General features: G+C 59.4%; 61 protein-coding genes, 1 tRNA gene and 1 other RNA gene (1 of these 63 only partly in view). 22 read left to right on the forward strand and 41 right to left on the reverse strand.

Annotation, left to right across the window (positions count from 1 at the left end):
- The 7 genes from ACTG4B_RS06945 to ruvC form a co-directional block, all read right to left on the reverse strand.
- The coding region (locus tag ACTG4B_RS06945; RefSeq protein ID WP_439155029.1) for a biopolymer transporter ExbD at window positions 1–178 on the reverse strand (178 nt) is incomplete at its 3' end.
- A 2-nt stretch (window positions 179–180) separates the two neighbouring features.
- Window positions 181–855: a protein TolQ gene (gene tolQ, locus ACTG4B_RS06950; RefSeq protein WP_439154967.1), complete on the reverse strand. Its 675-nt coding sequence runs from the start codon at window positions 853–855 to the stop codon at window positions 181–183.
- Window positions 856–970: 115 nt separating this feature from the next.
- Window positions 971–1357, reverse strand: a complete 387-nt coding sequence (gene ybgC, locus ACTG4B_RS06955) for a tol-pal system-associated acyl-CoA thioesterase (RefSeq protein WP_439154968.1) — start codon at window positions 1355–1357, stop codon at window positions 971–973.
- Window positions 1354–1974: a hypothetical protein gene (locus ACTG4B_RS06960; RefSeq protein ID WP_439154969.1), complete on the reverse strand. Its 621-nt coding sequence runs from the start codon at window positions 1972–1974 to the stop codon at window positions 1354–1356. The genes ybgC and ACTG4B_RS06960 overlap by 4 nt, the downstream gene beginning before the upstream one ends.
- Before the next feature lie 55 nt (window positions 1975–2029).
- Complete coding sequence (ruvB, locus tag ACTG4B_RS06965; protein WP_439154970.1) at window positions 2030–3049, reverse strand: Holliday junction branch migration DNA helicase RuvB; 1020 nt, start codon at window positions 3047–3049, stop codon at window positions 2030–2032.
- Between the two features lie 9 nt (window positions 3050–3058).
- Window positions 3059–3718 carry a Holliday junction branch migration protein RuvA gene (ruvA, locus tag ACTG4B_RS06970; protein ID WP_439154971.1) on the reverse strand — a complete coding sequence of 220 codons (660 nt, stop codon included), beginning with the start codon at window positions 3716–3718 and terminating at the stop codon, window positions 3059–3061.
- On the reverse strand, window positions 3715–4221 hold the full coding sequence (ruvC, locus tag ACTG4B_RS06975) for a crossover junction endodeoxyribonuclease RuvC (protein ID WP_439154972.1): 507 nt from the start codon (window positions 4219–4221) through the stop codon (window positions 3715–3717). The genes ruvA and ruvC overlap by 4 nt, the downstream gene beginning before the upstream one ends.
- 310 nt (window positions 4222–4531) lie before the next feature.
- Here ruvC and ACTG4B_RS06980 point away from each other — a divergent pair, with 310 nt between their 5' ends.
- Complete coding sequence (locus ACTG4B_RS06980; protein WP_439154973.1) at window positions 4532–4741, forward strand: DUF1127 domain-containing protein; 210 nt, start codon at window positions 4532–4534, stop codon at window positions 4739–4741.
- An 80-nt stretch (window positions 4742–4821) separates the two neighbouring features.
- On the opposite strand, the gene ACTG4B_RS06985 is transcribed toward ACTG4B_RS06980, so the two are convergent.
- From ACTG4B_RS06985 to hmgA, 7 genes are all read right to left on the reverse strand, one after another.
- Complete coding sequence (locus ACTG4B_RS06985) at window positions 4822–5166, reverse strand: hypothetical protein (protein ID WP_439154974.1); 345 nt, start codon at window positions 5164–5166, stop codon at window positions 4822–4824.
- An 89-nt stretch (window positions 5167–5255) separates the two neighbouring features.
- A complete protein-coding gene (locus tag ACTG4B_RS06990; protein WP_439154975.1) occupies window positions 5256–6134 on the reverse strand; it encodes a 50S ribosomal protein L11 methyltransferase in 879 nt (292 codons plus the stop codon).
- 31 nt (window positions 6135–6165) lie between these two features.
- Window positions 6166–6900 carry an SGNH/GDSL hydrolase family protein gene (locus tag ACTG4B_RS06995; RefSeq protein WP_439154976.1) on the reverse strand — a complete coding sequence of 245 codons (735 nt, stop codon included), beginning with the start codon at window positions 6898–6900 and terminating at the stop codon, window positions 6166–6168.
- Window positions 6901–6906: 6 nt separating this feature from the next.
- Entirely contained in the window at window positions 6907–7557 is a 651-nt protein-coding gene (gene msrA, locus ACTG4B_RS07000; RefSeq protein ID WP_439154977.1) for a peptide-methionine (S)-S-oxide reductase MsrA, read from the reverse strand.
- Between the two features lie 55 nt (window positions 7558–7612).
- Entirely contained in the window at window positions 7613–8842 is a 1230-nt protein-coding gene (locus ACTG4B_RS07005) for an MFS transporter (protein WP_439154978.1), read from the reverse strand.
- A 90-nt stretch (window positions 8843–8932) separates the two neighbouring features.
- Window positions 8933–9901 (reverse strand): fumarylacetoacetate hydrolase family protein, encoded by a 969-nt coding sequence (locus tag ACTG4B_RS07010; RefSeq protein ID WP_439154979.1) that lies wholly within the window; start codon window positions 9899–9901, stop codon window positions 8933–8935.
- 90 nt (window positions 9902–9991) lie between these two features.
- Window positions 9992–11347, reverse strand: a complete 1356-nt coding sequence (gene hmgA / locus ACTG4B_RS07015) for a homogentisate 1,2-dioxygenase (RefSeq protein WP_439154980.1) — start codon at window positions 11345–11347, stop codon at window positions 9992–9994.
- A gap of 68 nt (window positions 11348–11415) precedes the next feature.
- Between hmgA and ACTG4B_RS07020 the strand changes: the two genes are divergently transcribed.
- The 6 genes from ACTG4B_RS07020 (at window position 11416) to ACTG4B_RS07045 (ending at window position 16255) form a co-directional block, all read left to right on the forward strand.
- Window positions 11416–11850 carry a MarR family winged helix-turn-helix transcriptional regulator gene (locus ACTG4B_RS07020; RefSeq protein WP_439154981.1) on the forward strand — a complete coding sequence of 145 codons (435 nt, stop codon included), beginning with the start codon at window positions 11416–11418 and terminating at the stop codon, window positions 11848–11850.
- A gap of 150 nt (window positions 11851–12000) precedes the next feature.
- The gene (locus ACTG4B_RS07025) at window positions 12001–12285 is read left to right on the forward strand and encodes a co-chaperone GroES (protein WP_439154982.1); all 285 of its coding nucleotides are present in this window, start codon (window positions 12001–12003) and stop codon (window positions 12283–12285) included.
- Between the two features lie 55 nt (window positions 12286–12340).
- Window positions 12341–13984, forward strand: coding sequence for a chaperonin GroEL (gene groL, locus ACTG4B_RS07030; RefSeq protein WP_439154983.1), 1644 nt, complete (start codon window positions 12341–12343; stop codon window positions 13982–13984).
- A gap of 161 nt (window positions 13985–14145) precedes the next feature.
- On the forward strand, window positions 14146–14640 hold the full coding sequence (locus tag ACTG4B_RS07035) for a GNAT family N-acetyltransferase (protein ID WP_439154984.1): 495 nt from the start codon (window positions 14146–14148) through the stop codon (window positions 14638–14640).
- A gap of 3 nt (window positions 14641–14643) precedes the next feature.
- Window positions 14644–15480, forward strand: a complete 837-nt coding sequence (locus ACTG4B_RS07040; protein WP_439154985.1) for a DMT family transporter — start codon at window positions 14644–14646, stop codon at window positions 15478–15480.
- A gap of 52 nt (window positions 15481–15532) precedes the next feature.
- Complete coding sequence (locus tag ACTG4B_RS07045; protein ID WP_439154986.1) at window positions 15533–16255, forward strand: esterase/lipase family protein; 723 nt, start codon at window positions 15533–15535, stop codon at window positions 16253–16255.
- A 70-nt stretch (window positions 16256–16325) separates the two neighbouring features.
- Here ACTG4B_RS07045 and ACTG4B_RS07050 read toward each other — a convergent pair whose 3' ends face one another.
- The 3 genes from ACTG4B_RS07050 to ACTG4B_RS07060 form a co-directional block, all read right to left on the reverse strand.
- Window positions 16326–17399 (reverse strand): 5-(carboxyamino)imidazole ribonucleotide synthase, encoded by a 1074-nt coding sequence (locus ACTG4B_RS07050; protein WP_439154987.1) that lies wholly within the window; start codon window positions 17397–17399, stop codon window positions 16326–16328.
- Window positions 17392–17880: a 5-(carboxyamino)imidazole ribonucleotide mutase gene (gene purE, locus ACTG4B_RS07055; protein WP_439154988.1), complete on the reverse strand. Its 489-nt coding sequence runs from the start codon at window positions 17878–17880 to the stop codon at window positions 17392–17394. The genes ACTG4B_RS07050 and purE overlap by 8 nt, the downstream gene beginning before the upstream one ends.
- 66 nt (window positions 17881–17946) lie before the next feature.
- On the reverse strand, window positions 17947–18147 hold the full coding sequence (locus ACTG4B_RS07060; RefSeq protein ID WP_439154989.1) for a YdcH family protein: 201 nt from the start codon (window positions 18145–18147) through the stop codon (window positions 17947–17949).
- A 189-nt stretch (window positions 18148–18336) separates the two neighbouring features.
- Here ACTG4B_RS07060 and ACTG4B_RS07065 point away from each other — a divergent pair, with 189 nt between their 5' ends.
- Together ACTG4B_RS07065 and ACTG4B_RS07070 are read left to right on the forward strand one after the other, a co-directional pair.
- Window positions 18337–18750 carry an Hsp20 family protein gene (locus ACTG4B_RS07065; protein ID WP_439154990.1) on the forward strand — a complete coding sequence of 138 codons (414 nt, stop codon included), beginning with the start codon at window positions 18337–18339 and terminating at the stop codon, window positions 18748–18750.
- A 3-nt stretch (window positions 18751–18753) separates the two neighbouring features.
- Complete coding sequence (locus ACTG4B_RS07070) at window positions 18754–18978, forward strand: DUF1150 family protein (protein WP_439154991.1); 225 nt, start codon at window positions 18754–18756, stop codon at window positions 18976–18978.
- Between the two features lie 6 nt (window positions 18979–18984).
- Here the strand turns inward: ACTG4B_RS07070 and ACTG4B_RS07075 are convergent, their stop codons facing one another.
- From ACTG4B_RS07075 to trxB, 3 genes are all read right to left on the reverse strand, one after another.
- A complete protein-coding gene (locus tag ACTG4B_RS07075) occupies window positions 18985–19833 on the reverse strand; it encodes a glycosyltransferase family 2 protein (protein WP_439154992.1) in 849 nt (282 codons plus the stop codon).
- 71 nt (window positions 19834–19904) lie between these two features.
- Window positions 19905–21614 carry a bifunctional sulfate adenylyltransferase/adenylylsulfate kinase gene (locus ACTG4B_RS07080; protein WP_439154993.1) on the reverse strand — a complete coding sequence of 570 codons (1710 nt, stop codon included), beginning with the start codon at window positions 21612–21614 and terminating at the stop codon, window positions 19905–19907.
- Between the two features lie 190 nt (window positions 21615–21804).
- Window positions 21805–22749, reverse strand: coding sequence for a thioredoxin-disulfide reductase (gene trxB / locus ACTG4B_RS07085; RefSeq protein WP_439154994.1), 945 nt, complete (start codon window positions 22747–22749; stop codon window positions 21805–21807).
- Between the two features lie 165 nt (window positions 22750–22914).
- On the opposite strand from trxB, the gene ACTG4B_RS07090 reads away from it, so the two are divergent.
- From ACTG4B_RS07090 to ACTG4B_RS07100, 3 genes are all read left to right on the forward strand, one after another.
- A complete protein-coding gene (locus ACTG4B_RS07090; RefSeq protein WP_439154995.1) occupies window positions 22915–23415 on the forward strand; it encodes an Lrp/AsnC family transcriptional regulator in 501 nt (166 codons plus the stop codon).
- Window positions 23416–23508: 93 nt separating this feature from the next.
- Entirely contained in the window at window positions 23509–24342 is an 834-nt protein-coding gene (locus tag ACTG4B_RS07095; protein WP_439154996.1) for a universal stress protein, read from the forward strand.
- A gap of 91 nt (window positions 24343–24433) precedes the next feature.
- Window positions 24434–25060, forward strand: a complete 627-nt coding sequence (locus ACTG4B_RS07100) for an NYN domain-containing protein (protein WP_439154997.1) — start codon at window positions 24434–24436, stop codon at window positions 25058–25060.
- 32 nt (window positions 25061–25092) lie between these two features.
- Here the strand turns inward: ACTG4B_RS07100 and uvrB are convergent, their stop codons facing one another.
- The 3 genes from uvrB to ACTG4B_RS07115 all read right to left on the reverse strand — a co-directional run bounded on the left by uvrB (window position 25093) and on the right by ACTG4B_RS07115 (window position 29721).
- Window positions 25093–27303 (reverse strand): excinuclease ABC subunit UvrB, encoded by a 2211-nt coding sequence (uvrB, locus tag ACTG4B_RS07105; protein WP_439154998.1) that lies wholly within the window; start codon window positions 27301–27303, stop codon window positions 25093–25095.
- Window positions 27304–27393: 90 nt separating this feature from the next.
- On the reverse strand, window positions 27394–29124 hold the full coding sequence (locus ACTG4B_RS07110; protein WP_439154999.1) for a methyl-accepting chemotaxis protein: 1731 nt from the start codon (window positions 29122–29124) through the stop codon (window positions 27394–27396).
- A gap of 24 nt (window positions 29125–29148) precedes the next feature.
- Window positions 29149–29721 (reverse strand): hypothetical protein, encoded by a 573-nt coding sequence (locus ACTG4B_RS07115; RefSeq protein ID WP_439155000.1) that lies wholly within the window; start codon window positions 29719–29721, stop codon window positions 29149–29151.
- A 163-nt stretch (window positions 29722–29884) separates the two neighbouring features.
- On the opposite strand from ACTG4B_RS07115, the gene ACTG4B_RS07120 reads away from it, so the two are divergent.
- Window positions 29885–30196, forward strand: a complete 312-nt coding sequence (locus ACTG4B_RS07120) for an ETC complex I subunit (protein ID WP_439155001.1) — start codon at window positions 29885–29887, stop codon at window positions 30194–30196.
- Between the two features lie 39 nt (window positions 30197–30235).
- Here ACTG4B_RS07120 and ACTG4B_RS07125 read toward each other — a convergent pair whose 3' ends face one another.
- Together ACTG4B_RS07125 and rpsD are read right to left on the reverse strand one after the other, a co-directional pair.
- Window positions 30236–31654: a homospermidine synthase gene (locus tag ACTG4B_RS07125; RefSeq protein WP_439155002.1), complete on the reverse strand. Its 1419-nt coding sequence runs from the start codon at window positions 31652–31654 to the stop codon at window positions 30236–30238.
- Window positions 31655–31789: 135 nt separating this feature from the next.
- Entirely contained in the window at window positions 31790–32410 is a 621-nt protein-coding gene (gene rpsD / locus ACTG4B_RS07130) for a 30S ribosomal protein S4 (protein ID WP_439155003.1), read from the reverse strand.
- 448 nt (window positions 32411–32858) lie between these two features.
- Between rpsD and ACTG4B_RS07135 the strand changes: the two genes are divergently transcribed.
- Both ACTG4B_RS07135 and ACTG4B_RS07140 read left to right on the forward strand, forming a co-directional pair.
- Complete coding sequence (locus ACTG4B_RS07135; RefSeq protein ID WP_439155004.1) at window positions 32859–33326, forward strand: DMT family transporter; 468 nt, start codon at window positions 32859–32861, stop codon at window positions 33324–33326.
- A complete protein-coding gene (locus tag ACTG4B_RS07140; RefSeq protein ID WP_439155005.1) occupies window positions 33323–33748 on the forward strand; it encodes a DMT family transporter in 426 nt (141 codons plus the stop codon). Before ACTG4B_RS07135 ends, ACTG4B_RS07140 begins: the two co-directional genes overlap by 4 nt.
- Before the next feature lie 12 nt (window positions 33749–33760).
- Here the strand turns inward: ACTG4B_RS07140 and ACTG4B_RS07145 are convergent, their stop codons facing one another.
- From ACTG4B_RS07145 to ACTG4B_RS07170, 6 genes are all read right to left on the reverse strand, one after another.
- Window positions 33761–34597 carry an NAD-dependent epimerase/dehydratase family protein gene (locus tag ACTG4B_RS07145; protein WP_439155006.1) on the reverse strand — a complete coding sequence of 279 codons (837 nt, stop codon included), beginning with the start codon at window positions 34595–34597 and terminating at the stop codon, window positions 33761–33763.
- Window positions 34597–35376 (reverse strand): HpcH/HpaI aldolase family protein, encoded by a 780-nt coding sequence (locus ACTG4B_RS07150; protein ID WP_439155007.1) that lies wholly within the window; start codon window positions 35374–35376, stop codon window positions 34597–34599. The genes ACTG4B_RS07145 and ACTG4B_RS07150 overlap by 1 nt, the downstream gene beginning before the upstream one ends.
- Window positions 35373–36578, reverse strand: a complete 1206-nt coding sequence (locus ACTG4B_RS07155) for an NAD(P)/FAD-dependent oxidoreductase (protein ID WP_439155008.1) — start codon at window positions 36576–36578, stop codon at window positions 35373–35375. Before ACTG4B_RS07155 ends, ACTG4B_RS07150 begins: the two co-directional genes overlap by 4 nt.
- The gene (locus ACTG4B_RS07160; RefSeq protein WP_439155009.1) at window positions 36575–38257 is read right to left on the reverse strand and encodes a hydantoinase B/oxoprolinase family protein; all 1683 of its coding nucleotides are present in this window, start codon (window positions 38255–38257) and stop codon (window positions 36575–36577) included. Before ACTG4B_RS07160 ends, ACTG4B_RS07155 begins: the two co-directional genes overlap by 4 nt.
- Window positions 38254–40329 carry a hydantoinase/oxoprolinase family protein gene (locus tag ACTG4B_RS07165; RefSeq protein ID WP_439155010.1) on the reverse strand — a complete coding sequence of 692 codons (2076 nt, stop codon included), beginning with the start codon at window positions 40327–40329 and terminating at the stop codon, window positions 38254–38256. Before ACTG4B_RS07165 ends, ACTG4B_RS07160 begins: the two co-directional genes overlap by 4 nt.
- An 80-nt stretch (window positions 40330–40409) precedes the next feature.
- On the reverse strand, window positions 40410–41306 hold the full coding sequence (locus ACTG4B_RS07170; RefSeq protein WP_439155011.1) for a LysR family transcriptional regulator: 897 nt from the start codon (window positions 41304–41306) through the stop codon (window positions 40410–40412).
- A gap of 124 nt (window positions 41307–41430) precedes the next feature.
- Between ACTG4B_RS07170 and ACTG4B_RS07175 the strand changes: the two genes are divergently transcribed.
- Window positions 41431–41507, forward strand: a tRNA-Pro gene (locus tag ACTG4B_RS07175).
- Here ACTG4B_RS07175 and ACTG4B_RS07180 read toward each other — a convergent pair.
- From ACTG4B_RS07180 to ACTG4B_RS07195, 4 genes are all read right to left on the reverse strand, one after another.
- On the reverse strand, window positions 41495–42370 hold the full coding sequence (locus tag ACTG4B_RS07180) for a CPBP family intramembrane glutamic endopeptidase (RefSeq protein ID WP_439155012.1): 876 nt from the start codon (window positions 42368–42370) through the stop codon (window positions 41495–41497). The genes ACTG4B_RS07175 and ACTG4B_RS07180 overlap by 13 nt on opposite strands.
- A 251-nt stretch (window positions 42371–42621) precedes the next feature.
- Window positions 42622–43650: an ABC transporter substrate-binding protein gene (locus tag ACTG4B_RS07185; RefSeq protein WP_439155013.1), complete on the reverse strand. Its 1029-nt coding sequence runs from the start codon at window positions 43648–43650 to the stop codon at window positions 42622–42624.
- Window positions 43620–44990, reverse strand: coding sequence for a sensor histidine kinase N-terminal domain-containing protein (locus ACTG4B_RS07190; protein WP_439155014.1), 1371 nt, complete (start codon window positions 44988–44990; stop codon window positions 43620–43622). Before ACTG4B_RS07190 ends, ACTG4B_RS07185 begins: the two co-directional genes overlap by 31 nt.
- Window positions 44987–45655: a response regulator transcription factor gene (locus tag ACTG4B_RS07195; protein ID WP_439155015.1), complete on the reverse strand. Its 669-nt coding sequence runs from the start codon at window positions 45653–45655 to the stop codon at window positions 44987–44989. The genes ACTG4B_RS07190 and ACTG4B_RS07195 overlap by 4 nt, the downstream gene beginning before the upstream one ends.
- Before the next feature lie 125 nt (window positions 45656–45780).
- On the opposite strand from ACTG4B_RS07195, the gene ACTG4B_RS07200 reads away from it, so the two are divergent.
- From ACTG4B_RS07200 to ACTG4B_RS07220, 5 genes are all read left to right on the forward strand, one after another.
- Entirely contained in the window at window positions 45781–46767 is a 987-nt protein-coding gene (locus ACTG4B_RS07200; RefSeq protein ID WP_439155016.1) for a tripartite tricarboxylate transporter substrate binding protein, read from the forward strand.
- 106 nt (window positions 46768–46873) lie between these two features.
- Window positions 46874–47365 carry a tripartite tricarboxylate transporter TctB family protein gene (locus tag ACTG4B_RS07205; protein ID WP_439155017.1) on the forward strand — a complete coding sequence of 164 codons (492 nt, stop codon included), beginning with the start codon at window positions 46874–46876 and terminating at the stop codon, window positions 47363–47365.
- A gap of 11 nt (window positions 47366–47376) precedes the next feature.
- The gene (locus ACTG4B_RS07210; protein WP_439155018.1) at window positions 47377–48891 is read left to right on the forward strand and encodes a tripartite tricarboxylate transporter permease; all 1515 of its coding nucleotides are present in this window, start codon (window positions 47377–47379) and stop codon (window positions 48889–48891) included.
- Window positions 48881–50095 carry a CaiB/BaiF CoA transferase family protein gene (locus ACTG4B_RS07215; protein ID WP_439155019.1) on the forward strand — a complete coding sequence of 405 codons (1215 nt, stop codon included), beginning with the start codon at window positions 48881–48883 and terminating at the stop codon, window positions 50093–50095. Before ACTG4B_RS07210 ends, ACTG4B_RS07215 begins: the two co-directional genes overlap by 11 nt.
- Entirely contained in the window at window positions 50092–50871 is a 780-nt protein-coding gene (locus tag ACTG4B_RS07220; RefSeq protein ID WP_439155020.1) for a citryl-CoA lyase, read from the forward strand. The genes ACTG4B_RS07215 and ACTG4B_RS07220 overlap by 4 nt, the downstream gene beginning before the upstream one ends.
- Window positions 50872–50937: 66 nt before the next feature.
- Here ACTG4B_RS07220 and ACTG4B_RS07225 read toward each other — a convergent pair whose 3' ends face one another.
- Window positions 50938–51453, reverse strand: a complete 516-nt coding sequence (locus ACTG4B_RS07225) for a peptide-methionine (R)-S-oxide reductase (protein WP_439155021.1) — start codon at window positions 51451–51453, stop codon at window positions 50938–50940.
- A 308-nt stretch (window positions 51454–51761) separates the two neighbouring features.
- On the opposite strand from ACTG4B_RS07225, the gene ACTG4B_RS07230 reads away from it, so the two are divergent.
- On the forward strand, window positions 51762–52115 hold the full coding sequence (locus ACTG4B_RS07230) for a hypothetical protein (RefSeq protein WP_439155022.1): 354 nt from the start codon (window positions 51762–51764) through the stop codon (window positions 52113–52115).
- Between the two features lie 423 nt (window positions 52116–52538).
- Here ACTG4B_RS07230 and rpmG read toward each other — a convergent pair whose 3' ends face one another.
- The 5 genes from rpmG to gatA form a co-directional block, all read right to left on the reverse strand.
- On the reverse strand, window positions 52539–52706 hold the full coding sequence (rpmG, locus tag ACTG4B_RS07235) for a 50S ribosomal protein L33 (protein WP_089276079.1): 168 nt from the start codon (window positions 52704–52706) through the stop codon (window positions 52539–52541).
- Between the two features lie 117 nt (window positions 52707–52823).
- Window positions 52824–53192: RNase P RNA component class A (rnpB, locus tag ACTG4B_RS07240), an RNA gene on the reverse strand.
- A gap of 12 nt (window positions 53193–53204) precedes the next feature.
- On the reverse strand, window positions 53205–53825 hold the full coding sequence (locus tag ACTG4B_RS07245; protein ID WP_439155030.1) for an N-acetylmuramoyl-L-alanine amidase: 621 nt from the start codon (window positions 53823–53825) through the stop codon (window positions 53205–53207).
- Window positions 53826–53884: 59 nt separating this feature from the next.
- Window positions 53885–54658 (reverse strand): hypothetical protein, encoded by a 774-nt coding sequence (locus ACTG4B_RS07250; protein WP_439155023.1) that lies wholly within the window; start codon window positions 54656–54658, stop codon window positions 53885–53887.
- Between the two features lie 40 nt (window positions 54659–54698).
- Window positions 54699–55491, reverse strand: partial view of an Asp-tRNA(Asn)/Glu-tRNA(Gln) amidotransferase subunit GatA gene (gatA, locus tag ACTG4B_RS07255; RefSeq protein ID WP_439155024.1) — the 3' portion only. It continues 689 nt past the right edge of the window; the window shows 793 of its 1482 coding nt (coding positions 690–1482); the start codon falls outside the window, past its right edge; the stop codon is at window positions 54699–54701.

Here is a 55491-nt window from a genome sequence, read left to right on the forward strand (position 1 = left end):
CCACAGGCACGCCCACGGTCAGCAAGGGGGCGGCAACCATGAAGATGATCAGCAGCACCAGCATGACATCCACAAAGGGCGTGACATTGATTTCCGCCATCGGTTGGGTGCGCCCTGCGCGGCGGCGGCGGCGCCTGCCCCCGTCGCCCTCACCTGATTTCATGATACCGGCACCCATGATCAGCTATCCAGTTGGCGGCTGAGAATCGTCGCAAATTCGTCTGCAAACGCCTCGTAGCCCGCGATGATGCGATCACTGTCAGCAGACAGTTTGTTGTAGAAAACAACGGCCGGGATTGCAGCCAAAAGACCAAGACCCGTTGCCAGCAATGCCTCGGCGATGCCGGGGGCCACGACGGCAAGGTTGGTATTCTGCGCCTCGGCAATTTCGATAAAGGCGTTCATGATCCCCCAGACCGTGCCAAACAGGCCGACAAACGGTGCCGTCGATCCCACAGTGGCCAGAACTGGCAATCCTTTTTGCAGCTTTGCGGCCTCTTTGGCGATCGCCACATCCATCGACCGGTCGATCCGCGCCGTGGCCCCCGCGATCAGCGCCCCATCCTGCCTGTGGGACCGGCGCCACTCCAGCATGCCGGCTGCGAAAATCTTTTCGCTTGATCCGTCCGGGTCTGGTCCAATCTGGTCGAATAGTCCGTCCAGCGGTTCACCCGACCAGAACAACCGGTCGAACACATCCGCCTCTGCCCGTGCCTTGCGATACTGGATGATCTTGTCGATGATCACGGCCCAGCACCACACGGATGCAATGACCAGCATGATCATGACAAGTTTCACGATAATCGTTGCGCGCGCAAAAAGCGCCCACATGGTATAGTCGGATGCTGCTTCCATGGTGCCTGCTCTGCTTTGGGGCCCCGTTTTGGGCTCTCGTTGAAATCAGCAATACCGCAACTGTCCCGGGAAATCCAACCAATCCGGCATCACATCTGCGAAATGCCGCGTCACATCATGGTGCCGACCGGCGGATCACCGCCGGTAGCCGGACAGGCGCGCCAGCGGCATTCATGCAAATAATCGTGACCAAGGCCGAGAACAGGATCGTTTCGTCACGCTTGACCACCTGTCGCAGGACAAGGCGCGCGGCAGAGACCTGTTCAATCTCTGTCCCGACCACCAGCGCGTCGTCAAATTCCGCCGGTGCAAGGTAATCCGCCTCGACGCGGCGGACAGCAAAAACCAGTCCTTCGGCTCTCATCGCGCGCTGATCAATGCCCATGTCGCGCACCCAATCACTGCGGGCGCGCTCGATGAATTTCAGATAGTTTGCATAATAGACGATCCCGGCCAGATCGGTGTCTTCATAATAGACGCGCACGGCAAAATGATGGGTCATGACGGTGGCACCACCCGCGCCGCAAGACGCAGTGCATGGCTGGGATCATGCGCTGCGGCAGGCATGACAGGATCATAGGCGGCGCGGATCACATCGGCAATCTCGGGGCGCAACACCGCCTTGTCGTCAATCATCGCAAGCGGCGGCGCGTCATCGAACGCCCGATCCGACCAAAGCAGGATCGTCTGCACAGCCTGCGACAGGGCCAGCGTGTCGGATGCGACCTGGGCAAGATGGTCGTCCATCCGCAGAAAGACAAATGCAGCGCGAATGGCGCCTGCCGTGTCAAAACGGAAAATGCGATATTGATTGGCATCTGCCTGTTTCAGCCTGGCCACCAAGGGATGCAGATCGGGCACCAACTGATCCAGATGCGGCACATCCGTCAGCTCGTCCCAGTCACGGCAGAAAAACACCATGAGATTTGCGCCCAAATCGGCGTCCGTCTCGGCCATTTTGTGCCCGGCAAGGGCAACAACCGCCTCGATGGCGCCTTTGAAAACAGACAGGGACGCATCATCGACGCCAAAGATAACCGGCACGATCGGTCGCCCCCAGCGGGCAAAAACATAGGCCCCGTCCGCACGGGTGAACAACTGCGTGACATCCATGTTCATTCTGGCAAAAACTCCTGCGGGAGGCGCTCAAATATCGGGGAATTCAAGCCGCCCCTTATCCAAATAAGTCCGTCGGTGATTTCGGGGCCTGCAACCCCAGATGCGCCCAAACAGACTGCGTCAGCATCCGGCCGCGCGGCGTGCGCTGAATCAGGCCTTTTTGCAACAAGTAAGGCTCAATGACATCCTCCAGGCTGTCGCGGCTTTCAGACAAGGCCGCCGAAAGGGTCTCAACCCCAACCGGGCCGCCACCATAACTTTCGGCAATCAGGCGCAGATAGCGGCGGTCTGCGTTATCCAGACCCAAATGATCAACGCCCAATCGGGTCAAGGCCAGGTCTGCAATCGCTTGAGTCACCGTGCCATCGCCTTCGACGATGGCGAAATCCACGACGCGGCGCAACAGACGGCCCGCAATCCGGGGCGTGCCGCGCGCGCGGCGGGCGATTTCGCGCGCGCCCTCATCGGATGCCGGCGCACCCATCAACCGGGCGCCGCGTGTGACGATCTGGTGCAACTCGTCTTCTGTATAAAATTCCAGCCGGGTCGGAATGCCAAACCGGTCGCGCAATGGCGTCGTCAACAGCCCCATGCGCGTCGTTGCCCCTACCAGGGTGAAAGGCTGCAATTCGATGCGCACGGTGCGCGCCGCAGGCCCTTCGCCGATCACCAGATCCAGTTCGAAATCCTCGAGCGCCGGATACAGCACCTCTTCCACCGCTGGGTTCAACCGATGGATTTCATCAATGAACAACACATCGCGTGCTTCAAGGTTCGTCAGGATTGCGGCCAAATCACCTGCCTTGGCCAGCACCGGCCCGCTGGTCATGCGAAAATTGACGCCCAGTTCACGCGCCATGATCTGCGCCAGTGTGGTCTTGCCCAATCCGGGCGGGCCATGAAACAGCGCGTGATCCATGGCCTCGCCCCGCCGCCGCGCACTTTCGATGAATACCTTGAGGTTCGCGCGGGCATCGCGCTGGCCGATAAATTCGTCCAGTGTCTGCGGACGCAGGGCGCGATCGGAATCCTCTGGCCGGGGATCAGGGCGCAAGGTTGGGTCAGGTTGGGTCATGCACCTTCCCTATCCTTTCGGTGCCAACAGCTTCAAGGCCGCACGGATCAGCGCCGCGGTATCTGCATCGGGGTCATCTCCGACCGCCTCGATTACGGCGCTTGCGGCCTCGCCGGGGGCGTAGCCCAGATTGCCAAGCGCGGACAGCGCCTCTGCCTGCGCGGGGTTTGCGCGGTCGGAAACCGCTGGGCGGGCCGGAACGGGCGCAGTGACCTCGATCACCGCCTCGCCTTGTGCCTCGGCCATCGTGCCGCCCATGGCCATGACACCCGGCGCCTTGTCTTTCAGTTCGATCGTGACGCGCTGTGCGGTCTTTGGGCCGACCCCCCTGGCCTTGGCCAGCGCGTTCCAGTCACCCAAGGCAATCGCCCGGCTGACGCCATCCGCACCCAGCGTGCCCAAAATCGCCAGCGACGCCTTGGCGCCGATGCCTTGCACCGACATCAACAGGCGGTGCCATTCTTTTTCGATCAGCGTGGTGAAACCAAAAAGCTGCAAGTTATCTTCGCGCACCAGCAAATCAGTGAACAGCGCGACCTGCTCTCCGTTGCCGGGCAGGCCGGCCATCACACGATCCGACACATATACGATATACCCCACACCACGGACATCAATCAGCACATGGTCCGCCGCGCGATAGTCCAGCCGCCCCGCGATCTTGCCAATCATGCGCCCGCCCTCGCCAAGGCCGCAGCCAAGGTGCCCGCTGATTGCAGATGGTGCGCGTGACAAATCGCAATGGCCAGCGCGTCTGCTGCATCAGGGCCGGTCAGTTGCACGCCGGGCAGCTGCAATTTGACCATATGTGCGATCTGGTGTTTTTCAGCATGGCCCACGCCGACCACGGCCTTTTTGACGGCATTGGGGGCGTATTCGCCTACGGCAAGCCCCGCTTGCGCGGGCACCAGCATCGCGATCCCGCGCGCCTGGCCCAGTTTGAGCGTCCCCACCCCGTCCTTGTTCACAAAGGTCTGTTCGACCGCAGCAGCGCCCGGCTGATGCAGATGGATCACATCGGTCAACTGTTCATGCAGTGACAAAAGCCGGGCCGCCAGATTATCCCCAACCGAATGACAGATCCCGTTGGCCACATGCATCAGTCGTGATCCCGTCACCTCGATCACGCCCCACCCCATGTTGCGCAGGCCCGGGTCGATCCCCAATACACGCATCTGCCGCCCCGTTTTTATTGTTCTGGCCAACGCCTAGCACAAAACGCGAACAAAGACCAAGAGGCTTTGCAGTCACCTGCCCGGCAAGGCCAATACCGAAATGCCAGATTGCGTCATCGCGACGCTTGAAAGCGACACGAATAACGTATTGTTAAAACGCGGCTTATCGCGTCTACTGCTTAATTATAAGGCATTCTGAAAACGCATATGTCCCATGCAACATCGGCACTGGTAAGATGCAGAGTTCCCTCCTAGATGCGGCTCATCATCATTCACGCTGCATTGCAGCAACCGCAAGAGGACTTTGGCCATGGCCACTATTGATACAACCCGCCCCGCCGCTGGCTTTTCCACCAGCACGATCGTTTCCTTCATCGCGCGTGTATTTTCCACAATTGCCGCATGGAATGACGCACGGATCACACGCAAATCGCTGTCCAAGCTTTCGGATCGCGAACTGGATGACATCGGCCTTTCTGCCGCCGATATCGACATGATCGCAACGCGCAGCAGCCGTTAAGTCCAGTCGCCTGCGTAAAATAACAAACGGCCGCCCTGTCATCAGTGGCGGCCGTTTCGTTTTTTCAGTCTAGAATCTGATTACGGTGCCAGCAACGCAATCTGGCCAGCAATGAATGTCGTTGCCGGGTCGGGTTGCATGACCCATGCCCCTGCCTGTTCGATGACCGTGCCCTGCTGCAACACTGCCAGCCGCGCCGTGTAATCGTCGCTGCCGAGATAGAAAAACAGCAGCCCCTTGAAAAGAAATCCGGCCCCAACCAGCGCCAGAATACCCTTCAGCGGAAATCGCGGGTGGTAGATGCGCGGGCGCGCTACGATCAGGCCGTCAGGCCCAACAGTGCGCACGACGCCGTTGGCCATACGATCATGGCGGCGCACAATGCGCTTTAATCTTTTATCAAATGGAACATGTGCTTGGGGCATCGTCGCCTCCGCTAATATAAACTAGGTGTGAATGTCCCCAAAAAACGGTAACAAAACAAGAAAAAAGGCCCGTTCCTGTCCTTAAAGACCTATTCGTGTGATTTTTTGCACATTGTCAGGGTCGTCCAGTCAACAATCATATCTGATTTCACAAGATTGAACCCATTTTGGCGATAAATATCAGTCACCTCCTGCGCCTGCTCGTTCAGGATACCCGAGAGAATCACATGCCCTCCTCGCGCGACGGATCGCCCCATATCAGGGGCCAATCCAACCAAAGGGCCCTTTAAGATATTGGCAAAGATCAGATCGAATGGCGCCGCATCGGCCAGAACCGGGGTATCAAAACCTGCGGCCACGACACAATCGACGCGTCCCGTCAGCCCATTTGCTGCCACATTTGCCGCCGCAACCTCGACCGCGACAGGATCGATATCACTGGCCAGCACCATATCGGGCAAAACCTTGGCTGCGGCCATCGCCAGCACGGCAGTCCCACAGCCGATATCAGCCACTTTACCCCCTGCAAAACCCGCCTCTAACAACGCGTCAAAGGCACGCAGGCAGCCCAAAGTCGTGCCATGGTGACCCGTGCCAAACGCCATTGCCGCCTCAATCAACAAGGGGATGCGGTCGGCAGGAACCTTGTCTGCATCATGCCCGCCATAGACAAAAAACCGCCCGGCCTCGACCGGGGCCAGTTCCCGCTGAACCTTGGACACCCAATCCTGATCGGGGATTTCAGAGATCGTGAAAGGTTTGGCATGGTGCAGCGCCGACAGCACCGCCAGAGCCCCCGCATCGGGGTAATCCATGAAATAGCTGGCCACCTCCCACAGCCCCGATCCGTCCTCGATCTCGAACACGCCCACGCCGGTCGGCTCGGGTGTCAGTTCCTCAACGGCTTCGGCAAGACGGGTGGCGGGGTCTTCGCCCATGATTGTGGTCAGTGCGGAATAAGTGGTCATGCGCGCGGCCCTTTGCAGTGTCTGCTTTCCGTTAGGGCCTGGCACCGGCCGGGTCAAGCAAACCGGGATCGTCCAGTAGGCTGTCACCGATGGTCTTGGCCCATGCGGCATAGACAGCCGGGCCAGGATGAAAGCCATCCGCAGACATGTTGTCCGGCCCCAATGCCACATCCACGCGCACCGTGCGACATGTCGGACGGCTGGCGACCATATCGCGCAGATGCCGGTCAAATCGGTCCGCTTGACGCCCCAGCACCCAGCGCAACGGCTGTGGCAAAAGTGGAAACTGATCGACCGGAGGGAGACCGGATACGATCACGCGCCGCGCGCCGAATTCACCGGTGAAACGGTCGATCAACCGCGCCGTTTGTGCCAGCCAGCGCCGCAACGGCACGACTTTGGTCACGTCGTTCACACCCAAGGCCAGAATGACAATATCGTAGTTCCGCTCTGGCAGATCATCCAGCCATCCCATGACCTCGCCGGTTTTTGCACCGGTGCGGGCGACAAGCCGGTATTCCACACGTGCCACAGAGGCAAGCCGCCGACTGACCAATCCCAGCAGGGCCTGATCCTGTGTCGGCACCCCCACCCCGGCCGCCGAAGAATCGCCGATGATCAGCAAACGCAGCGGCGGACCCGACCCGATGAACCCATGGCGGTCCCCTGGAGGTTCCGGCAGTTTGAGCGCCCGCACCCTTACAAAGAGCGCCTGACCAAGCAGCACGGGAAGCAGCAGAATCCGCGCTGTAAAATCAAGAAGCACCGCAGGTCAGACGTTGACGCCGATGGGGCACGTCACACCCGTGCCGCCAATACCGCAATACCCCGCGGGGTTCTTGGACAGATATTGCTGGTGGTAGTCCTCTGCGAAGTAAAATGTCGGGGCGTCCACGATCTCGGTTGTGATGGCGCCATATCCGGCCTGCGCCAGACGCGGAGAAAAGGCATTTCGCGATCCTTGCGCGGTCGCTTGCTGCGCGTCCGTGTAGGTATAAATGCCCGACCGATACTGCGTGCCCCGGTCATTGCCCTGCCGCATGCCCTGGGTGGGGTCGTGCCCTTCCCAGAACACCTGCAACAGCTGGTCGTAGGATAGCCTTGCGGGGTCATAGATCACGCGCACCACTTCGTTGTGGCCAGTCTTGCCGGTGCACACCTCTTCGTAAGTGGGGTTAGGGGTATAGCCGCCCGCATAGCCGACCATCGTGGAATACACACCGTCCAGTTTCCAGAACATCCTTTCCACACCCCAGAAACAGCCCATGCCGAACATGGCTTGCTCCATGCCTTCGGGCACCTGTGCGCTCAGCGGGGTGCCAAGCACGTGATGGGTATCTGCGGTCGGAATTGCGGTTGCCCGGCCCGGCAGGGCGGCATCGGGGGTGATCATTTCGGGCTTTGTGCGGTTCATGAAAAACATCTGGTGGCCTTTCGTTTGGGTCAAGGGTGCAATATAGCCCGATCAAGTCGCTTTACTACTCTGCAGCGGCCAGCAGGCGGCCCTGAAACACGGTCTCGTGACCGGGTGCAGGGTGGCGCGGGATCAGCATGGACAAAAGTAGCGAAATGATCGCCATGATGGACGCCAGAACAAACACCATCCCCGGCGAGGTCAGCCAGACATACCCCAACAATGCGGGAAGAAAGACCGCAGCGATATGGTTGATGGTAAAGGCCACGGCGGCTGTGGGTGCGATGTCCTGCGGATCCGCGATCTTCTGGAAATAGGTCTTGATCGCCAATGCGAGGCTGAAAAAAAGGTGGTTCACCACATAAAGCATTGTCGCAAGCACCACGCCCCAGCCAAAATAATAGATGCCGCCATAGGCAAAGAAGACCAGACACAGCCCGGCATATTCAATGATCAGCGCACGCCTTTCGCCGAAAACGGCAACCAGCTTGCCCAGCAAGGGGGCGGCGATCATGTTGATCACAAGAGTGAACAGGAACAACTGTGTGATCTCATCCACTTTGTAGCCAAACCGTTCAACCATCATGAACCCGGCGAAGACCACGAAAATCTGCCGCCGTGCGCCCGACATGAATTGCAGCGCGTAATATAGCCAATACCGGCGGCGCAGCACGAATGTCTTCAGCTGCGGGTGCGGGGCCTCGAACTGTGGATAGGCCAAAAGGCAGACCAGGGCCACCACCGCCGTAAAACCGCCCGACAACCAATAAACGATCGAATAGGTCAGCCCCAGCGCCTCCCAGCTCAACACGATCAGCACGTAGACGACAATGGTCGCGCCCGATCCCGCCGATAGCAGCCAACCCAGCGTCTGCGGCGCGCGGGTCTTTTCGATCCATTGCAGTTGCAGGGACTGGTTGACCGTTTCGTAGTAATGGAACCCGATCGACGACAGCATGGTAATGGTCAGGATTCCGCCCATCGACGGGAACTGTGCGGTCAGCGCGGTGGCCACCCCCAGCATGATCAGCGCGACCAACCCCAAAACCTGTTCGCGGATGAACATGATAAGAGCAATCACGCCGATAGCGAAAAACCCCGGAATTTCGCGGACCGTATGCAGCCAACCGATATCGCCGCCATCGAAACCCGCCACCTCGATCACGAAATTGTTCAACAGCGCCGACCACGTGGCAAAGGCGACAGGCATCGCCATCGCCATCAGAAACAGCAGCGAAACGGGCCTGCGCCACAGCGGCAGGCTTTGAACATCATCGAGGCGCACAATTCTCATGGGTTTGCTTTACGCCGGTTTTTCCAACTTGGCGAGAGCCGGCAGTGATGCGCCGGCTCACCCCATCCAGCAGAGCATGCTTTGCCCAACTCAAATCAGCTGCACAAGTTGATCAATCGCCCCGAAAATGGACCGGCCCGTGTCATCCTCCATCCAGATCCTCACCCGGTCTCCAGCGTCCAGAAAGCGGGTTCTGGGGCTGCCATGTTCGATCGTTTCGATCATCCGCTGCTCGGCGATACAGGCATAACCGGCGCCGCCCTGCGCGACGGCCTTGCCCGGCCCACCGTCCAGCTTGTTGGACACCGTGCCCGACCCGATGATCGTGCCGGCACCAAGATTGCGCGTTTTCGCCGCATGGGCAATCAGTTGCCCGAAATCAAAAGTCATGTCGACGCCTGCGTCGACCCGCCCAAAGGGTTCCCCGTTCACGTCGATCTTCAACGTCCCGTGCAGCGTGCCATCGCGCCAGCCCGGCAGGTCATCAACGGTGACGGCAACCGGTGAAAACGCACAGGCCGGTTTCGACTGCACGAAGCCGAAACCCTTGGCCAGTTCGCCGGGGATCAGGTTGCGCAGCGATACATCGTTGCACAACATCACGAAACGGATCGCCGCCAGCGCCTGTTCCCGGCTGGCGCCCATCGGCACGTGGCCGGTGATCACAGCAATCTCGCCTTCGAAATCAATGCCCCAGTCAGGATTGCCGACAATCGGATCAGTAGGGGCAAGAAAACCGTCAGATCCGCCTTGATACATCAACGGATCATGCCAGAAACTGTCCGGCATCTGCGCCCCGCGCGCGCGGCGCACCAATGCGACGTGGTTGACGTATGCCGATCCATCCAGGAACTGATAGGCGCGAGGCAACGGGGAAAAACACCGCGCCGGATCAAAAGCGACCGGCGGCCCTGCAACCTGCCAATCCATTCCGTCCAGCACCGACTGCAACCCACAGTGCGGATGGCTGATCCGGCAGGCGGTCAGATCATCGTCTACCACGGCGAAAATGCCGTCGCGCTCTGCCGCGCCATTCGTCCGGATACTGGCAACCTTCATGCTACCCTCCCTATTATCGGCCTATAAATATCCTGGGGAGCGCGAGGGGTGAAACCCCTCGCCCACCGCGCCCTGCATCGCAGGGCGCAATCACTTCTTGCCAGGCGTGCCATCAAATTTCTTGTCCAGATCGGTCCAGCAGTCGATGTAATCGTCCTGCAAGGGGGCCTCCTTGGCCGCAAAGGCCGTCAGGTGCTGCGGAAAGCGGGTTTCGAACATGAATGACATGGTGTCCGACAGCTTCTCGGCCCTCAGCGCGGCATTCGAAGCCCCCTCAAAGGCATTCTTGTCCGGCCCATGTGGCAGCATCATGTTATGCAGCGACATACCGCCGGGGACGAACCCCCTGGGCTTGGCGTCATAGATGCCGTGGATGTTGCCCATCAGCTCAGACATGACGTTCTTATGATACCACGGCGGGCGGAACGTATCCTCGGCCACCATCCAGCGGTCCCGGAACAGGACAAAGTCGATATTGGCCGTGCCTTCGACGCCGCTGGGGGCCGTCAGCACGGTAAAGATCGATGGGTCGGGGTGGTCGAACAGCACAGAACCCACAGGGCAATAGGTGCGCAAGTCATACTTGCAGGGCGCATAATTGCCATGCCATGCCACCACATCCAGCGGGCTGTGGCCGATCTGCGTTTCGTAGAACCGGCCCGCCCACTTGATTGTGACGGTCGACGGCACGTCGCGGTCCTCGAACGCGGCAACCGGGGTCTTGAAATCGCGCCGGTTGGCCATGCAGTTGGCCCCGATCGGCCCGCGCCCCGGCAAGTCGAATTTCTGACCGTAGTTTTCGCAGATAAAACCGCGTGCGGGGCCGTCCAGCACCTCGACCCGGTAAACCAGACCGCGCGGCAGGATGGCAATTTCCTGTGGTTCCAGATCAATGATGCCCAGTTCGGTGCAGAACCGCAGGCGGCCTTCCTGCGGGACGACCAGCAGTTCGCTGTCGGCAGAATAGAAATAGCTGTCGACCATCGATTCCGTGACCAGATAGATATGCGCGGCCATGCCGACCTGCGTGTTCACATCCCCCGCCGTGGTCATCGTCCGCATCCCCGTCAGCCAGGTCAGCGGCTGGTCGGCATGCGGCACCGGATCCCAGCGATACTGGCCAAGGCTGATCACATCGGGGTCCACATGGGGGGCGGATTTCCAGTATGGCAGCTTGATCATGGCAAACCGATGCACATGCTTGACCGATGGCCGGATGCGATAGCACCACGTGCGTTCGTTTTGGTGGCTGGGCGCGGTGAACGCGGTGCCGGACAGCTGTTCCCCGTATAGGCCATAGTTGCATTTCTGCGGGCTGTTCATACCTTGGGGCAAGGCATCCGGCAGGGCCTCTGTTTCAAAATCATTGCCGAAACCGGGCATGTAACCGGGTGTCGTGCCCACAGGCGTTGGGGCTGTTTGCAACGTGCTTGTCGGCTTGTTCATGGCAGGATCCTCCATTACCTGCGGGGATATTGGTTGTTTTTGTAACTAACAAGGGAAAGTCTGGTGATATGAGCGACCACGACAGCTTTGATTTGCAGCGTTTCCTGCCCTATCTGCTGGCACAGGCAGCAGAAACCGCCGGCACGGGATTCCAGCGTCACTACAAGGGGCGTTACGGGATGCTGCGCACCGAATGGCGCGTGCTGTTCCATCTGGGACAATTCGGCCCAATGACCGCAAAGGAGATCGGCGATCGTGCGCGGGTCCACAAGACCAAGATCAGCCGGGCAGTCTCGGCCTTGACAGCGAAACGGTTTTTGACCCGTCATGTCGTTGCTGACGACCGACGCCAGGCCACGCTGGTTCTCACACGGCAGGGTCGCGCGGCCTTTGATGATCTGAACGCGGCAGCACAGGCTTTTGACGCACAATTGATGGCGCAATTCTCAGCGAAAGAAGGGGCCTTGTTGAAACGGTGCCTGGCCGCACTGGCCGCGACCTGAAGAGGGTCTGAAGGGGCACGCGTAAAATTTTTCAAATCGGGTTTTCCAGACCTGTTGACACAAGGTCGCAGCACGCCTACCTACGCATCGTTATCACTCGGCCATGCTGAGTGCTAACATGGGAGAAACACGAACTGGAGAAGTTCAGAAATGGCATTTAAACCACTTCACGACCGCGTATTGGTCCGGCGCATCGAAAGCGATGACACGACAAAGGGCGGTCTGATCATTCCTGACAGCGCCAAGGAAAAGCCCGCCGAAGGCGAAATCGTCAGCGTCGGCGAAGGTGCCCGCAAAGACAGCGGCGAACTGATCGAAATGGCCGTCAAGCCCGGCGACAAGGTGCTGTTTGGCAAATGGTCCGGCACAGAAGTCAAGATCGACGGTGAAGACCTGCTGATCATGAAAGAAAGCGATATCCTGGGGATCATGTAATCCCGGCGGACATTCGCGTCTTTCAATCAAATCATAATGCAAGGAGCACATGAAAATGGCTGCTAAAGAAGTCAAATTCGACACCGACGCACGCAATCGCATGCTCAAAGGTGTCAACACCCTCGCCAATGCGGTGAAGGTCACACTGGGCCCCAAAGGCCGTAACGTCGTGCTGGAAAAATCCTTTGGTGCACCCCGCATCACCAAGGACGGTGTTTCTGTCGCCAAAGAGATCGAGCTTGAAGACAAGTTCGAGAACATGGGCGCACAGATGGTCAAGGAAGTTGCCCAGCGCACCAATGACGAAGCAGGCGACGGCACCACGACCGCCACCGTTCTGGCCCAGGCCATCATCAAGGAAGGCATGAAATCTGTTGCCGCCGGGATGAACCCGATGGACCTCAAGCGCGGGATCGATCTTGCCACGACCAAAGTCGTCGCAGCGATCAAAGCCGCAGCACGCCCCGTGTCCGACAGCGACGAAGTCGCGCAGGTCGGCACCATTTCTGCCAACGGCGAATCCGAAATCGGCCGCCAGATCGCTGACGCGATGCAGAAAGTCGGCAACGAAGGCGTCATCACTGTTGAAGAAAACAAGGGTCTGGAAACAGAAACCGATGTCGTCGAAGGCATGCAGTTCGACCGCGGTTACCTGTCGCCCTACTTTGTGACCAACACAGAGAAAATGACCACAGAGCTGGAAGATGCCATCATCCTGCTGCACGAAAAGAAACTTTCGTCGCTGCAGCCAATGGTGCCCCTGCTGGAATCCGTGATCCAATCCGGCAAGCCCCTGCTGATCATCGCTGAAGACGTCGAAGGCGAAGCACTGGCAACCCTCGTGGTCAACAAACTGCGTGGCGGCCTGAAAATCGCTGCTGTCAAGGCACCTGGTTTCGGCGATCGTCGCAAGGCCATGCTGCAGGACATCGCCATTCTGACCGGCGGTCAGGTGATCTCCGAAGATCTGGGCATGAAGCTGGAAAACGTCACCATCGACATGCTGGGATCTGCCAAGCGCGTTTCGATCACCAAAGACGAAACAACCATCGTTGATGGTGCCGGCGACAAGGCCGAGATCGAAGCACGGGTCAACCAGATCCGCGGCCAGATCGAAGAAACGACTTCCGATTACGACCGTGAAAAACTGCAAGAGCGCGTGGCCAAACTGGCCGGTGGTGTTGCCGTGATCCGCGTTGGCGGCATGTCCGAAATCGAAGTGAAAGAGCGTAAAGACCGCGTTGATGACGCCCTGAACGCGACACGTGCCGCCGTTCAGGAAGGTATCGTTGTCGGTGGCGGTGTTGCACTGGTGCAAGCCGCGAAATCGCTTGACGGTGTGGAAGGTGCGAACAGCGACCAGAACGTCGGTATCGCCATCGTCCGCAAGGCACTGGAAGCACCACTGCGCCAGATCGCCGAAAACTCGGGCGTGGATGGTTCAGTCGTTGCCGGCAAGATCCGCGAATCCAATGACCTGAAGTTCGGCTTCAACGCGCAGACCGAAGAATATGGCGACATGTTCAAGTTCGGCGTCATTGACCCGGCCAAGGTTGTGCGCACAGCACTGCAAGACGCTGCATCGGTTGCCGGTCTGCTGATCACCACCGAAGCCATGGTAGCCGACAAGCCATCCAAGGACGGCGGCAACGGCGGCGGCGGCATGCCCGACATGGGCGGCATGGGCGGCATGATGTAAGATGCGGCTTGGGCCGCAGGCCCAAACGCGTCGACAGGTAGCAGGCGTTTGCTTGCAAATGCCGAGAACCTGAAAGGCATCACAAAAAGACCCAAGGGCGTCCCAAACGGGGCGCCCTTTTCCAATTGCGCTTGCCCTGTCGGCGGCCTAGCGTCGCAGCCATGACCTGGCTCCAGACACCGCAATTTTCCCGTGACATGCACAAAGGCGAAGAAGACGCCGTTGACGCCTTGCTGCGCGCGGCGTTTCCCGGCCCTGAAGAGGCTGCACTGGTGCGCAGACTGCGCAAATCGGGTGCCATCGCGGGCGAAACCGTCTTGCCTATGGATGACCGGATTGTCGGTTACTACGCCCTGTCCCGCATGGTTTCACCCAAGGGGTGGCTCTGTCTCGCACCGGTCGCGATGCACCCCGATGTGCAGGGGCGCCGTCTTGGCAAACGCATGATCGGCATGCTGACAGAATGGGCGCGACTGACCGGAACCCCCGTCGTGGTCGTGGGCGATCCGGGGTTTTATACCAAGGCCGGTTTTTCGGCCGCACAGGCAGCGGGCTTGCAGTCACCCTATCCGGCAGAGAACGTGACGATCGCCGGCGTGGGTGATACGGCCCCAACCGAACAACTGGTCTTTCCACCGGAATTTGGCGGGCTCTGATCGGTGAAACTGTTCCTGCTGACGGCATTGACCATGACAGCCTTTGCATCGAATTCACTGCTGAACCGGATCGGTGTCGCGGAATACGGCATGCACCCGCTGGATTTCGCCGTGATCCGGGTGGCGGCAGGTGCGCTGATGCTCTGGGCGCTGGTGCTGCCGCGCCGCGCGGCCTATCCGCCGATGCGGACCGGCAAGCGGCTTGCCGGGGCTGTGGCCCTGACAATGTATATGCTGGGGTTTTCATGGGCCTATATCAGCCTGGATGCCGGGCTTGGCGCACTGATCCTGTTTGGCGTGCTGCAAGTCGTGATCTTTGGCTGGGCCGTGATGGGCGGACAACGGGTGCCGGCGCTGCGCTGGTTGGGCGCGGCCATCGCGTTGGCGGGCCTTTGCGTGCTGCTATGGCCTTCGGGTGCGGCTGCTGTCCCATTGGGTGGGGCCATCGCGATGAGCATCGCCGCCGTCGGCTGGGCCGCCTATACCCTGCTGGGGCGAGGCGAGACCGATGCATTGGGCGTATCAGCCGGCAATTTCCTGTTGTGCCTGCCTTTTGTCCTGGCCGGGAGCATTTTATCAAACAGTCATGCGATGACGCCGCGAGGCGTGCTGGTCGCCGTTGTCGCGGGGGCTGTCACCTCTGGTCTGGGGTATGCCTTGTGGTATCGGGTGCTGCCCGGCCTGCCCAGCACATTGGCGGGGATTGCACAGCTAAGCGTACCGGTCATCGCCGTGGCCGCAGGTGTGCTGTTGCTGAACGAACCCTTGACGCTACGTCTGATCATCGCCAGTGCGCTGGTTCTTAGCGGGATTGGCGTATCGCTCCTGGCGCGACGCTAGGTTTTCCACAACCGGGGGTTTCGTTGTGCAGATGCGCTGCTATCTATGTCGCATGAAACTGATTTTCGCCGCCTTGATCACACTTTGGGGAACCGCCGCCATGTCACAAGACTGCGTGGTGCTTCTGCACGGGCTTGCGCGCACCGAAACCTCTTTCGCGCCGATGCAGATCGCACTGGAAAACGAAGGCTACAAGGTCATCAACCGGGGCTATCCGTCAACCGAGGCAACGATCCAGACGCTTGTCGATGAATATCTGGCCGAAGACGTGGCCGCCTGTGGCGATGCACGGGTGCATTTCGTCACCCATTCGATGGGCGGTATCCTTGCGCGGTTGTGGCTGACCAACAGCCGCCCTGTGAACATGGGGCGCGTGGTGATGTTGGGGCCACCTAACGGCGGGTCGGAACTGGTGGATATCTTTGGTGACTTTGAACCGTTTCAATGGGTCAACGGCCCTGCCGGTCTGCAACTTGGCACCGAGGCGAACAGCGTGCCCAATTCACTGGGCCTGCCGGAATACGAGGTGGGGGTCATCGCGGGCACACGATCGTTGAACCCGGTCTATTCCGCCCTGATCGACGGACCCGATGATGGCAAGGTATCGGTCGCCTCGACCCGGATGGAAGGCATGAAAGACCATATCATGCTGCCGGTGACCCATACCTTCATGATGAACAACCCGCTTGTCATGGCCGAAGTCATCGCCTTTCTGCGCGATGGTCATTTCGACCCCGACCTCAGCCTGACGGGTGTGATTTTCGGCACTGAGTGACACGGGCCATGATCAAATTTTGCTAAATTTGATCGCCTCCGGCGGGGATATTTTTACGACAAAGAAGCAGTTATGGCTTTGCCGTCATGATCCGGTTGACATGCCCCATCTTGCGGCCCGGTTTCACCTCGGCCTTGCCATAAAGATGGATTGCCGCATCGGTGCGGGCCAGTGCTGGCACTTTTTTCATATCATCGCCAATCAGGTTTTCCATGACCACATCCGCATGGCGCGAGCCGTCGCCCAAAGGCCAGCCTGCGACGGCACGGATGTGCTGTTCAAACTGGCAGATCGTGCAGCCGTTCTGTGTCCAATGGCCTGAATTATGCACGCGCGGCGCGATTTCGTTCACGATCAGGCCTTGGGCCGTCACGAATAGTTCGACCCCCATGACACCGACATAATCCAGCGCGTTCAAGATCCGCGCAGCGATCAGCACCGCATCGGTTCGTTGCGCCGCTGTTAGCCGCGCGGGAACGGTCGTGGTGCGCAGAATACCTGTTTCATGCACGTTTTCACCCGGATCATAGCAGGCGACCGATCCGTCCGGCGCGCGTGCGCCGATCACCGATACCTCGTGCGTGAAATCGATGAATCCTTCCAGTATCGCCGGCGCACCCGCCATATCGGCCAGTGCCGCTGCTGCATCATCTGGCGTCATGATCCGCGCCTGCCCTTTGCCGTCATACCCCATACGTCGGGTTTTCAGGATGGCGGGCGTGCCAATGTCGGCCACTGCCGCAGTCAGGTCGGCCATATCGGACACATCCGCAAAGGGCGCTGTTTGCAGCCCAAGCGATTGCAGAAATGTCTTTTCCGTCAGCCGGTCCTGGCTGGTTGCCAGCGCCTGCCGGCCGGGGTGGACCGGTGCCAATGATTCAAGCAGATCCAGCGCGCTTGTGGGAATGTTTTCAAATTCATAGGTGATCACATCCACCGACTGGCCAAAGGCGGTCAGCGCGGCAGCGTCACCATAGCCGGCCGTCGTCACCCTTTGGGCGACGTCACCTGCGGGCGGGTGCGCGCCCGGTTCAAAGATATGGGTTTTCAGCCCCAGCCGTGATGCCGCGACGGACAACATGCGGCCCAACTGACCACCGCCAAGAATACCAATGGTGGCCCCCACGGGCAGGGGTTCAGTCATTGCATGGCTCATCAGGGATGGAAGTGGACAGGTCGCTGCGCCAGGCATCCAGCCGCGCGGCCAGTTCTGCATCCTGCAACGCAAGGATACCCGCCGCCATCAGCCCGGCATTGGCGGCACCGGCTGCACCTATTGCCATTGTCGCCACCGGAAATCCACGCGGCATCTGGACGATTGAATAAAGACTGTCCACGCCAGACAGCGCCTTGGTCTGCACCGGCACGCCCACGACAGGCACGCGCGTCTTCGATGCCATCATGCCGGGCAGATGGGCAGCACCGCCAGCACCGGCGATGATCACCTGCAAGCCCCGGTCCACCGCCTGTTTGCCATAGTCCCACAGCCGGTCGGGCGTGCGATGCGCCGAGACGATTTTCGCCTCGTATGCAATGCCAAGCTGATCAAGGATATCAGCCGCTTCGCGCATGGTGGGCCAGTCCGATTGACTGCCCATGATAATGCCGACCAAAGGTTGGGTCATATGTCTGCGTCCCCTAGCAAAACGAAGCGGAACTATAGCCATGCAGCGCGCGGCTGCAACGGCAGATCACGCGATAATATCGGGGAAAATGCGATCTTCCAGTGCGGCGATCCGATCCTTCAGGGCCAGCTTTTGCTTTTTCAACCGCTTGATGGTCAACATATCGGCGGATCCCCGCACCTGAAGCGCGTCAATCGCTTCGTCCAGGTCGCGGTGTTCGCGCTTGAGAACCTCCAGCTTGATGCGCAGAACGTCAAGCTGTTCCATTTTTGCCGATGTGTTCACAGGGTTTCGACCTAAATTGCAGACAGTCACATATCGGACGATAACGGTTTATCCGGCAACATCCTAATACTTCCTCTTGATCCGCCACCGCGTCCACCCCATATTTTTGGTCAAGGGGCCGCCGAAATCGGGGCCACGCCGACAGTCGCTTAACGAAAAAGGGCATGTCTGATGACAAAACTGGCTTTGGGAACGCACCCGTTCCTGTTGGGGTTCGAACAGTTGGAACGACTGGTCGAACGCACCGCAAAAACCGGGAATGACGGCTATCCGCCGTATAACATTGAACAGACATCCGAACATTCCTATCGGATCACGCTGGCCGTGGCCGGATTTTCGCAAGGCGATCTTGCGATTACGGTAGAAGATAACGCGCTTGTTATCCGCGGCCGTCAGACCGACGACAGCGAAGGCAGGATCTTTCTGCACCGTGGGATAGCAGCACGGCAATTCCAGCGGTCATTTGTTTTGGCCGATGGTGTCGATGTCGGCGAGGCTGTGATGGAAAATGGCCTGCTGCATGTGGATCTGACACGCGCCGTGCCAGACAGGATCGTGCAGACAATCAACATTCGCAAAGGATAAACCATGAATACGAAATATGATCTGGAGCAGTTGGGGCAGGACATCGTCTATGTCAAACCGGTGTCTGTCGCGGAACTTCCGGACGACATGAAAGAACAGGTCGGCGATCTGAAAACGCTGTTTGCAGTCCACAACGCCGAGGGCGAACAACTCGCGCTGGTTGCCAACCGGAAACTGGCCTTTCATCTGGCACGTGAAAACCACATGCAGCCTGTGACAGTGCACTAAACCGGATCAGTGGCCCGCACCGTCGGGCCATTGCCATATTCCATATCTGTCTTGCATGTATTTGACACAGGCATCGTTGGCCGTTCGACGGTCTGCGCCGTCAAGGGTCGCAAGGTAAAGCGCGGAAACATCTCTGCTTTCGGTCGGAACCGGCCTTGGTAAATATGCGCACCCCCAGATAGGCACGCCCTTGCGTGCGAAGTGGCCGGATATCCAGTAATCATCCACGGCCCAAAGCACCGGCGGAATGTCGTAGAAATGCGCGTCAAAAAACGCCGGCCGGACCAGAACACCGCCATACCCCTGCGCGATATTCACATAGCCGGCCTCGGTCAAGGCAGGGCGATATGGCTTTTGTTCTTTCACCCCTGTGCGCCATTGCCGCCAGAATTGCCCCGCTCTTTGCAGCCGATAGGTGATATCCTTGGGTTTTGAAAACCCGACAGGGGCGCGTGACGGCTGCATGATCTTGCCGTTCCGAAAGATGAAACCTGCCTCGGCGGTCACGCAATGATCCAGCCGGTCACCACGCGCGGCCAGCAGGCGGGCAAACTGGTCAGGTTCGAACAGCATGTCATCGTCGCAATAGATGATGTCGCAGTCCTCGCGGCGCAGGTCATCGGCTGCAAACAAAACCTTGCTTGCCGGACCAAGATCGTCGTCTGGCTGGATGATCCGCACACCCGGGGGAACGTCAGGCAGGCTACCGTCATAATCGGGGAACCGCCGGAAACGCCGCGGGATGTAAAGGCGCAGTTCGTCGATGGGGGCGGTCTGCGACAATATGTTTTCAAGCACCCTGTGAATACTGGCAAAGCGCGTTGGAATCGTCGCAATCGATACAACAGTCGTCATCTTAGCAGTCTTTCCACCGTCAGGATGTGCAGGGTCCGCACCAGTTTGGCCAGCGCACCCTGCTACGCCCTTTACGCCCGGATCAAACCCATGCTTTCAAGTTTCAAAATCACCTGATGGGCACAAGTATCAACCGCGACATTTTCGGTATCCAGCCGCAATTCAGGGCTGTTCGGCACATCATAAGGGTCTGAAATGCCCGTGAATTCCTTGATCTTGCCTTCACGGGCCAGTTTATACAGCCCCTTGCGGTCACGCCGTTCGCATTCTTCGATGGATGTGGCGACATGGACCTCTAGGAAGGCACCGAACTGTTCGATATCTTCGCGGACCGCGCGCCGGGTCGTGGCATAGGGGGCAATGGGCGCGCAGATCGCGATACCGCCGTTCTTGGTAATTTCCGACGCGACATAGCCGATGCGGCGGATGTTCAGGTCGCGGTGTTCCTTGCTGAAGCCCAGTTCGGACGACAGGTTCTTGCGCACGATATCGCCGTCCAGCAAGGTGACGGGCCGCCCGCCCATTTCCATCAGCTTGACCATCAGCGCATTGGCGATGGTCGATTTCCCAGACCCGGAAAAACCGGTGAAAAACACGGTGAACCCTTGTTCGGCCCGCGGCGGGCGGGTCTTGCGCAGTTCAGACACAACGGCGGGGAAACTGAACCATTCGGGAATTTCCAGACCTTCCGACAGGCGGCGGCGCAGTTCTGTTCCCGAGATATTGAGGATCGTCACATCGTCCTTGTCGAGGATTTCATCGGCAGGTTCATATTGCGCGCGGTCCTGCACATAAACCATGTGTTTGAAGTCCACCATTTCGATGCCCATTTCATCCTGATGCGCGCGGAACAGATCCTGCGCGTCATAGGGGCCGTAGAAATCGACACCCGCCGAATTCTTGCCCGGACCCGCATGGTCGCGGCCTACGATGAAATGGGTGCAGCCATGGTTCTTGCGGATCAGGCCGTGCCACACCGCCTCGCGGGGGCCGGCCATGCGCATGGCAAGGTTCAAAAGGCTCATGGTGGTCGTGGATGACGGGTATTGATCCAGCACGGCCTCATAACAGCGCACGCGGGTGAAATGGTCGATATCACCGGGTTTTGTCATGCCTACCACGGGATGGATCAGCAGGTTTGCCTGCGCCTCGCGGGCGGCGCGGAATGTCAGTTCCTGATGCGCGCGGTGCAGCGGATTGCGGGTTTGAAAGGCGACAACCTTGCGCCAGCCCAGTTTGCGAAAAAGGCTGCGCAATTCGTTGGGCGTATCGCGGCGGGCACGGAAATCATAATGCACCGGCTGCTGGATGCCTGTCACCGGACCACCCAGATAGACCTTGCCAGCCGTGTTGTGCAGATAATTTACTGCCGGATGGGCGCTATCGTCGGCACCGAACACCTTTTCGGCCTCGCGCACCTTGTCGGGCACCCATTTATCAGTGACCGTCATCGTCCCAAGGATCACGCCTTCTTGGTCGCGCAGGGCGATATCCTGCCCCGGCTGCACCTTTTCGGCAAACGCTTCGGATACATCCAGCGTGACCGGCATAGGCCACAGCGTGCCATCGGCAAGACGCATGTTTTCGACGACGCCATCATAATCGGCTTCGCTCAGGAAACCCTTGAGCGGATTGAACCCGCCATTCATCAACAGTTCCAGATCACAGATCTGGCGCGGGGTCAGGTCATGGCTAAGCAGATCGCCGGCAGATACCTTCAGTTTCTGCGCACTGTCGTAAGACACGTAAAGTTCGGGGATCGGGGCAAGGTCTTGGGGCATATGGAATCTCTTGTAAAACTGGTCACATTCCAGACGAGGCATAGACCCCGCCTTTGATACATGTCCAGCGCAGTCAGGCCATTAAAGACGGAAATTCGCACCCTGTTGCCAACAACGGAACCAAGACCGGTCAGCCCGTCATTCCTGCAAACTATCTTCACCGCAAGGGTGACGATCTAGTCAGACGGGGTCACTCGCCCTGTGCGGCCAGAAACTTTTCCGCGTCCAGCGCCGCCATGCACCCCATGCCCGCCGATGTCACCGCTTGGCGGTAGATATGATCGGTCAGGTCGCCAGCGGCGAACACGCCGGGAATGGCCGTGCGCGTCGTCCCCGGGGTGACCTTGACGTAACCGCCATTGTGCAGCTCCAGCTGGTCCTTGACCAGTTCGGACGCGGGCGCATGGCCAATGGCGATGAACACGCCTTTGGCGGGAATATCGGTGACTTCGCCGGTTTTCGTGTGCTTGACGCGAATACCTTCGACACCCAGCGGGCTGTCGGCGCCGTAAATCTCGTCCACTTCATGAAACCACAGCGTTTCGATCTTGGGGTTCTTTTCCAACCGGTTCTGCAAGATCTTTTCGGCGCGCAGTTCATCGCGCCGGTGGATCAGTGTCACCTTGCTGGCAAAATTCGTCAGAAACAGCGCCTCTTCTACCGCAGTGTTCCCACCGCCGACAACGACGATTTCCTGACCCCGATAAAAGAACCCGTCACAGGTCGCACAGGCGCTGACGCCAAAACCCTTGAACTTGTCTTCTGTCGGCAGACCCAGCCATTTGGCGCGCGCGCCCGTGGCCAGAATGACTGCATCGGCGGTATACACCGTCCCGCTGTCTGATTTTGCGGTAAAGGGGCGGTTTTGCAGATCAAGTTCGGTGATGATATCGCTGACAATATCGCAACCCATCGCGCGGGCGTGCGCCTCCATCCTGACCATCAGGTCCGGGCCTTGCACCTCGGTGTCGCCAGGCCAGTTTTCAACCTCGGTCGTGGTGGTCAATTGGCCGCCCGGCTCAATCCCTTGCACCAGCACGGGGTTCAGCATCGCACGTGCGGCGTAAATCCCGGCGGTATAACCGGCCGGGCCAGAGCCAACGATCAAAACGGGGGAATGGCGGGTTTCGGACATGGGCGGCCTCTTGTCTTTGTTCCCCGCCCATATACCCCCCCGACGGTCCGGTTGAAAGACCGCGCAAAGCCAGTATGCAAAGTTATTATATTGCGCAATCATGAAATAATATTGCGCATTTCGCATCTGTTGCATAGTATTTGCAAAACTGAGTTGGAGTTTCCCATGACCGGATCGAAACTGGACGAAATTGACCGCATGATTCTGGCCGAACTGCAGGCCGATGGCCGAATGACCAATGTGGAACTGGCCAAACGTGTCGGTATTTCTGCCCCGCCGTGCCTGCGCCGCGTGCGCACATTGGAAGAGCAGGGATACATCCTGGGCTATCATGCCGATGTGAACGCCCGCGAACTGGGGTTTGAAGTGCAGGTTTTCGCGATGGTCGGTCTGGTCAGCCAGGCCGAGGTCGACCTGAGCGCATTCGAGAAACGCTGCCAGGACTGGCCCTTGGTCCGCGAATGTCACATGCTGAACGGCGAGGTGGATTTCATACTCAAGTGCGTGGCGCCCGATCTGCGCAGCTTTCAGCGATTCCTGACCGAGGACCTGACCAGCGCGCCCAATGTCGCATCGGTCAAGACATCACTGGTGATCCGCGGAGCCAAAGATGACCCCGGCGTGCCGTTTGACGTGCTTGAGGCACGCCTGGCGCAACGGGCCTGACCCCCGACAAAGCCCATATTGATTTGCATCAACGTCAACCGTACGCCTATCGTAACAGTCTGAGAACAGGGAAACGGATAAGGGGACGACGCGATGGATTACAAGATCATTGCGACTATTCTGACCAACACAAATAACGCAAGAGACGCGCTGGATGCCGCCATCGCACTGGCGACACGCATGGATGCGCATCTGGATATCCATATCGTCTCCATCAACCAGAACAGCATGGCCTATGACCTCAGCGGCATGGCCACTCCTGTCGTCGCCACCCAGACAAAGGACGCTATCGCAGAGCGGGACAAGCTGGAAAGCTGGCTGCAAGACCGAATGCAACCCGAGGTGGTCCGCTGGTCGGTGCAGGCTGCGATGGTGCAGTCGCTGGTGCTGGGAAACTATCTGGCCGAAAAGCTGCGGTTTTGCGATCTGGTCGTGCTGGGCCGCCCCTATCAGGACGATCCCGAAATGGCCGGACTAGTCGAAAACTGCATGTTTATCGCGGGCCGTCCGGTGCTGATGATCCCCAAGGGCGGCAGCGCGCCAGAGCCGCGCGCGCGCGTGGTTCTGGGCTGGAACGACGGGACCGAGGCGCTGTCGGCAACCCGTGCCGCCCTGCCCTTTCTGCGCACGGCGTCAGAGACCGAAATTTGCATCATCGACCCGCCCCGCCATGGCCCGGACCAGGCCGACCCGGGCGGTGGGTTGGCACAGTTCCTGACCCGCCACGGCGCGCGGCCGGTCGTCAATGTCAGCCCTGAAACGAAAGGCAGCGTCGCAGAAATGCTGCTGCAATGCGCACAAGACCACGACGCCGGGCTGATTGTTTCGGGGGCCTACGGCCATTCGCGCCTGCGCGAAGCGGTATTTGGCGGCACCACCCGTAGCCTGCTTGAAAATGCCGATATCCCGATCCTGATGGATAGGTGACAGGTCGCACCGGTTGGGCGTATCTTGCGCGCAGCCAACGCTTGTGCCGACATGGGCAATAACACGCTGACTGCGCCGATGACCTGCGAAAATGAATTTTCTATCTTCGCTTTTGTACGGGCTCTTGATTGCTTTCGTGCCACTTGCCGTGCTGTTGGCCGACAATGCCAACCGCAATAAAATATTGTTTGTTTTCGGCGCGGTCATCTTTGCTGTGTTCGGTTTGGCTGTGGGTGTGCGCATCTTTCGCGCAAGCCTTGCGGTCCTGCACGAGCGGAAACAACAGCAACCAACAATCCATCCGATCCTCGTCGATGGCTCGAATGTGATGCATGGGGGCGGCACGCCGTCAATCGTGGTGCTCTACGGCGTGCTGATCGATTTGACACAACGCGGGTATACTTCGCTGGTCTGTTTTGACGCCAATGTCGCTTACAAACTTTTTGATCACTATGCCAACGACACATATATGGCGGGGCATCTTGGGCTTCGGCGCGAACAAGTCGAAGTAGTCCCCAAGGGCGTGATCGCTGATGAAATGCTGCTGGAAGTGGCGACCAAACACAACCTGCTGATCGTCACGAATGACCGGTTTTTTGACTGGCAATCGCAGTTTCCGCGCGTTGCGGACCACGGATTTCTGATCAAGGGGCGTTGGACGGATGGCGATGTGATCTGGCGATTCCCCCAGGATCTGCTTCTTTCGTTGGCCGCCTGAACGCGGGTGGGAAAGCTTCGTTTCCTTTCAATCTACGACCGCTTGCCGCCATATCTGCTCTTGCCGCCACGCATGCCCCCCCGGCCGCCCGTGCTGCGCCCTGATGCCTTGGCCGCGTCATCGACCGCCCGGTCCACGGCCTGCTGCCGCGCAAGCGGGTCGTCCGATATGGTCAACTCGACAGTCTCCAGCCGCTTGACTTCGTCGCGCAGCCGCGCCGCCTCTTCGAACTCAAGGTTCTCGGCGGCCTTGCGCATATCGGTGCGCAGCCCGTCCAGCACAGCCGCAAGGTTTGCACCAGCCATCGGTTTATCGACCTTGGCAGTGACGCGGTTCATGTCCACATCGCCCTTGTAAAGTCCGGCCAGAATATCCTCGACATTCTTCTTGACGGTCTGGGGCGTGATCCCGTGTTCGACATTATAGGCCAATTGCTTGACCCGTCGCCGCTCGGTTTCCTTCATCGCACGGTCCATGCTGCCGGTGATCCGGTCTGCATACATGATGACGCGACCTTCGGCATTGCGCGCGGCACGTCCAATCGTCTGCACCAAACTGGTTTCGGATCGCAGAAACCCTTCCTTGTCGGCATCCAGAATTGCCACCAGCCCGCATTCAGGAATATCCAAGCCCTCGCGCAGCAGGTTGATCCCGATCAGCACGTCAAAGGCACCCAGCCGCAGGTCGCGCAAAATCTCGATCCGTTCGATGGTATCGATATCGGAATGCATATAACGGACGCGAATGCCCTGTTCATGCATGTATTCGGTCAGATCTTCGGACATGCGTTTGGTCAGCGTGGTCACCAACGTGCGATAGCCGTTTGCAGCCACCTTGCGCACCTCGTCCAGCAGATCATCGACCTGCATATCCACGGGGCGTATCTCGATTTCAGGGTCGATCAAGCCTGTGGGGCGAATGATCTGTTCGGTAAATACCCCTCCGGCCTGCTCCAGCTCCCAAGCGGCCGGTGTCGCCGATACGAACACGGATTGTGGGCGCATGGCGTCCCATTCTTCGAATTTGAGGGGGCGGTTGTCCATGCACGACGGCAGGCGGAACCCGTGTTCAGCCAGTGTGAATTTGCGCCTGTAGTCGCCCTTGTACATTCCGCCAATCTGCGGAACTGAAACATGGCTTTCATCCGCAAAAACAATCGCATTGTCTGGAATGAATTCGAACAGCGTCGGGGGCGGTTCACCCGGGGCACGGCCAGTCAGATAACGCGAATAATTTTCGATCCCGTTGCAGACGCCCGTCGCCTCCAGCATTTCGAGATCGAAATTTGTCCGTTGCTCCAAACGCTGTGCCTCAAGCAGCTTGCCATCGGCAACCAGTTGGTCCAGCCGCTGTCGCAACTCTTTCTTGATGCCTTGCACAGCCTGCTGCATTGTTGGCTTGGGCGTCACGTAGTGGGAATTTGCATAGACGCGAATCTTTTCGAAGTTGTCCGTCTTGGTCCCCGTCAGCGGGTCGAACTCGGTGATCGCTTCGAGTTCTTCACCAAAGAACGACAGCTTCCATGCGCGATCGTCAAGGTGGGCAGGCCAGATTTCAAGGCTATCCCCGCGCACCCGAAATGTGCCCCGCTGAAATGCCTGATCATTGCGCCGGTATTGCTGTGCGATCAAATCAGCAATGATTTGCCGTTGGTCATAGGCGCGACCGACGTGGATATCCTGGGTCATTGCCCCGTAGGTTTCGACCGACCCGATCCCGTAAATGCAACTGACCGAGGCGACGATGATCACATCGTCCCTTTCCAAAAGTGCTCTGGTCGCAGAATGGCGCATGCGGTCGATCTGTTCGTTGATCTGCGATTCCTTTTCGATGTATGTATCCGACCGGGCGACATAGGCCTCGGGCTGATAATAATCGTAGTAACTCACGAAATACTCGACTGCATTATCCGGAAAGAACCCCTTGAATTCACCATAAAGTTGCGCAGCAAGTGTCTTGTTCGGCGCCAGAATGATCGCGGGCCGCTGGGTTTCTTCGATCATTTTCGCCATGGTAAAGGTTTTGCCCGTACCGGTTGCACCCAGCAGGACCTGATCACGCTCACCGTTCATGATCCCCGCGCTCAGTTCCTTGATTGCTGTGGGTTGATCGCCAGCCGGGGAAAATTCGGTTTTCAGGACGAATTTCTTGCCACCCTCCAGCTTTTCGCGGGTTTTGACATCAGGAGACGGGTTGGCAAGATAAACGGGCGCATCCTGCTGGGCGGTTATTGCGTCGGACACGTTGGCGAGACTCCATACAGTGATGCCCTAGACTTGTTCCTTTCGCCGGAATTTTCAACCCGCCCATTCGCGATGTTTCTGTTTTGTCCATCAGGCGGCCACCGGTGTATTCCTGCTTGGCCTACTTGCGTTGGTCGTAAAACGTTCCACGGTTTCACCCAATGCCGCCGCCTGCATGCGCAGCGACTGGCTGGCCGCATCAGCGCTTTCCACCATGCCGGCATTCTGTTGGGTCACCTTGTCCAGTTGGCTCACACCGATATTGATCTCGGCCAGACTGCGCGATTGTTCAGTCGCAGCATCGGCCATGCCAGATGTCAGACTGGCAATTTCCGTGACGCGCCCTGTGATTGATGTCAGCACATCGCCGGCTTGGCCAACCAGCTTCACACCGCGTGCGACATGCTGCGAACTGCTGCCGATCAATGCCTTGATCTCTTGTGCGGCTTCCGACGACCGTTGGGCCAGTGCGCGAACCTCGGATGCGACGACGGCAAACCCGCGGCCGGCCTCGCCCGCACGGGCAGCTTCAACACCTGCATTCAGCGCCAAGAGATTGGTCTGGAAAGCAATGTCGTCAATAACGGATATAATCGTTGAAATCTGTGTTGAAGACCCTTCAATCTCGGACATGGCCGCAACAGTCTGCGCGACGATCGCTGCGCTTTCATTCGCCTCTGTTTGTGCTTCATGCACAATCCCTTCCACCTCTCTGGCACTATCAGCAGCAGCCTTCACACCGCCGGTCAGTTGATCCAGCGCCGCAGCCGTTTCTTCCAGTGTTGCGGCCTGATTTTCCGTTCGTCGGGAGAGGTCACTGGAATGGCCACCTATTTCGTCCGACTCCTTGCGGATCATTTCCGCATTCTGCACGACAGTCAGCACAGCATCATGCAAGGTGCGCGCGGTATTGTTAAAGTCCATGCTAAGCTGTTGGTAGCGCGTCGTGAAATCCTGCGATATCTGCGCCGTAAGGTCGCCAGCAGCGAGGCATTGCAGCCCATTTGTCAGCGCCGCAATGACGTTTTCTTGTTCCACCTGATCGGCCGCGGCCCGGTCCGAAACCAACTTGGCCTCGGCCAGCCCCATGCGCATCTGGTCCAGATTGCGCGCAAGCCGCCCAATTTCATCTGCCCGGTCAGTTCCGGCGATCGATACCTCATAGTCGCCATTGGCGACGGATTGAACGGCAACCTCGAGGCGGTGCAGCGGATTACCCAGTATGCGTCGCAGCAGGAAAATTGAAAACCCCAGCATGGCACAAAGCGCCACTGCGGATATGATCAATGTGCGCAGTTTTTCATTGGCCAACCGCGCCAGAACCGGTGCGGCAGTCCAGCCGACCGCGAGCACACCGACGGTTTCACCGCTGTTGCCAAAACGCACGGGGACCGCAATTTGCAATCCATTGGCGCCGGTTCGCGCCATGTTATCCACCAGTGCAGTTCGGGCAACCTGCGCCAGCGGTGCAACATCGCCGCCCGGACGCACCAGTTCCGACAGAACCTCCCCCTGCAGGGACAGGACTGTTGCGGCACGGGCCCGCCCATCTGAACCGTCTAGTAATTGCGCTAACAATTTGTCTATTTCATCCTTCTTCTGAAACCGGATGGCCCCGCCAATCCCCTTGGCGGCATTGGCAGTGTTGGTGGCGCCAAGATCGACAATGCTTTCTCGTGCTATTCTTTCACTCACATTGAAATTTTGCACACTGACCAGCGTGGCGACCACGATCGTCGTAATCGCGGTAATCCAAAGACATTTCGCATAAACCGATTGACCGAACATGCGACGTATCGCACCAGAGCTTGAGACAGACATGGGCACACCCGTTGTGTTATGTGATTAAAACAATGCCTCGGCGTTCAGCCCGATCGTCATCGCGCCGAGAAGGTCACCGGTCTTGGGATCGCTGATGCTGATGGACACCTGCCCAAGGTAGGTTTGCGTCGATTCGTCAAATTCGACCTCTGCGATATGTGTGGCGCCGGCACCGACCTGGTAGGTCTGGATGAACTTTTCCTCGTCGCCCTGCCACATGTCAGAGGTCACGGAGGATGCGGCGGCGTTCAACCCGACCTGATCCATGATAAAAATTTCAGCGATGACACCGTCCGATGCAGCGACCCTGTCACGCAGGAAATCCGCCGCATTATTTGTCAGAACAGGCGTGATTACAGGAGTTTCGGGCATCCCGACTTCTGCCCGCCAGGTCATGTCCAGCGCGTTGATTCTGGCAAGGTCATATCCAGCGGTTTCCGCATTGGCTGTGCGCAACACATCAAGGATGACCGGATCGGTCGCCCACTGACTGATGTTGGTGTTCAGGTAATCCCGTAGCGCAGGGGTAAATTCATCTGCCAGTGCAGCCTGGCAGGCAACCAACATGGCGAGGGTCGTAACACTTTGCTTGATCATGGTCTTTGTTCCCAACTGATAATCAATTGCCAAAATGAGGCTTGTGACAAGCACCCTAGACCCGCTAACTTGACGTTTGATTAATCCGGACTCTTTTTTCGAAGTGCCCCACCTTGCCAAGCAACCCCGAATTCGAAATAAGTCACAAGCAAGGAGAACCCGCATGCGCGCACGTATCTACAGACCAGCCCGAACCGCGATGTCGTCAGGCACGGCGAAAACGCATCATTGGGTTCTGGAACATGTAGCCGAAACCGCCCGCGAGGTAGATCCTCTGATGGGGTGGACGTCGTCTTCGGATACGCAGGCACAGGTGCGACTGACGTTCGACACCAAGCAGGCAGCATTGGATTATGCGCGTGAGCACGGCATAGACGCCATTGTGCAGGACCCCCACAGACGCAAACCGAACATCCGCCGCGGCGGATACGGCGAAAATTTCGCGACAAACCGGCGTGGCGCCTGGACGCATTAGAGCGCCTTATCTGTTCCTTCAGATGCCGGAACCTGCACCCTAGGTGGCCAGGACATTGCGGAACTGCCATGGGTCGGTTTCGTCAATATCTTCGGAGAAATGCTCCCACCGGTCCTGTAGGGGTGTCCAATCGGTATAATGCGCCTCGACCGGGCCCAGATAGGGGCGCTGCACCTCAAGGCAGCGGGCGTGATCCATCTCGTCGGTCTCGACGATCCCCGCATCGGGGTTTTCCAGCGCCCAGACCATCCCCGCCAGCACAGCCGATGTCACCTGCAACCCGGTCGCATTCTGATAGGGGGCCAGCGATTTGGTTTCTTCGTTCGACAGGCGCGAGCCGAACCAGAGCGCATTCTTTTCGTGGCCATAGAGAAGCACACCCAATTCGTCGATACCGGTCACGATTTCGTCCACATCAAGGATTTCATGAACTGTCTGCTGGCGACCCGCGCCGAACATCTCATGCAAGCTGAGGACCGCATCGTCGGAAGGGTGATAGGCGTAGTGACAGGTCGGGCGGAAATCGGGGGCGGATTTGTCGCCCACGGTATAGTAATCCGAAATGCTGATCGCCTCGTTATGGGTCACCAGAAAACCGAACTGCGGGCCGGGTGTGGGGCACCACGTGTGGACACGGGTAATCGCGCCGGGCCGTTCAAACCAGATGCCAGCCTGACAGCCTGTTTCATAGGTGTGCGCGGTTTCCGGCATCCATTTTTCGTGGGTTCCCCAGCCCAGTTCGGCGGGCTGAAAACCTTCGGCGATAAACCCTTCGACCGACCAAGTGTTCACGAACACATCACGCGGGCGCGGTTTGTCGCGGGCCTGCGTGTCGCGTTCCGCGATGTGCACACCCTTGACGCCCAAAGACTGCATCAACGTCCCCCATCCTGCGCGGTCCGCAGGCGCAGCATCGTCGCGCCCTAGATCGCGGGCGAGGGTCATCAGCCCTTCCTTGACGAACCAGCTGACCATGCCGGGATTTGCGCCACAACAACTGACCGCAGTCGCGCCACCGGGGTTTGCCGCCTTTTCGTCGCGCACCTTCTGGCGCAGGGCGTAATTTGTGCGTTCGGCATTTTCCGTCGTGTCGAAATAGAACCCGGCCCAGGGTTCGACCACCGTATCAATATACAGCACACCGATCTCGCGGCAGAATTTCATCAGATCCAGCGATGATGTATCGACCGACAGGTTGACGCAGAACCCCTTGCCATCAGGAAACAACTCCCCCAGCACCTCGCGGTAGTTTTCGGGGGTCAACGCCACCTGATGATGGGTGATGCCCTGTTCGCCCAGGAACGCCGCACTTGCCGGGTTGGGGTCAATCACGCTGAACCGCGCCGGATCATAGTCGAAATGGCGCTGGATCAGTGGCAGCGTGCCTTTTCCGATCGACCCGAAACCGATCATTACGATATCGCCGTCAATGCGGCCATAATTTGGGTGAGTTGTCATACGTGGCCCCTTTCCCTTGTTCAAACTTGCGCACCTCATAAGCCATGCGCGGCAGGATTGAAACAAACCCCCCGCATCAACGAAAAAAGGCCACCCTGACAGGTGGCCTCTTTCGATTTCTTCTTGGCCGGGACTTTAGTTCTTGGCGTAGAATTCGACAACCAGATTTGGTTCCATGTTCACCGGGTAAGGCACATCGCCAAGTGCGGGTGTGCGTGTAAAGGTGGCGACCATCTTGGAATGATCGACATCCATGTAGTCGGGCACGTCACGTTCGGGCAGTTGCGCCGCCACAAGGACCATTTCCATTTGCTTGGATTTCTGGCGCACTTCGATGACGTCGCCTTCCTTCACGCGGTAAGACGGGATGTTCACCCGCTTGCCATTCACGGTCACGTGGCCATGGTTCACGAACTGGCGTGCAGCAAAGACGGTTGGCACGAACTTGGCACGGTAAACGACCGCATCCAGACGCCGTTCCAGCAGGCCGATCAGGTTTTCACCGGTGTCGCCTTTGACACGTTCAGCTTCTGCATAGATGCGGCGGAACTGCTTTTCGGTCAGATCGCCGTAATACCCCTTCAGCTTTTGCTTGGCGCGCAGCTGAATCCCGAAATCGGACAGTTTGCCCTTGCGGCGCTGGCCGTGCTGGCCGGGGCCATATTCACGACGGTTGACGGGGGATTTGGGACGGCCCCAGATGTTCTCGCCCATCCGGCGGTCAATTTTATACTTGGCAGCGGTACGTTTAGTCATACGCTGATCTCCTTCTTTGCATTGCGAAGGGCGTTGTCCTTTCCCCGAATTTTGACGGGACGACAGGGTTCTGCTTGCGCGGTCCACCAACACCAATGAAGCGCGGCTTATACGTTGCAAAAGCGGCGTGTCAATACTTAAGGCAACACTGTTCACCTCCTGTCATGTAAGTGACCCGAGAAAGCGCAGTTTATGTCTAATTGTCACCACACCCCACGCCTAGATGTAGCGAAGGGCATATTGATCTGGCCCAGATATGTCTTGGTTTACGAGTGTCTTGTTAACTAGTCAGGCAGCGGTGGGCTCTAGGGTGGCGGATGGTGCTATTTGCACAGTTTTACGCCCACAATAACCGCTGCCTGCCTCCTTGCCGCGTGCCTTGCGCCATTGCACCTCTGAACCCCTAAAATTGATTGCTTTCGCAAGACGAAAGCGTGATGACCCTCGCATGACCGGCAAGACCACACACGACCGCCTGATCCCCGCCATCCTCGCCTTTGGTGCAGGCGGGCTTTTGACGCTGATGGTGTTGTTCAATGGGACATTGGCAGCGTATGGATCGCTGCTTTTTGCATCATGGGTGCCGCACCTGATGGGCACAGTGGCAGCCTTGTTGTTGCTGGCAGTTCTGCGCCCCCGCCGGGCGACCGCCACCCGCCCCCCGATCTGGACCTATCTGGGAGGTGTTTCCGGCGGCGTGACGGTGATGTTGACGTCATTCGCGGTCAATACGCCGCTGGCCTTGTCGGGAACCATCGCGCTGGGGCTGGCCGGGCAGATGATGTTCAGCCTGCTGGCCGATATACGCGGCCTTTTCGGCCTGCCGAAACGGATGCCGGGGCGGCGTGATCTGGTGGCACTGGCACTGATCGTCGGCGGCAGCCTGATCCTGATCTTTTTCGGGCGCGGGCCATGATGCTGTTTGCCGCCCTTGCAGTGCTGGCCGGTGTGCTGGTGTCGCTGTCGCGCCAGATCAACGGGCGGCTGGCGCTGTCCACATCGGCGCTGGAATCATCGTTCTGGAACCATATCGTCGGTTTTGTCTTTATCACCCTTGTGGCGCTGGCGATCGGTGGACTGTTTGCAGGTGAACCGCAGGCGGCGCCGTGGTTCGCCTGGCTGGGCGGGCCGATTGGCGTGGTGTTCATCGCGGCGGGCAGTTGGCTGATCCCGCGGATCGGGGCGGCGCAGACCGCGATGCTGATCATCGCCGGGCAAATGATTTCGGGCGTGGTGCTGGATGTGGCGATGGGCGCGCCGGGCAGCCCGCTGGCGCGGATAATCGGCGTTGCGCTGATCCTGGCTGGCATGTGGATCGCGCGGTCACGCAAGGCCTGACCGCGCGGCAGGTCAGCTTTTCTTGCGATCGTCGATGATATTCAACGCAGCCACGCCGGAATTGCCCAACTCGACCGTCGCAAAGGGGCCGCCGATGCACAGGTTCGCCAGATCCTTGTTATCCAGCGGCGGCGTATCGGCAAAGACCTGAGCCGCAAAGTGTTCGGCGTTGTCCTTGGGGCGGTAGCCCAGATGCCCCGCCTTTGTATTGTCCACCACGGCGCGGTCATTGTTCGAAATGCCGTAGACCACTGTGAACCCGACAACGGGGCTGTCGATGGACCGCTGCACCAGATGGATCAGATCGTCATAGGACAGCCATGTGCCAATGCTGCGCGCGTTATTGGCAGGCGCGCAGGAAAAGATGCGAAGACAAACCGCTTCAATCCCGCGCTTGTCCCAGTAAAGGCTGGCGAGGTCTTCGCAGAAACATTTGGCCAGCCCGTAATAGGTGTCGGGCTTGTGTGGCGCATCAAGGCCGATCGTGTCGGTTTTCTTGTGCATCCCGACCGCATGCACCGAACTGGCATAGACCACCCGTTTCACGCCATGCCGATAGGCGGCCTCCCACACGTTATAGGCCCCGATGATGTTGGATTGCAGGATGTCATCCCATGGCGCCTCGTCCGCGATCGCGCCGAAATGCACGACCATATCGGCGCCCGCGATCACCTCTTCCATCGCGGCAAGGTCGGACAGGTCCGCCTGCACATAGGTTTCACCCGGATAGGTCGTGCCAATTTCGGGCGCGATATCCGTAGAGACCAGCGTGTCACACATCTTGCTTAGCGGTTCGCGCAGGTAGGATCCAAGGCGGCCGGCGGCCCCTGTCAGTACAAGTTTTTTCATCATCTTTCCTTTGTCGTTTTGCGCATCTGCGCCAGCAAGTTATCAGCCCCCTTGGCCAGCAACCCGGTATCGGTGCCGCAGGCCACGAATGTAAAGCCGTCGTTCAGCAGGTCCGCCGCAAAGGCGGGATCGGTGACAAGCGTGCCGACGGGCATGCCTGCATCCATCAGCGCCCGCGCTGCGGGTATGATCCGCGCCCAGACATCCGCATGCATCGGCTGCCCGATCAGCCCCATATCGGCGGCAATATCGGCAGGGCCGAAAAAGATGCCATCAACGCCTTTGACGGATGCAATCGCCGCCGCACGGTCAATCGCCACTTGTGTTTCAAGCTGGATCAGCACGCAGGTTTCATCGCCCACCCTGGCATAATAATCCGTGATCCGGCCAAAGCGGTTGGCGCGGATCGACCCGGCCACACCCCGGATACCGTCGGGGGGATAGCGGGTGGCAGCAACAGCGGCGCGCGCCTCGTCCACCGTCTGGACCATGGGAAACAACAGCCCCGGCGCGCCGATATCCAGCAGGCGCTTGACCATCACGGCGTCATTCCAGGGCGTGCGCACGATGGCAGTAGATGCATAGGGCGCAATCGCCTGCAACTGACCCAGCGTGGTCATGACATCGCCGGGCGAATGTTCCATATCCACCAGCAGCCAGTCATAGCCCGCACCTGCCACCACCTCAGCCGCGTAATTGCTGGCAAGGCTGGCCCACAGCCCGATTTGCGGCTGGCCCACACGGATCGCGGCCAGAAAGGGGTTTGCGGGCAGGTTCATATCACGGCCCTTTCCATGAATGCCGCACCCTGCGTGATCCGGTCATAGTGGAATGGCGTCAGATCAAGCGTCTGATATGCGCCATGTGTGATCCATTCCGCCATCCCACGCCCCACAGCGGGCGATTGCTGGAACCCGTGGCCTGAAAACCCGTTCACGAAAATGAAATTGCCGACCTCTGGGTGCGGACCCAAAACGGCGTTCTGGTCCAGCGTGTTATAGGCGTAATGACCGACCCATGAATTGCGCAACTTGATCGCCTCGAACTGGGGGATGCGGTGGGCAATGACGGGCCAGACGTGGTTTTCCCAGATGTCATGGTCGGGCGTGAAATCGTTATAATCCACAGCGTGGTCATCCTCTGGCGGGCAACCTGCCATATAGAATGTGCCATCGGTGCGGACATGCACGCCGGACGGGTCGATCGTCAGCGGCAGGTCACGGTCCAGCGGTTTGGCTGCCGCAAAGATAAAGGTGTACCGCTTGCGCGGTTCCACCGGCAGGTCAATCCCCGCCATGCGCGATGTCAGCACCGCACGGGGGCCGGATGCATTCACGACCGTGCCGCAGGCGATCACCTCGCCCGATTGCAGGATCACGCTTTCTACCTGCGTTCCGGCAGCGTTTCGGTTCATCGCGATGACTTCGTTCGTGACATATTCCACGCCACGTTCCCGCGCCGACCGGCGCCACCAGTCAAACAATGTGTTGCCGTCGAAATAGCCTTCGTCGATCAGGTTATGATTGCCCGCGATGATGTCGTCCAGATTGTAGAACGGATAGGCGGCGGCAATTTCATCGGGCATCATATGCCGCGTGCCTGCACCGCAGGCCGCCTGCACCTGCTGGCTGTCGCGCAGCGCTGCGGCGAATTGTTCGTTATCCGCCAGATACATATAGCCGAAACTGTGTAGACGCGGGTGCGGCACCCGTTCGTCACCACCCATATAGGCGCGGAAATTCTTTACGAAATCCGCGCCGAACTGGGAAATTTTCACGTTGATCGGTGCGCTGAACTGCTGGCGGATGCAGGAATTGGTGTGCGACGTCGAACACCATTCATAAGTCGGGTCGCGTTCGACCACCAGAATGCTGCCATCGAAACCAGGATTATCCGTCAGGAACCACGCCACCGACGACCCCAGCATCGCACCGCCCACGATCACCACGTCATAGCTGGATTGCAGCGGTGCCTGCGTCATGTGGTTTCCCCCTTCGCAACGGCGGCCAGAACAGCCGTAACATCGGCCTCGGACATGCCATAGTCCTGCACCGCAGCTTTGGCGGAAATATAGCCACGCGCAAGGTCGCGTTTCACCAGCGCGGGGTCACGGCTGACCGCAGGGCCATAGCCCGCCCCGCCGGGAAACCCCAGTATGACGCGCCGCCCGGCGGGCACGAATTGCTTGCCCTTGCCGCGCATGGCCGTGCCATCATCCTGTGCAATCGTGGTGGGCGCGCCATCCGCACCGCCCTGCCGTCCACGTGCGGGGTGATCCACGCGGTCGAACATGGCGGAAAAATCGCATTCGTGGCCTGCGGCGGCGCCCACCTCCATATACTGGCCCAAGCCGCCGCGATATTGGCCCGCACCGCCGCTGTCGGGGCGCAGTTCCTTGCGCCAGATGATGACGGGGCCGGTGTGTTCCGTCGCCTCGACCGGCATGGTCATCACACCGGACGGAAAGGCGGTGGCGTTCAGCCCGTCCACGCCCGGCCGCGCCCCTGCCCCGCCAGAGTTGAAGGTCAGCACCTCGGCCCGCCGCCCGTTTGCGCCAGTGGGGCGCAGGCTGACCTGAAAGTTGCACAGACAGCCCGCACCCTCGGCGGGGACCGTCGCGGGCAGGATTTTATCCAGCGCATCAAAGACGGTATCGGGGATCATATGCCCGATGATATGGCGCAGCGCGACGGGCGCGGGATGCACCGCGTTCACGATGCTATCCACCGGCGCTGTCACCTGAAACGGGGCCAAAGACGCGGCATTATTGGGGATTTCGGGCGCAATCGCGCATTTCAGCGCATAGCAGGCATAGGCCTTGGTATAGACCAGCGGGACGTTGATGCCCTTCTTGTCCAACCCTGATGTGCCCGCGAAATCGCACAGGATATGATCGGCGGCGATGGTCAGTTTGACACGCAGATCAATGGGTGTGTCAAAACCGTCAATCGTCATGCCGCCCGATGCGGTTTCACGTGGCAGGGCGGCGATGCGTTCCAGCGTGGCGCGGCGCGAATTTTCAAGGATAAAGTCGCCGATGCCCGCCAGATCGGTCAGCGCAAATTCATCCATCATTTCCGCCAGACGCCGCTGGCCGATTTCATTGCATGTCGCCAGCGCGTAGATATCGCCGATCAACTGGTCCGGTTCGCGCACATTGCCGCGCAATATCCGCACCAGCGTGTCGTCAACGCGGCCGCGGTCGGCGAATTTCATGATCGGGATATAGATCCCTTCCTCGTAAACGCTGGCGGCATCCGCGCCGAAACCGCGCCCACCGATATCGACGACATGCGCCGTGCAGGCAAAGAACCCCACATGATTACCCTTGTGAAAGGACGGGGTGACGACGGTGATGTCGTGCAGATGGCCTGTGCCTTCCCACGGGTCATTGGTGATATAGACGTCACCTTGGGTGATATTGTCCGGCCCGATCCGCCGGATGAAATGCGCGACCGCATCGGCCATGGCGTTCACGTGGCCCGGCGTGCCGGTCACCGCCTGCGCCAGCATCAACCCATCCGCATTATAGACCCCGGCGGACAGATCTCCTGCCTCGCGCACAGAGGTTGAAAAAGCGGTGCGCACCAGCGCCTGCGCCTGTTCCTCGACCACGGAAATCAGGCGGTTCCACATGACCTGATAGGCAACGCTGCTCATGGTTTCACCTCTGTGATGTCGATGGTGCCGTCGGGGCGCGCGATGGCGGTGCGGCTGGCAGGGATGACGATGGTCGTTTCATCCTCGGTGATCAAAGCGGGGCCGGTGATCGTCTGGCCCGCTGTCAGGCTGGCGCGGGCAACAACGGCGGCTTGCGTCATCGTGCCAAGGGCGGGGTCGAACAGATCACGCCGGGCTGCCACGGTGGCGTCGCTGGCATCAGGCGTGTCGGCCAGGGCGGCAGGTTTTGCCGCCTCGGTCGTGGCGTTGACGGCCCAGACGGTGATTTCAATATCCATGCCCGCCACTGTGCGACCAAAGAGAGTTGTATAATCCGCCTCGAACAGCGCCTGAAAACGCGCCGCATCAGGGTCGCGCGCGTCATCGGCGCTCAGGCTGATGGGGATTTCCCAGCCCTGCCCTGTGTAGCGCATATAGACCTTGTATTCGGCCTGAATGGCGGCTGTCGCATCGCATGTGCGTACGAAACCTGTCGCCTCGGCCGCCAGATCGGCCAGCAGTGTTTTCACCACATCGGGCGCGAAATCCGACAGTTTCATATAGACGCTGCGCGTCGCCTCGAAACTGAAGGGCGCGCGCAGGAACCCAATGGCGGAACCGACACCGGCCCCCGTGGGCACCAGCAGGCGGTTGATGCCCAGCTTTTCACACAGGCGCCCGGCATGAAGCGGTGCCGCACCGCCAAAGGCGATCATCGTGTAATCGGCCAGATCCTCGCCGTTTTCGACCGCGTGCACGCGGGCCGCGTTGGCCATGTTTTCATCCACGACCTCGGCCAGACCATAAGCGGCCGTCACCGCATCCATGTCCAGCGGCGCGCCCAAAGTTGTCAATGCATCGGTTGCCGCATCGGGGTGCAGCGGGATCGACCCACCAGCAAAATGATCGGGGTCCAGCTTGCCCAGTGTCAGGTCGGCATCGGTCACCGCAGGCCGGTCGCCGCCTCGCCCGTAACAGGCAGGCCCCGGTTCTGACCCCGCACTTTCCGGGCCAACACGGATCTGGCGCATCGTATCCACATGCGCCAGACTGCCACCACCCGCACCGATTTCCACCATGTCGATCACCGGAATCGAAATCGGCATCCCCGATCCCTTTTTGAACCGATAGGTGCGCGCCACCTCGAACACGCGCGCGGTTTTCGGCGTCTGGTTCTTGATCAGGCAAATCTTGGCCGTTGTGCCGCCCATGTCGAACGACAGCACCTTGTCCAGCCCGTGCCGCGCAGCAATATCGGCGGCAAAGACAGCGCCCCCCGCTGGCCCGGATTCCACCAGCCGCACCGGAAAATCCGCCGCACTTTCAAGGCTGATGATTCCGCCACCCGAATGCATCAGGAAGATCGGACACATCGTGCCTTCATCCGCCAAGCGCCCCTTGAGCCGGCCAAGGTAGGATTTCATCAGCGGCTTGATATAGGCATTGGCGACAGTCGTATTGAACCGTTCGTATTCGCGCATCTGCGGCGACACCTCGGACGACAGCGACACCATGACACCGGGCAGTTTTTCGGCCAGCACATCGCGGATCATCCGTTCGTGCGCATCGTTCAGATAGGCGTGAATCAGGCCCACGGCGATGCTGTCAAACCCCATCGGTGCGATCTGGTCGGCCAGTGCCGCGACTGCGCCCCGGTCCAGCGGGATCAGCACGTTGCCCTGCGCATCTACCCGTTCGGACAGGGTAAAGCGGTGCTGGCGTGGCAATAGCGGTTCAGGCAGTTGCAGGTTCAAATCGTATTGTTCAAACCGGCTTTCGGTGCGCATTTCGATCACGTCGCGGAAACCTTCGGTCGTGATCAGCGCCGTGCGCGCGCCGCGCCGTTCGATCAGCGCGTTCGTCGCCAGCGTGGTGCCGTGGATGATCTGGCCGATCTGCGCAGGCACAATTCCGGCCCTCTTGCAGACCTGATGCATGCCCTCGATGATCGCATCCTCGGGGGCGGCATAGGTGGTCAGCACCTTGGTGGACTGCTGTGTGCCGCCCACCTCTAGCACAACGTCGGTGAATGTGCCGCCGATATCGACGCCAAGGCGAATATGGTGTTGCATCTCGGCCCCCACAGATTGGAATGGGATTAGCCTAGACGGGCAAGGGTATCGCATCCAATTATTTAATGCGATTTATTAGATCATTTTTTCTGATCATAGGCTTGTGCTGTTGCCAACGCGACTTTTGCGGTATCGGCCACGATACGCCCTGATCTTTCGGCATCGAACCGGGCGAAAAAATGCAACGGCTCCGGCACCCAGTCATACCCGACCTGCACCAGGGCCCCGCTGGCAATATCGCTGGCCACCATAGCGGCGGGCAGCGTCGCAATGCCCATGCCATCGGCCGTCATATGCAGGCACGCCGCCAGATTGCTAGACGGCACCAGCCGGAATGCCAGATCACGGCGGCCGGAAATATGCGCTGTGACCTCTTCATACAGACGCGTATTGCGGGCATGGGTCAGGATCGGATGCTGCGCCAGATCATCCAGCGTGACATGACCGGCAGGCAACAGGCCGGGCTTGGCCACCCAGACCAGCGGATAGGTGCCCAGATCGATCTGCCCGCTTGTCAGGCGGCTGAAGGGCGCATTCTGCAAAGCCAGGTCGATGGTGCGCCCCGACAGTTCCTTTTCCAGATTGGCGGACAGATCGACCGTCAGCTCTACGGTCAGCTTTGGAAACTGGTCTTTGAGCGCGCGCAGATAATCGCGCAGCCACGTATGCACGACCATCTCGGTTACGCCCAGACGCAGGGTGCCTTCCAGCAAATCACGGTTGTCGGCCGCCGCAATCAGCGCATCAGTGGCATCAAGCACCCGGCGCGCATGCACCAGCAACGCCTGCCCTCTGCCCGTCAGCCGCACCGAACCCGCATCGCGAGTCATCAGGTCCGCGCCCAAGGCGGCCTCTAACGCGGCAATCCGGGCCGAGATATTGGGCTGAGTGGTGTTCAGCCGGTCTGCGGCGCGGCGAAAACTGTGCAAGTCGGCGACCCAGACAAAGGCCTCCAGTTGTTTCAGGTTCAGACGCATGTGTGGATCATCGACGACACTTAGAAAACATTCCTGTTACAAGGCTGCACTCATACTTTCACAAACGCGGCAAAAAGAAACCCCACTTGCCGACGCCAAACCGCAATGATAATCCAGCGTCCGTCAGGGATTAGCTCAGCCTGGTAGAGCGCTGCATTCGGGTTGCAGAGGCCAGAGGTTCGAATCCTCTATCCCTGACCATGTTGTGCTTGTGCGCGGTCGTTACGCCGGACGAGCGGAGTTGACTGCACCACTTCGGTGACTGATCCGCGGCGTGTGAACATCGCACCCCGGTTCCACCACACGACAACGGCCGCCACGACGACAAGAATCCACGTGTCCCACGGTTGTGCATCGGGCCAGAACGGGTTGTTCAGCTGCCAGTGGAACAGCATCGGCCAGAGCAAGCTGCCACGCGCACTGTTGAAGATCGGCGTCACCAGCACCGCGAGCGTTATGTTGCCGATAAAGAAAGGCAGAAAGTCCCAGTCGGCGAATACGACCCCCGCCAGAAAGAACGCGGGCAGGTGCCAGAACCCCCATGTCGCGCCGATGATCAGGCCCGCCCAGATCGGTGCCATGTGACGTTGCAGCAAGGGCTGCATGACACCGCGCCAGCCGAACTCCTCGATCGGCCCCAGAAAGAGCATCATGAACAAGACCGCCACGACCGGGCCGATCCCCTCGGGCGGAAGCGGCGCAAGCACCGGCCCGCCCTTGATCAGCGAACCGGCAACGAAGACGAGAGGCACAAAGAGCAGGATAAAAGCCGCCCAGCCTGTGGAACCGCGCCACATCAAAAGCCGCGAGAAGAAGGCGCGGAGACCGGAGGGCCCGGAATACAGAAAGACAACCACGAAGGCCGCGATCGCCGGCGACCACGTCGCAAGAAAGAAGAATGGATGTGAACCGCTGATCTCGCCGAATGTAGCGGCAGCCCGTTCGGGGGCCATCACATATAGTCCGATCAGCCCCCATGTAATGACAAACGTGATACCCAAGAAGCTGGCAAGTGCCCCGGACGGTATCGTGATCGGGTGCCTTGAAGGCGGTCTTGCTTGCATCGGGAAACCTCCTTGGGTCGGATGGACACAAAGAGTGATATTCGCGCGTCTATGCGCGCCCGTCGCTGATCTTGATCAATGCATGCACGTCCTGCGCCCGCAGCGCGGGGGCTAGTCCGGCGGACAGAGGGGCCACAGCCGGTTTTCCCGCCAGACGAAAACAGCCCCCCTGCATTGGCCCGTTTCCCACAGCATGGTCGTTCAGGCGGATTGCGCCGTCAGGTCTTGGCGTCGTCTGCACATGAGGTGTGCTAGCGCTGCTCCATCGCGTTTTCCCATTCCGTCAGAAAGGTCCGGCGGTTCAGCGGGTCCAGATAGACCATCAAACCCGGTCCCAGCCGGATCGGGCCAAAGCCCACGGCTTCGCCTGAACCGGACTGGCTCAGGGACGGCAAGGGCCACTCTTCGGGGGCATCCCGCAGGCCCAGCCTGGCCAGCATGTCGATCATCGCGCCGGCGGCTTCGGTTTCCCGCGCGTTGGCAAGAAGAACGACTGTGCGCAACATGACATTGGTGAAATCCTGCATCCTCAGTATTTGCATCCGGCCCTGCTCATCCTCGGCCATTCGCCCGGCAACATAGCTGCCCAGCACATTATAGGCCAAAGCCAGCCGCCCTTTTTCGACGTCTTCGATCATCTGCGAAGAACAACAATATAACTGAGGGCCAAGTCGCCCCATCACTTCGTTCAGCCGCCAGAAGGCATCGGTTGAACGGTCCTCTTGCGTGGCGAACAGAAACCCCAATCCACTTTCACGCACATCATATGTCCCGACCGCACCAGCAAAGCGGTCAGGATTATCACGCAAGATCGCGATCAGCTCTTGCCGGTTCACAGGCAGGTCAATCCCCCTGAATCTGGCGGTGTTGATCACAAGAACCGCCGGCTCTGCCGTAAAGGCAAAGATCAGGTCACGCCAACGGGCCCATTCCGGCAGCGCCTCTGTCGCGGTCGAGCGGTAGAACTGTGCAAACCCGTCATTGGCAAGCTGGAACTGCAAATCCATCGCGGACGACATCGCCAGATCGAATTGCGCACCATCACGGATTGCACTGTGCAGCACGCTTGAGGAAACGACGGTGTAGTCGATTGCGACATCAGGGCGCCCGGCCTGATATGTCAGGATATAGGGTTCAAAGACATCCAGATCCGTTGTCGAGATGATCCGCAGAACACGTTCACTCGTCCCCGGATAGAGCCGGTGCTGTTCGACCTCCAGCGCCTGCGCGGCGCCAATAGCCCAAAAAATCAGGCCGAGGGTAATACCAAGGACACGCATGCGCCTCTCCCGTTTTTGTTTGTCGCAAGGTCCAGTCGCCCGCCGTGGGCGCCAAGCACTTCTGCCGCAATGGTCAGCCCAAGGCCCGATCCGATGATGTCGGTCGCATTGCGTCCGCGCTGGAACCGTTCAGTCAGGATTTCGAACGGCGCATCACCCAGTCCGGGGCCCTCGTCGATGACGCTCAGCTGCACTTCGTCCGGCGTCTGGACAATACGCAGTGTGATGGTGGTGTCCTCGGGTGAATATTTGATCGCATTGTCAAGCACATTGCGGATCGCATTTTCAAGCAATACCGCATCGCCGGTCACTTTGGCCGGGCTGGCTTCAAGCACCAGATGAATATCGCGCATCGCGGCTGTCGGTTCCATTGCGGCAACCGTTTGGCGGGCCAGATCAGCCAGATCAATCGGGTCGCGCGTAAGGTCTTCGGTGCGGTAGGCAACGGTCGCATGGTCCAACAGTTGCCCCGCCGAACGCGAGCTTTCATCGACAGCACGGACGATCCGGCGCAACCTTTCCTTTTCGGTTTCATCCGAGACGGTGCGCAAGGCGATTTCCGCTTGTGCGCGGACCGTCGCCAGCGGCGTGCGGATACGATGCGCCGCCTCGGCAATGAAATCCTCTGACCGGCGGATCGATAGCCGCAAGCGGTCCATCAGCCTGTTCAACGCGGTCAAAAGGGGGGCCAGATCAGCCGGTGCCGCGCGCAGCAGCGGGCGCAGGTCGGACGGACCGCGCCGTGAAACGGCAGCCGCGATTTCGTTCAAAGGCCTGAGCGAAGTCTGTGCAACAAGTGCTGACAAGCCGACCGCAACAAGGAAAAATGCCACCGACAGAATTGCGGCAAGCCGCGACAGTTCCGCCGCGATAGCCCCGACACCATCGCGGGTCTGGCCCACCGTCACCGTGACAAGGACAGGGCCGTCACCGGCCAGAACCAGCCGCGATATCGACGCGATGCGGATCGGCGCCCCACCATAATTGGCCGTCGCGAACATGACCTGACCTTGCCTGCCCGGTTCTGGTTGTGGCAGATCATCATAGCCGGTCAGGGTCGTGTCACCGGCGATCACCCGGTAAAACACGCGATCCTCGCTGATCGCCCCCAGCATTGCAAAGGCGGCATAGGGCAGTTCCAGCCGCACTTCGCCCTGTTCGCTGCGCAGGGTTTCGGCAATCGTCGTGGCCGAGGCTGCCAGCACATTGTCCTGCGTGCGCTGGGTTGCTTCTCGGGCAAGACCGGTCACCATCCCCCAGCTCAGCAATGAAAGAAGCGCTGCAACCCCCGCCAACAGCACCGTCAGCCGTTTGCCGATAGAAACTGTTTCGCCCGTCATGAAGCGTCGGTCTCGATCCGGTATCCAAGGCCCCGCACGGTTTCGATGCGCAGCCCAAAGCCGTCGATCCGGCGGCGCAACCGGCCCACATAGACCTCGATCGCGTTTTCTGTAACGGCGGTGTCATAGGAAAACAATCGGTCCATCAGGTGCGATTTCGACAGGATCTGTCCCGGATGGCGGGCAAAGACTTCTAGCAGACGGATCTCGCGACTGCGCAATTCCAGTGTGTCACTACCATATCGCAGCGTGCCTGCCAGCAGGTCAAAGACCACAGAGCCCAGTGCAATTTCATTGCGAGCCGATCCGCCGCGGCGCCGCAAAACGGCCCGGCAGCGGGCTTCGAGTTCCGAGAAATCGAACGGCTTGGTGATATAATCATCCGCCCCCTGATCAAGCGCCCCGACGCGGTCGGAAACCTGGCTGCGGGCCGTCAGCACAATGACGGGCGTTGCAAGATGCGCGCGGCTGCGGGCGAGAAAGTCGCGACCATCGCCATCGGGCAGCATCACGTCAAGCAGGATGAGATCATAGCTGGCCGCCGCCAGACAATCCTCGGCCTCGGCAAGGGTCGTTGCGTGATCGACCGCGTGACCATCCAGCGCCAGCCGTTTGATGACAGCCTCCGAAAGCTCGGTATTGTCCTCGACCAATAGATAACGCACCGAATTCCCCCGCGACCGTTCCGTGCTCGGCTGGCTTTCGTCACCTGTCAGGGTTCTGTCAGCTTTTTGTGATTGAACAAAACTATGGGCGGTGGAGGATCGCCTGTCAAATGGGAGGATTACCAATGAACACTCTTGAGTGGACACGCCGCGCGGTCATCGCTGCGGCCACCGCAACCGTCGCAATGTCGGGCATGGCCCGGGCCGATGGGCACCAAATGATGGATTCCGTGCATTTCCTGATCCCCGGCGGTGCCGGTGGCGGTTGGGACGGCACGGCGCGCGGCACGGGTGAGGCGCTGATGAATTCCGGCCTTGTCGGAACCGCGACATATGAAAACATGTCCGGCGGCGGCGGCGGCGTTGCAATCGCCAACCTGATCGAAAATGCAAAAAGCAGCCATGGCACGCTGATGGTCAACTCGACCCCGATCGTGATCCGGGCTCTGACCGGCGAGATTTCGCAAAGTTTCCGCGATCTGACTTTGGTTGCAGGCACCGTTGGTGACTACGCAGCACTGGTTGTCACCGCTGACAGCCCGATCAATTCGATGGAGGACGCGCTCGCTTCCTATCGCGAAAGCCCCGAAGATTTTGCCATCGGTGGCGGTTCGGTGCCGGGCGGCATGGATCATCTGGTTGCCGCGATCATCATGCAGGGTGCAGGCGAAGATCCGACCGCATTCAACTATATCGGATATGACGCCGGCGGCGAAGCCATGGCCGGTCTGCTGTCCGGTGAAATTGATGCTCTGTCCACCGGCTTTTCCGAAGCGGTGGCATTGGCCGATCAGGGCGAGATCCGTATTCTTGGCGTCACATCTCCGGAACGTGTGCCTGCCTATGATGCCGCCCCCAGCTTTGTCGAGCAGGGCATCGACGCGCAGTTCGTCAACTGGCGCGGCTTCTTTGCTGCCCCGGACCTGCCCCAAGAACAGCTGACCGCCTATCAGGACATGCTGGCGTCGATGATGGAAACCCCCGAATGGGAAACGATCCGCGCGCGCATGGGTCTGGTCAACATCTTTCGCCCCGGCGATGATTTTGCAACCTTCCTTGAAGCGCAGGAGAAGCAGATCGGCGATCTGATGCGCGATCTGGGCTTCTTGTAATCAACACAGACCGCTGGGTCTGCAAATGATCGATACCCCGGCAAGGCTTGCCGCGCCGGGGTATCAAATACCACAATACCAACCACAATAAGCGGAGGGACGACGAATGGCGCTTGATCGCTGGATCGCGCTGGCCTTTATCGCGCTATGCTGCGTCTTTGGCTATACCGCGTTTTTCACCATGGACGACCAACTGCCGCCCATCCTGCGGCGCAATCCGGTCTGGCCATCGACATTTCCCAAGATCCTGTCGGTCCTAGGCATCATCGTTGGGCTGATCGTTCTGTTCACCCCCAAGCCGACATCCAAGGATGACACACCCACCGACGGGACAATCGATCTGAGCCGGCTGGGTGACTATCATGTTGGCCAGGCACTCGGTCTGCTTGCGCTGATGGTGACTTATGCACTGTCGCTGCGCGCGCTTGGTTTCCTGGGATCGACAATCGGCTTTCTGGTCTTCGGCGCAGCCATTCTGGGTGAACGACGGTTTCACATCCTGATCCCCGTCGCGGTCATCGCGACCGGATCAATCTGGTATCTGGTGCAAGAGGTGCTGGGGATATTCCTGCGCCCGTGGCCAGGCATATTCATGTAAGGGGGCTGGACATGCTCGAAGGTATTCTGATTGGCCTGACCGCCGCCGTGACGCCATTCAATCTGATGATGGTGGTCATGGGCTGTATGATCGGCACATTGATCGGTATGTTGCCCGGTCTTGGGCCGATGTCGATCATTGCGATCATGATCCCCGTGGCCATCGGCATCGGCGATCCCACAGCCGCGCTGATCCTGTTGTCAGGGGTCTATTATGGCGCCATCTTTGGCGGCTCGACGTCTTCGATCCTGCTGAATGCGCCGGGGGTCGCGGGCACTGTCGCCACCAGTTTCGACGGATACCCCATGGCCCGCAAAGGGCAGGCCGGCAAGGCCCTGACCATTGCCGCCATCGCCAGCTTTGCGGGCGGGACCATTGGTGCAATCCTGTTGATGATCTTTGCACCGGCACTGTCGACCGTGGCGCTACTTTTCCATTCGGCCGAATATTTCGCGCTGATGGTGGTCGGGCTGTCGGCGATCGCCGCCTTTGCCGGGACGGGCCAGGTGGCCAAGGCACTGATGATGACCATTCTTGGGCTTCTACTTGGCACGGTCGGCGAAGGCGCGCTGACGAACATGCCACGGTTCACCTTTGGCATGATGGAGTTACAGTCGGGTTTTTCCTTTATCACGCTGGCCATGGCGATGTTCGCCCTGCCAGAGGCGCTGTTTCTGGTGATGAACCCCGCCCGCGCCGCCACTGGCGACAGCGGAAAGATCACGGGCCTGCGCATCACCCGTGCCGAGGCACGCAGCATAGCCCCCGTCATCGGGCGGCAATCGGTGCAGGGTTTCTTTATCGGCGTATTGCCGGGGGCGGGCGCCACGATCGCGTCGTTCCTGGGCTATGCGGTGGAACGCAACATCGCCAAAGGGGCCGAGCAAGAAGAATTCGGAAAAGGTTCCATCAAGGGTCTGGCCGCGCCGGAAACCGCCAATAACGCGGCCTGCACGGGGTCTTTCGTGCCACTTTTGACGCTGGGCATCCCAGGGTCCGGCACAACAGCCATCCTGCTGGGCGCGTTGCTGGCCTTGAATGTGACGCCCGGACCGCGCCTGATGATCGACACGCCCGAAATCTTCTGGGCTGTGATCATCTCGATGTATCTGGGCAATCTGGTTCTGCTGATCCTGAACCTGCCGTTGATCCCCTATATTGCGAAAATCCTGACGATCCCACGCACCTTCCTTATCCCGTTCATCTTGTTCTTCACGTTGATGGGCAGCTATCTGGGGCAGAACAACGCCACCGAATTACTGATCCTCGTGGGCTTCGGGATCATCGCCACGATCTTGCGTTTTGCCGATTATCCGCTTGCCCCGTTGCTGATCGGGTTCATCCTTGGGACCATGCTGGAAAACAACTTTGCCCGTGCGATGCAGCTATATCGCGGCTTCGACTTCATTCTTGAACGTCCGATGACCCTTGGACTTCTGGTCGTGGCGCTCCTTCTGGTGCTGCTGCCCAGCTTCCGTAGCTACCGCGCGCGCAAGCGGGCCGAGGGCGTGGCAGATGGCGACTGAGGACGGATCGGCACAACGACCCCTTGCCGGGGTCCGCGTGCTGGATCTGGCGAATGTGCTGGCCGGTCCCTTTGCCTGTCACCAACTGGCGCATCTTGGCGCCGAGGTCATCAAGGTCGAGGCGGTCGGCCATGGCGACCTGGCACGTAACCTTGGCGCTGACCCAGCCCTGTCCGCCAGTGGCATGGGGATCAGTTTTCTGGCGCAGAACGCGGGGAAAAAATCGCTGGCGCTGAACCTCAAGGATCCGCGCGGCAAGGCGGCACTGAAACGGCTTGTCACGACCTCCGACGTGCTGGTCGAAAACTTTCGTCCCGGTGTGATGGACCGTCTGGGGCTAGGCTATGACATCCTGAAAGTTGAAAACGACCGGTTGATCTATTGCGCGATTTCGGGCTTTGGGCAAACCGGGCCTTGGGCTGACAGGCCCGCTTATGATCAGATCATTCAGGGTGTGTCGGGGGTCATGTCCATCACCGGCGATGCGCAAGGCGCGCCATTGCGCGTAGGCTATCCGCTTGCGGACACGCTGGGCGGGTTGACTGCGGCGATGGCAATCTGTGCGGCGTTGAATGCACCGCAACGCGGCGCCTTCATCGACATATCAATGCTGGAATCCGTTCTTGCGACGATGGGCTGGGCCGTATCCAACCACTTGATCGGCGGCGTGGCACCTGCCCCTTTCGGGAATGAAAACCCGACATCAGCGCCTTCGGGTGCGTTTCAATGTGCCGACGCGCTGCTGAATATTGCAGCCAACAAGGACGATCAATGGCGCGCCCTTGCCCGCCACCTTGGACGCGACGATCTACTTGATGTCCCCAGCTTTGCCACGCGCGAGGATCGCAAACGCAATCGCTTGCGACTGAAGGCGGAACTGGAGACCGTCCTGACAACCCGCGATGCCGAAGACTGGGCAAAGGAACTGAACGCGGTTGGCGTGCCGGCGGGGGCGGTGATGCAGGTGCCTGATATCCTTGCACATCCACAGGTGTCCGATCGCGCCTTTCTTGGCCAATTCGAACATGTGCCTGGTGTAAATCGCCCGATCACGGTGGCCCGGATCGGCGCGATGATCGACGGAAAACGACCCGCTGTAACCACGCCGCCGCCGGAATTGGGCGCTGACAGCACAGAGGTTCTGCAAGATCTGGGCTATACGCCCGCAGAGATCGAACAGCTACGCAAGGAGGGTGTGATTTGAACAATGGAACCGATGTATCCGACTGGTGGCGGACAAAAATAATCGACATGGAGCCGGGGCGCATTCACCTGCGCGGCCGGCCCGTGCAAGATCTGATCGGGACGACCGACTTTGCCCAGATGATCTGGCTGATGGTGACCGGCGCGGTCATCGAAGGCCCGCGGGCCGCGCTGTTCGAGGCGGCTTTGGTCGCTGCCGTCGACCACGGGCCACAGGCCCCGTCGATTGCGGCAGCGCGGATGGCCGCGACCTGTGGTGTCGGGTTGCAATCGGCCATGGCGACCGGATTGAACATGCTGGGCGATGTGCATGGCGGCGCCGGAGAGCAGGCCGCAGAGCTGTATCATGCGATAAACAAGTCCGGTGTCGGGGCGCTTTCAGATACGCTTGATAAATGGCGTGCCGCGCATGGGCCTTACCTGCCGGGCTTTGGGCACCGTTTTCACAAACCGGTCGATCCGCGCGCACCACGCCTGCTGTCGTTGGTGGACGAAGCCGCTGCGACGGGTGCCGTTACAGGGACCTATGCCGGGATCGGACGCGCCATTGAACGGCAACTGGCCGAAGAACGCGGCAAGCCCGTGCCGATGAATATCGATGGTGCGACAGCAGTGATCTATGCTGAACTCGATTGTCCCCCTCCTCTTGCGCGGGGTTTCTTTTGCCTTTCGCGTTCGGTCGGTCTGTTGGCCCATTCATGGGAACAGTTGCAGCAGGGCGGGCGCAACAAGGGACCGACCCCACCGTCTTATCGCTGGACCTACGATGGCGACTGACAAGACCACGCAAGATCCGCCGCCCGGTGCCCTTGCAAGCGGCGGACCCCAATAAAAAAGGCGCGTCTATGCCGCCTGAACGAAATCGAGTGACGCCCCGTTGATGCAGTGCAGGACCTGTTCCTCCACAAGAAGGATGTGGCCCATGTGGCTGCCACAACGGCGGCAATGCACCTCGATTTCGGTGTTCAGGATATTTCGCTCGGCGCTCATATCGCCGCTGATATCCTGAGACATCAGTTGCGCGTTCGGTTCGCTGGCGACAAAAAACAGCCAGCCCTTTGGCAGGTTGACCTTGGTGTCCCAGCGATACTGCGTCAGGCCGCAACCGCGGCAGTCATACCGGCCCTTGCGCGACTCGGCCCAGATATCGCTCGACATCGGCATTTCGGTGCTGCCCTCGCGCAGGATCGCATAATCCTCGCCCAAACGTGCGCGCCATTCCGCATCGGTGCGCGTGATTTGATAGTTGAACGGGTCGCGCCCCGCCGGAACATCGGCGTGGCCCGCCTTGGGCAGGGCAAGGGCACCAGCCAGAATGGTGGACCCGCGCAAGAGATCTCTTCGGTGAATTGATGTCATTGGACTTTCCCTTTCTATAATGGCTGAAAATATCTTAATTCCTGATTATATATTTTAATCGACTCACGGCGTCGCCTCACATCAGCGTGCTTCACCAGTATTTCATCAGCCAACACTTTTTCGTTTTCTTCATCACAATTTGCTATTCGCCTTCTCTCGATGGCGTGTATTCCCTGTAACTCAAGCCGACGTGATTTGATATTACAGGGCGTGGAAGAAATAATTGGGATGCAATTAATAGAATTGCGAAATTCAATTAAGGCGAATGCGTTCGGCAATACCGACCGCCGCCAGAATGGAGACACAACATGAAAAATATTTTTGCAGCAAGCATCCTCGCAATGGCCGTTGCCGGCGCCGGGGCCGCCAATGCCCAAGATATGTTCGCATATATGGGCGATCAGGCAGACGGCATCTCAACCGTCATCATCGATCCCTTTAACGCCTCGGGTGACGGGTATGTCGCCGTATACGATCATCACCGGGGCGACGTGGGAAAACTTCTGGGCGTTGCGTCTGTCCATGAAGGCGCAAACAACGAAACCCGCGTCCAGGTTGGCCGCCCGCTTCGCAACGACGTGATCGCTCTGCTTTTCGTTGGCGATGATTTCTCGAACCCGTCAGAGGCCGTCGACAGCGTCGAGATCGATATTGAAGAATGACTTTCGGGCGTGCCTGATGAAAAAATGGTCTGCCAATGAGAATTGGCCGACCATTTCGAAATTGCAAATTATAGACACTTATAATTTTGAAAGTTACATTTATTTTATTTCACGATATTTCTTGATTATTTTTTATTTGTGAAAATACGCACGCGTGAATTTTTTAAACCTTAGTCGCGTGATAACAGCACACTTGGAAAAATCACGCAGTGGCATGTCTTGCCCGCGCGCGCCATTGCAGGGGCAGTCATATGGCCTGACCTCAAATCATGCCGCATGCCGCTGACCTCCACCCAGGCGATCAGTAAGGCCAAGCCGCCGTCCATCGGCACGACAGGCCCGTGCGCGTTCGATACTCTGGTATATAAAACAAAAAACCGCGCAAATTGCGCGGCTTTCCGAACTGTCTGGTCGCACGATCAATTACTTGATCTTGCCTTCCTTGTATTCAACATGCTTGCGCACGACGGGATCATATTTCTTGATCGACATCTTTTCGGTCATCGTGCGTGCGTTTTTCTTGGTCACATAGAAATGCCCGGTCCCCGCGGTGGAGTTCAGGCGGATCTTGATGGTGGTAGGCTTCGCCATATCTCATCTCTCCTGGTTGCGGGCCGTATCGGGCACTGCGCATGAAATCATTGAGCCTGCCTTTTACCCTTGCGCGGGGCCGAGTCAACCGCAAACCCACGTTGAACGGTGCAGATAATGCGCGGATGGCCTGTAAGCCGGATTCTGTCCCCCGCAGTTGCCCACGGATGGATGACCATTCATCTAGACCGCCTGTTACCAGACGATCTCTAGCTGCCAACCCGGATCTCTCGGGCTCAAGCCACCCTGCCTCGCGGCGCGAGATCCCTATTTGGCATTGCTCCCGGTGGGGCTTGCCGTGCCGCTTTGGTTGCCCATCGCGCGGTGGGCTCTTACCCCACCGTTTCACCTTGACCCTGCATGCAGGGCAGTTTGTTCTCTGTGGCGCTTTCCCTGGGGTTGCCCCCGCCGGGCGTTACCCGGCACCGTGCTTTGTGGAGTCCGGACTTTCCTCGGCATTGCTGCCGCAGCCATCCAGCCATCCGCGCATCTGTGCAGTTAGGTGCAGGCGGCGTTCACGTCAACGGGGAAACGGCGCGCAAGATCACGGATCAAGCCGGCATCTGTCGCATCCAGCGGGCCAGTCCACCAAGGGCGGAACCGCAGGCGAAAGACCTGCAACAGCAGATCGGCGTCTTCCGTCGCCGTATAGCCAAAGGCGCGCATCAGCGGCGGAAAATCAGCAGTATCCACATTTTCCGCCGGTTCCGGCCAGACAGACAGCCCTTCACGGGCCAACCTGCGCCAATCGAATCGCGCACCAGGGTCTATCTTGCGCCCCGGGGCCATGTCGGAATGGCCGATCACCCGTTCCGGCCGGATATCCCAGCGCGCCCTGATCCCGCGCAGCAGATCGGCCAGCGCGTCCATCTGTGCGGCTGCAAAGGGGCTGAAGCCATCATTGGCAAGCTCGATCCCGATGGAACGGCTGTTCACGTCCGTCACCGCACCCCAGTGCCCTGCCCCCGCGTGCCATGCACGCAATGCCTCGGGCACCAGCGACATCACCGCGCCATCCGCAGCAATCAGATAGTGGGCCGATACTTCGGTAGCGGGGTTGCACAGGGTCTCAAGTGCGGCCCTTGCAGATGGCATCGCGGTATAGTGGATCACGACCAAGTCGGGACGCGCATCGTCCCTGCGCGGCCCGCAATTGGGCGACGGATGCGATGCGATCTTCAGTTGCCAGCGGCCCGCTTGAAGGGGGCGGGGTCCCACCCACAAGCAAAGCCGTCACCATCTGGGTCAATCCCCAGACGATCACGTTCCGGCCCGCCACGGGCCAGAAAATCGCGCTGGGCCTCATCCGCATTGGCGTAAGCCGCACAATTGCGGATATAGCGGCCCTGCGTCGTCAAGAGCGACCTGCTATACCATTCCTGCCCTTTCACATTGGGTGCATTGATGGCGTATGCCACGATGTTCGGGCCTGTGGTGCTGGGCCGCTCGGGCACCGCGGTCGGCGTGATCTGTTCGCGTGCCGCGGCCTGTGCAGCGCGGCGTTGGGCATCGCTTTCGATGGTTTCGCGGGTCGCCACGGCGTCAAAGTTCTGCTCGTCGGAAATCCCGGGATTGTTCGTAATCACAGGCGCTGCATTGCCGGGGCTCGCATCCAGCCCGGCGGTCCGGCCGGGGTCGGTCGCAGTATTGACCGGTGGTCTGGGTTGCCCGATCCCGGCTTCGGCAAGAGCGCTGGAGGGGATCGCTTGCACTGTCGCTGGTGCGCCTTCGGCTGATGCTGTGTCGACCGGGCTGGAACGTCCGGGAATGGCTGTCACACGTGGTGGTGGCACGATGCTGCCGCGTGGCGAAGAAAGTGCGGCCTCGCGCTCGGCGCGCTCCAATTCGAACGTCGAATAGCTGTCAAAACCGATGCCACGGCTACGTTCTGAATCGGATGTGCAGGCCGCAAGAGCGACAAACGCCATCGCAATGGTAAAACCTCTGGTCATCGGGATCCGCCTGCCATCTGCGTTACATTTTTTCAGGTAACTACCACCACTTTTTCGGTTTGGCTACAAAACCTGCCGCCTGTTCCAGCACATAGGCGGTGTTCAGCAATCCTGCTTCTTCCCATGGGCGACCGATCAGTTGCAGCCCCAAGGGCAGTCCCTGCGCGTCGATCCCCGTGGGCACGGCGATGCCCGGCAGCCCGGCCAGGTTCACCGTCACGGTGAACACATCGTTCAGATACATCTTGATCGGGTCCGCATCCGCCATTTCGCCAAGTCCAAAGGCCGCCGAAGGCGTCGCAGGCGTCAGGATCGCATCGACCCCATCGGCAAAGACGGCTTCAAAGTCCTGTTTGATCAGCGTGCGCACCTTGCGGGCGCGGTTGTAATAGGCGTCATAGAATCCCGCCGACAGGACATAGGTGCCGACCATCACCCGCCGCTGGACCTCTGCGCCAAACCCTTCGGCACGGGTCTTTTCATACATCTCTGTGATACCATCGCCCTGCGCGAGCTTGGCACGGTGGCCAAAGCGCACCCCGTCATAGCGTGCAAGGTTCGATGACGCCTCGGCAGGGGCGATCACATAATAGGCCGGCAGCGCGTATTTGGTGTGCGGCAGGGTAATATCGCGGATCACCGCGCCTGCGTCTTTCAGCATCGCGGTGCCGTCGGCCCAAAGCTTTTCAATCTCGGCAGGCATCCCGTCCATGCGGTATTCCTTGGGGATGCCGATGACCTTGCCCTTGATGTCACCGGTCAATGCGGCCTCGAAATCGGGGACCGGCAGATCGGCGCTGGTGCTGTCCTTGGGGTCGTGGCCGCACATCGCC

It is taken from the genome of Yoonia sp. (assembly GCF_965660735.1).
In the GTDB taxonomy this organism is placed as follows: Bacteria; Pseudomonadota; Alphaproteobacteria; order Rhodobacterales; family Rhodobacteraceae; genus Yoonia.

Coding starts and splice junctions, on each gene's coding strand:
- tolQ (WP_439154967.1), bottom strand. CDS start 855: ATGGAAGCAGCATCCGACTATACCATGTGGGCGCTTTTTGCGCGCGCA.
- ybgC (WP_439154968.1), bottom strand. CDS start 1,357: ATGACCCATCATTTTGCCGTGCGCGTCTATTATGAAGACACCGATCTG.
- ACTG4B_RS06960 (WP_439154969.1), bottom strand. CDS start 1,974: ATGAACATGGATGTCACGCAGTTGTTCACCCGTGCGGACGGGGCCTAT.
- ruvB (WP_439154970.1), bottom strand. CDS start 3,049: ATGACCCAACCTGACCCAACCTTGCGCCCTGATCCCCGGCCAGAGGAT.
- ruvA (WP_439154971.1), bottom strand. CDS start 3,718: ATGATTGGCAAGATCGCGGGGCGGCTGGACTATCGCGCGGCGGACCAT.
- ruvC (WP_439154972.1), bottom strand. CDS start 4,221: ATGCGTGTATTGGGGATCGACCCGGGCCTGCGCAACATGGGGTGGGGC.
- ACTG4B_RS06980 (WP_439154973.1), top strand. CDS start 4,532: ATGGCCACTATTGATACAACCCGCCCCGCCGCTGGCTTTTCCACCAGC.
- ACTG4B_RS06985 (WP_439154974.1), bottom strand. CDS start 5,166: ATGCCCCAAGCACATGTTCCATTTGATAAAAGATTAAAGCGCATTGTG.
- ACTG4B_RS06990 (WP_439154975.1), bottom strand. CDS start 6,134: ATGACCACTTATTCCGCACTGACCACAATCATGGGCGAAGACCCCGCC.
- msrA (WP_439154977.1), bottom strand. CDS start 7,557: ATGTTTTTCATGAACCGCACAAAGCCCGAAATGATCACCCCCGATGCC.
- ACTG4B_RS07005 (WP_439154978.1), bottom strand. CDS start 8,842: ATGAGAATTGTGCGCCTCGATGATGTTCAAAGCCTGCCGCTGTGGCGC.
- ACTG4B_RS07010 (WP_439154979.1), bottom strand. CDS start 9,901: ATGAAGGTTGCCAGTATCCGGACGAATGGCGCGGCAGAGCGCGACGGC.
- hmgA (WP_439154980.1), bottom strand. CDS start 11,347: ATGAACAAGCCGACAAGCACGTTGCAAACAGCCCCAACGCCTGTGGGC.
- ACTG4B_RS07020 (WP_439154981.1), top strand. CDS start 11,416: ATGAGCGACCACGACAGCTTTGATTTGCAGCGTTTCCTGCCCTATCTG.
- ACTG4B_RS07025 (WP_439154982.1), top strand. CDS start 12,001: ATGGCATTTAAACCACTTCACGACCGCGTATTGGTCCGGCGCATCGAA.
- groL (WP_439154983.1), top strand. CDS start 12,341: ATGGCTGCTAAAGAAGTCAAATTCGACACCGACGCACGCAATCGCATG.
- ACTG4B_RS07035 (WP_439154984.1), top strand. CDS start 14,146: ATGACCTGGCTCCAGACACCGCAATTTTCCCGTGACATGCACAAAGGC.
- ACTG4B_RS07045 (WP_439154986.1), top strand. CDS start 15,533: ATGAAACTGATTTTCGCCGCCTTGATCACACTTTGGGGAACCGCCGCC.
- ACTG4B_RS07050 (WP_439154987.1), bottom strand. CDS start 17,399: ATGACTGAACCCCTGCCCGTGGGGGCCACCATTGGTATTCTTGGCGGT.
- purE (WP_439154988.1), bottom strand. CDS start 17,880: ATGACCCAACCTTTGGTCGGCATTATCATGGGCAGTCAATCGGACTGG.
- ACTG4B_RS07060 (WP_439154989.1), bottom strand. CDS start 18,147: ATGGAACAGCTTGACGTTCTGCGCATCAAGCTGGAGGTTCTCAAGCGC.
- ACTG4B_RS07065 (WP_439154990.1), top strand. CDS start 18,337: ATGACAAAACTGGCTTTGGGAACGCACCCGTTCCTGTTGGGGTTCGAA.
- ACTG4B_RS07070 (WP_439154991.1), top strand. CDS start 18,754: ATGAATACGAAATATGATCTGGAGCAGTTGGGGCAGGACATCGTCTAT.
- ACTG4B_RS07075 (WP_439154992.1), bottom strand. CDS start 19,833: ATGACGACTGTTGTATCGATTGCGACGATTCCAACGCGCTTTGCCAGT.
- ACTG4B_RS07080 (WP_439154993.1), bottom strand. CDS start 21,614: ATGCCCCAAGACCTTGCCCCGATCCCCGAACTTTACGTGTCTTACGAC.
- trxB (WP_439154994.1), bottom strand. CDS start 22,749: ATGTCCGAAACCCGCCATTCCCCCGTTTTGATCGTTGGCTCTGGCCCG.
- ACTG4B_RS07090 (WP_439154995.1), top strand. CDS start 22,915: ATGACCGGATCGAAACTGGACGAAATTGACCGCATGATTCTGGCCGAA.
- ACTG4B_RS07095 (WP_439154996.1), top strand. CDS start 23,509: ATGGATTACAAGATCATTGCGACTATTCTGACCAACACAAATAACGCA.
- ACTG4B_RS07100 (WP_439154997.1), top strand. CDS start 24,434: ATGAATTTTCTATCTTCGCTTTTGTACGGGCTCTTGATTGCTTTCGTG.
- ACTG4B_RS07110 (WP_439154999.1), bottom strand. CDS start 29,124: ATGTCTGTCTCAAGCTCTGGTGCGATACGTCGCATGTTCGGTCAATCG.
- ACTG4B_RS07115 (WP_439155000.1), bottom strand. CDS start 29,721: ATGATCAAGCAAAGTGTTACGACCCTCGCCATGTTGGTTGCCTGCCAG.
- ACTG4B_RS07120 (WP_439155001.1), top strand. CDS start 29,885: ATGCGCGCACGTATCTACAGACCAGCCCGAACCGCGATGTCGTCAGGC.
- ACTG4B_RS07125 (WP_439155002.1), bottom strand. CDS start 31,654: ATGACAACTCACCCAAATTATGGCCGCATTGACGGCGATATCGTAATG.
- rpsD (WP_439155003.1), bottom strand. CDS start 32,410: ATGACTAAACGTACCGCTGCCAAGTATAAAATTGACCGCCGGATGGGC.
- ACTG4B_RS07135 (WP_439155004.1), top strand. CDS start 32,859: ATGACCGGCAAGACCACACACGACCGCCTGATCCCCGCCATCCTCGCC.
- ACTG4B_RS07140 (WP_439155005.1), top strand. CDS start 33,323: ATGATGCTGTTTGCCGCCCTTGCAGTGCTGGCCGGTGTGCTGGTGTCG.
- ACTG4B_RS07145 (WP_439155006.1), bottom strand. CDS start 34,597: ATGAAAAAACTTGTACTGACAGGGGCCGCCGGCCGCCTTGGATCCTAC.
- ACTG4B_RS07150 (WP_439155007.1), bottom strand. CDS start 35,376: ATGAACCTGCCCGCAAACCCCTTTCTGGCCGCGATCCGTGTGGGCCAG.
- ACTG4B_RS07155 (WP_439155008.1), bottom strand. CDS start 36,578: ATGACGCAGGCACCGCTGCAATCCAGCTATGACGTGGTGATCGTGGGC.
- ACTG4B_RS07160 (WP_439155009.1), bottom strand. CDS start 38,257: ATGAGCAGCGTTGCCTATCAGGTCATGTGGAACCGCCTGATTTCCGTG.
- ACTG4B_RS07165 (WP_439155010.1), bottom strand. CDS start 40,329: ATGCAACACCATATTCGCCTTGGCGTCGATATCGGCGGCACATTCACC.
- ACTG4B_RS07170 (WP_439155011.1), bottom strand. CDS start 41,306: ATGCGTCTGAACCTGAAACAACTGGAGGCCTTTGTCTGGGTCGCCGAC.
- ACTG4B_RS07180 (WP_439155012.1), bottom strand. CDS start 42,370: ATGCAAGCAAGACCGCCTTCAAGGCACCCGATCACGATACCGTCCGGG.
- ACTG4B_RS07185 (WP_439155013.1), bottom strand. CDS start 43,650: ATGCGTGTCCTTGGTATTACCCTCGGCCTGATTTTTTGGGCTATTGGC.
- ACTG4B_RS07190 (WP_439155014.1), bottom strand. CDS start 44,990: ATGACGGGCGAAACAGTTTCTATCGGCAAACGGCTGACGGTGCTGTTG.
- ACTG4B_RS07200 (WP_439155016.1), top strand. CDS start 45,781: ATGAACACTCTTGAGTGGACACGCCGCGCGGTCATCGCTGCGGCCACC.
- ACTG4B_RS07205 (WP_439155017.1), top strand. CDS start 46,874: ATGGCGCTTGATCGCTGGATCGCGCTGGCCTTTATCGCGCTATGCTGC.
- ACTG4B_RS07210 (WP_439155018.1), top strand. CDS start 47,377: ATGCTCGAAGGTATTCTGATTGGCCTGACCGCCGCCGTGACGCCATTC.
- ACTG4B_RS07215 (WP_439155019.1), top strand. CDS start 48,881: ATGGCGACTGAGGACGGATCGGCACAACGACCCCTTGCCGGGGTCCGC.
- ACTG4B_RS07225 (WP_439155021.1), bottom strand. CDS start 51,453: ATGACATCAATTCACCGAAGAGATCTCTTGCGCGGGTCCACCATTCTG.
- ACTG4B_RS07230 (WP_439155022.1), top strand. CDS start 51,762: ATGAAAAATATTTTTGCAGCAAGCATCCTCGCAATGGCCGTTGCCGGC.
- rpmG (WP_089276079.1), bottom strand. CDS start 52,706: ATGGCGAAGCCTACCACCATCAAGATCCGCCTGAACTCCACCGCGGGG.
- ACTG4B_RS07250 (WP_439155023.1), bottom strand. CDS start 54,658: ATGACCAGAGGTTTTACCATTGCGATGGCGTTTGTCGCTCTTGCGGCC.